Source organism: Bacteroides sp. AM23-12, from assembly GCF_003434395.1.
Lineage (GTDB): Bacteria > Bacteroidota > Bacteroidia > Bacteroidales > Bacteroidaceae > Bacteroides > Bacteroides thetaiotaomicron.
Window position 1 is genome coordinate 281,594 of record NZ_QTLF01000004.1, and the last position, 49,585, is coordinate 331,178.

The 49,585-nt window shown below is 44.4% G+C and carries 36 protein-coding genes (1 of these 36 only partly in view); 10 read left to right on the plus strand and 26 right to left on the minus strand.

Annotated elements, in window-relative coordinates:
• The 24 genes from DW640_RS06480 to DW640_RS06600 form a co-directional block, all read right to left on the minus strand.
• Positions 1-411, minus strand: the beginning of a protein-coding gene (locus DW640_RS06480) for an ABC transporter ATP-binding protein (RefSeq protein WP_022471466.1). The gene continues 1,410 nt to the left of window position 1, outside the view; only the first 411 of its 1,821 coding nucleotides appear in the window; its start codon is at positions 409-411; the stop codon falls past the left edge of the window.
• Positions 412-482: 71 nt separating this feature from the next.
• The gene (locus DW640_RS06485) at positions 483-1,091 is read right to left on the minus strand and encodes a TetR/AcrR family transcriptional regulator (protein WP_011107302.1); all 609 of its coding nucleotides are present in this window, start codon (positions 1,089-1,091) and stop codon (positions 483-485) included.
• 130 nt (positions 1,092-1,221) lie between these two features.
• A complete protein-coding gene (locus DW640_RS06490; RefSeq protein WP_011107301.1) occupies positions 1,222-3,525 on the minus strand; it encodes a family 20 glycosylhydrolase in 2,304 nt (767 codons plus the stop codon).
• 178 nt (positions 3,526-3,703) lie between these two features.
• Positions 3,704-4,273, minus strand: a complete 570-nt coding sequence (locus tag DW640_RS06495) for a YdeI family protein (protein ID WP_008765028.1) — start codon at positions 4,271-4,273, stop codon at positions 3,704-3,706.
• A 280-nt stretch (positions 4,274-4,553) separates the two neighbouring features.
• A complete protein-coding gene (locus DW640_RS06505; protein ID WP_008765027.1) occupies positions 4,554-6,893 on the minus strand; it encodes a TonB-dependent receptor in 2,340 nt (779 codons plus the stop codon).
• Between the two features lie 96 nt (positions 6,894-6,989).
• On the minus strand, positions 6,990-7,331 hold the full coding sequence (locus tag DW640_RS06510) for a hypothetical protein (RefSeq protein ID WP_011107300.1): 342 nt from the start codon (positions 7,329-7,331) through the stop codon (positions 6,990-6,992).
• 121 nt (positions 7,332-7,452) lie between these two features.
• Entirely contained in the window at positions 7,453-9,780 is a 2,328-nt protein-coding gene (locus DW640_RS06515; RefSeq protein ID WP_008765025.1) for a TonB-dependent receptor, read from the minus strand.
• Positions 9,781-9,869: 89 nt separating this feature from the next.
• A complete protein-coding gene (locus DW640_RS06520; protein ID WP_008763067.1) occupies positions 9,870-10,226 on the minus strand; it encodes a hypothetical protein in 357 nt (118 codons plus the stop codon).
• Positions 10,227-10,301: 75 nt separating this feature from the next.
• The gene (locus DW640_RS06525; RefSeq protein WP_008765024.1) at positions 10,302-11,900 is read right to left on the minus strand and encodes an aspartate:alanine exchanger family transporter; all 1,599 of its coding nucleotides are present in this window, start codon (positions 11,898-11,900) and stop codon (positions 10,302-10,304) included.
• Between the two features lie 105 nt (positions 11,901-12,005).
• Positions 12,006-12,905 (minus strand): ChaN family lipoprotein, encoded by a 900-nt coding sequence (locus tag DW640_RS06530; RefSeq protein ID WP_048698693.1) that lies wholly within the window; start codon positions 12,903-12,905, stop codon positions 12,006-12,008.
• Positions 12,886-15,744, minus strand: coding sequence for a pitrilysin family protein (locus DW640_RS06535; protein WP_048698691.1), 2,859 nt, complete (start codon positions 15,742-15,744; stop codon positions 12,886-12,888). The genes DW640_RS06530 and DW640_RS06535 overlap by 20 nt, the downstream gene beginning before the upstream one ends.
• Entirely contained in the window at positions 15,731-16,930 is a 1,200-nt protein-coding gene (locus tag DW640_RS06540) for a DUF4929 family protein (RefSeq protein ID WP_048698688.1), read from the minus strand. Before DW640_RS06540 ends, DW640_RS06535 begins: the two co-directional genes overlap by 14 nt.
• Positions 16,931-16,961: 31 nt before the next feature.
• Entirely contained in the window at positions 16,962-18,401 is a 1,440-nt protein-coding gene (locus tag DW640_RS06545; RefSeq protein ID WP_065421930.1) for a RagB/SusD family nutrient uptake outer membrane protein, read from the minus strand.
• An 11-nt stretch (positions 18,402-18,412) separates the two neighbouring features.
• Positions 18,413-21,478 carry a SusC/RagA family TonB-linked outer membrane protein gene (locus DW640_RS06550; RefSeq protein WP_048698682.1) on the minus strand — a complete coding sequence of 1,022 codons (3,066 nt, stop codon included), beginning with the start codon at positions 21,476-21,478 and terminating at the stop codon, positions 18,413-18,415.
• A 99-nt stretch (positions 21,479-21,577) separates the two neighbouring features.
• Positions 21,578-22,477 carry a cation diffusion facilitator family transporter gene (locus tag DW640_RS06555; RefSeq protein WP_048698680.1) on the minus strand — a complete coding sequence of 300 codons (900 nt, stop codon included), beginning with the start codon at positions 22,475-22,477 and terminating at the stop codon, positions 21,578-21,580.
• 442 nt (positions 22,478-22,919) lie between these two features.
• Complete coding sequence (locus tag DW640_RS06560; RefSeq protein WP_048698677.1) at positions 22,920-23,705, minus strand: DNA-binding domain-containing protein; 786 nt, start codon at positions 23,703-23,705, stop codon at positions 22,920-22,922.
• Positions 23,706-23,827: 122 nt separating this feature from the next.
• Positions 23,828-25,735, minus strand: a complete 1,908-nt coding sequence (locus tag DW640_RS06565; protein WP_147326375.1) for a fimbrillin family protein — start codon at positions 25,733-25,735, stop codon at positions 23,828-23,830.
• 34 nt (positions 25,736-25,769) lie between these two features.
• Positions 25,770-27,905: a fimbrillin family protein gene (locus tag DW640_RS06570; RefSeq protein ID WP_158562592.1), complete on the minus strand. Its 2,136-nt coding sequence runs from the start codon at positions 27,903-27,905 to the stop codon at positions 25,770-25,772.
• Between the two features lie 31 nt (positions 27,906-27,936).
• Entirely contained in the window at positions 27,937-29,250 is a 1,314-nt protein-coding gene (locus tag DW640_RS06575) for a fimbrillin family protein (RefSeq protein WP_048698736.1), read from the minus strand.
• A 48-nt stretch (positions 29,251-29,298) separates the two neighbouring features.
• A complete protein-coding gene (locus tag DW640_RS06580; RefSeq protein WP_055229460.1) occupies positions 29,299-30,363 on the minus strand; it encodes a DUF5119 domain-containing protein in 1,065 nt (354 codons plus the stop codon).
• A complete protein-coding gene (locus DW640_RS06585; protein WP_065421918.1) occupies positions 30,360-31,229 on the minus strand; it encodes a DUF3575 domain-containing protein in 870 nt (289 codons plus the stop codon). Before DW640_RS06585 ends, DW640_RS06580 begins: the two co-directional genes overlap by 4 nt.
• 23 nt (positions 31,230-31,252) lie before the next feature.
• On the minus strand, positions 31,253-31,624 hold the full coding sequence (locus DW640_RS06590) for a hypothetical protein (protein ID WP_048697421.1): 372 nt from the start codon (positions 31,622-31,624) through the stop codon (positions 31,253-31,255).
• Positions 31,625-31,982: 358 nt separating this feature from the next.
• The gene (locus DW640_RS06595; RefSeq protein WP_048697420.1) at positions 31,983-33,011 is read right to left on the minus strand and encodes a site-specific integrase; all 1,029 of its coding nucleotides are present in this window, start codon (positions 33,009-33,011) and stop codon (positions 31,983-31,985) included.
• A gap of 127 nt (positions 33,012-33,138) precedes the next feature.
• Positions 33,139-34,023, minus strand: coding sequence for a hypothetical protein (locus DW640_RS06600; protein ID WP_048697416.1), 885 nt, complete (start codon positions 34,021-34,023; stop codon positions 33,139-33,141).
• A 197-nt stretch (positions 34,024-34,220) separates the two neighbouring features.
• Between DW640_RS06600 and DW640_RS06605 the strand changes: the two genes are divergently transcribed.
• From DW640_RS06605 to DW640_RS06640, 8 genes are all read left to right on the plus strand, one after another.
• Entirely contained in the window at positions 34,221-35,099 is an 879-nt protein-coding gene (locus DW640_RS06605) for a calycin-like domain-containing protein (RefSeq protein WP_117577652.1), read from the plus strand.
• A gap of 16 nt (positions 35,100-35,115) precedes the next feature.
• A complete protein-coding gene (locus tag DW640_RS06610) occupies positions 35,116-35,778 on the plus strand; it encodes an HmuY family protein (RefSeq protein WP_048697409.1) in 663 nt (220 codons plus the stop codon).
• A 17-nt stretch (positions 35,779-35,795) separates the two neighbouring features.
• A complete protein-coding gene (locus DW640_RS06615) occupies positions 35,796-37,943 on the plus strand; it encodes a TonB-dependent receptor (RefSeq protein ID WP_048697406.1) in 2,148 nt (715 codons plus the stop codon).
• 42 nt (positions 37,944-37,985) lie between these two features.
• Positions 37,986-42,377, plus strand: a complete 4,392-nt coding sequence (locus DW640_RS06620) for a cobaltochelatase subunit CobN (protein WP_117577654.1) — start codon at positions 37,986-37,988, stop codon at positions 42,375-42,377.
• Between the two features lie 51 nt (positions 42,378-42,428).
• A complete protein-coding gene (locus DW640_RS06625; protein ID WP_074858759.1) occupies positions 42,429-43,130 on the plus strand; it encodes a hypothetical protein in 702 nt (233 codons plus the stop codon).
• Between the two features lie 33 nt (positions 43,131-43,163).
• Complete coding sequence (locus DW640_RS06630; protein ID WP_074858756.1) at positions 43,164-43,781, plus strand: MotA/TolQ/ExbB proton channel family protein; 618 nt, start codon at positions 43,164-43,166, stop codon at positions 43,779-43,781.
• Positions 43,778-44,104, plus strand: coding sequence for a DUF2149 domain-containing protein (locus DW640_RS06635; RefSeq protein ID WP_074858753.1), 327 nt, complete (start codon positions 43,778-43,780; stop codon positions 44,102-44,104). The genes DW640_RS06630 and DW640_RS06635 overlap by 4 nt, the downstream gene beginning before the upstream one ends.
• A 335-nt stretch (positions 44,105-44,439) precedes the next feature.
• Complete coding sequence (locus tag DW640_RS06640; protein WP_008763051.1) at positions 44,440-44,706, plus strand: hypothetical protein; 267 nt, start codon at positions 44,440-44,442, stop codon at positions 44,704-44,706.
• A gap of 201 nt (positions 44,707-44,907) precedes the next feature.
• On the opposite strand, the gene DW640_RS06645 is transcribed toward DW640_RS06640, so the two are convergent.
• Both DW640_RS06645 and DW640_RS06650 read right to left on the minus strand, forming a co-directional pair.
• Positions 44,908-45,579, minus strand: a complete 672-nt coding sequence (locus tag DW640_RS06645) for a bifunctional 4-hydroxy-2-oxoglutarate aldolase/2-dehydro-3-deoxy-phosphogluconate aldolase (RefSeq protein WP_008763050.1) — start codon at positions 45,577-45,579, stop codon at positions 44,908-44,910.
• A 64-nt stretch (positions 45,580-45,643) separates the two neighbouring features.
• A complete protein-coding gene (locus DW640_RS06650) occupies positions 45,644-46,669 on the minus strand; it encodes a sugar kinase (RefSeq protein ID WP_008763049.1) in 1,026 nt (341 codons plus the stop codon).
• A 252-nt stretch (positions 46,670-46,921) separates the two neighbouring features.
• On the opposite strand from DW640_RS06650, the gene DW640_RS06655 reads away from it, so the two are divergent.
• Positions 46,922-47,986, plus strand: coding sequence for a LacI family DNA-binding transcriptional regulator (locus DW640_RS06655; protein WP_011107293.1), 1,065 nt, complete (start codon positions 46,922-46,924; stop codon positions 47,984-47,986).
• Between the two features lie 25 nt (positions 47,987-48,011).
• Positions 48,012-49,502: a UxaA family hydrolase gene (locus DW640_RS06660; RefSeq protein ID WP_008763047.1), complete on the plus strand. Its 1,491-nt coding sequence runs from the start codon at positions 48,012-48,014 to the stop codon at positions 49,500-49,502.
• Positions 49,503-49,585: the final 83 nt, after the last annotated feature.

Consider the following 49,585-nt stretch of genomic DNA (forward strand, 5'->3'; position numbering starts at 1 on the left):
CTCCACATTCTGTTCCATAGTCTTCTTGATCGCTCCGGTGGAAGTACCGTTCAGGTATCCCAGCGAAAGGCGTCCGATATGCCCGGACAGACGAATGCGCAACCCGTAGAGAATACGGAACGCCGCCACATGCGATGCCATCAATGCTCCATACAGTAAAAGCAGTCCTGCCACCAGACCGACAAATGCCACCCATCCCCAGTGTATAAGCACACTGCTATCCAACTCGCTTATCTTGCTGCCATGCAACAAAAGCTCTTTCAGCACTTCATATACCGACCAATAAGGCACCAGCATACACAAGGCACTGACCGCCGAAAGTACCCCGGCAAGCATCAGTAAGCCTTTCTTCTCACCTGCTATCTCAAACAAGCGACTCACACCACTTTTCTTTCTCTGTTTTTCTTTCATACCTTTTCATTTATATATATCTGATTTTTAAAAAAGAACATTCCTCTGAATCGTTCAAAAAAAGAAGGAGCTCATACATTCATGAGCTCCTTCCAACCTGCCGTTTCAAAGGCTATATATTCTGCTATAAATTTCTGCATTTCTTCTTTCTTCACGTGGTGCAGCACCAGTTCTTCGAGCAAGGCAAACAGCCATACCGTATTGAGATGAATAAAGAAATCGGTGATACCTATATTCAGGTGCGGGTACTTCTGCTTCATCCCCTGAAAAAAGACAAAGATAGTACGTGTCATCGCATCGGTATACTCCGAACGGAAGTTTTCCAGGGATGATCCCTGTGCCTGGAAAAGTAACATACGCAACCGGGCACGGTGTTCGGAAACCAAATCGATATATTCCTGCACGGATTCCTGCTGATAGTCCGAATTCGTAAAAACCTCTATGGACATCTGATTGGCATCATGACTATATATCTTGGCATACAAATCATTCAGCACAGGTTTCAGAATCGTGCGGAATATCTCATCCTTATTGGTGAAATAATGATAGATGTTGCTGACTGTAATCCCTGTTCGGGAAGCAATTTCGCGCATGGAAGCATCCTTATATCCTTTTTCGGAGAATACTTCTTCGGCTATGTGGAGGATTTTTTCCTGTATGTCTTCTTTCAAATATTGCATAGTGGCGTTTTATTCACTCTGCAAAGTTGAGAAGAACTTTTGATTTGGGAAATACCCATTTATAGGGATATTTCAACAAGAATTACCTCATCTATATTAATACCTAATAAAAAATCTTCAGGAGATCTGTTTATTCATGTTTCAGCCATTCTTTAGGAAGCACTTCTTTCTCACCCTTTTCATTGACTAATTCCATCTGCAAAACTCCGCCATTGCAATCGAAGTAGCGTACTTCTATCGGGTGCAGTCCGGCTTTCAAGGCCTTCTGTACTATAATCTCTACCGGTGAGTGTGCTCCGTCATTATCTCCCAGTAATTCGCCGTCCAGTTTCAGCGTACTGCCGTCGTCCGAAAGAAGAGCAAATGTATAGATGCCATCGGCAGGTACTTCCAGGTAACCCGTGATTATCAGGCCGATATCTCCTTTCACCTCTTCGGGGATAGAAACGGATTCTACGACATACTCACCATTCACGGGAGCCGCATCGATATCCGCACAAAGATTACCACGGAATTTATGCCATACGGCTTTCAGTCCGGAATTCAAAGAAGCCGGAGCAGCAGTTGCCTCCGCATAAGGAGCTTTGACGTATCGGGTACGTGCTACATCCGATGGAGTACCGTCGGGACGGAAAGTGCGGAAAGTAAAATCTGTCGTTTCCGTCACTTTCAGATTTCCTTCATAAAGAGTGGATTGCTTAGTCGGCATACTTCCGTCAGTAGTATAACGGACTTCAATGCCCGGCAACGGACAAGTCAGATCAACCGAAGCCTCATCAAGGAAAGCATTCACTTTGTAGAATCCTTCCAGATCGGGTACCCGGTAGTTCAATCCAAGGATATCCATCCGCTTGAAATGCGGAACAAGCTGACGATAGAACTCTTTCAGATCCGGTTTCGCCTCCGGCTGCACCCAGGCTATTTCACTCAACGCCACCATACGGGGAAGTATCAGATATTCGATACGTTTCATAGACGGAATCCATTCTGCCCAGAGATTAGCCTGCACGCCCCAGAAACATTCTTTCTGTTCGGGTGACAAGCGGTCGTCTGCATACGGATCGTATGCCAATATCTTCTTCACGGAGTTTTTATCCTGTGCATAATCAAAATAGAAATATTCATTCGGGCAGGCAATCACTCTTTGTCCTTGCGAAGTGGCCATAGGCACTGCCTCTTTCGACCAACTTCTCCACCAGGTAATAGCAGCATCCGAAGTCAGTCCGTCGGCAACAACTTCATCCCAGCCTATCAACTTCTTTCCATTGGCAAGGAAGAATTTCTCCATATCACGCACAAACCATGCCTGCAAATCTTCTACCGATTTAAGTCCTTCCGTGCGGATTCGCTTCTGGCAACGGGGGCACTTTTTCCAGTTATTTTTCTCGACTTCGTCACCCCCCATGTGTACATATTCATAAGGAAAGAGATCGAAAATCTCTTTAAAGACATCCTGACAGAATTCCAGCGTCGTATCCTTTCCCGGACAAATAGGAGAAGAGAATGTTTCTCCCCAGCCGATCAGTCCGTCACAAGCGAGATCCGGGTATTGGGTGATAGCAGCCAGGAAATGTCCCGGCATATCTATTTCCGGAATCACATCAATACCTCTCTGTGCAGCATAATCTACAATTTCTTTAATATCTTCGTGCGTATAGTAACCACCATACAGAGTATCTCCTTCTACAATCCGTATTTTGTTTTCCGGAATCAGGAAGTCGGTATTGTCCTCTTCTACCGCACGCTCCATACAACCACGGTCGTGCTTGTTAAATTTACGCCACGCTCCTTTTTCCGTCAGCAACGGATATTTCTCGATTTCGATCCGCCATCCCTGATCATCCGTCAGATGCCAGTGGAACTTATTCAGTTTATATAAGGACATCAGATCCAGCACATGTTTCACTTCATCTTTATTCCAGAAGTGACGGGAAGCATCCAGCATAAAACCACGCCATTCAAAGCGCGGCGAGTCCTCTATTTGCACGGCAGGAATGGAGAAAGTCTGTTTCGTTCCCTGCACTTCTATTCCGGCAGGCAGCAGTTGGTGGAGGCTGGCAATGGCGGAAACGATACCCGAATAATCTCCGGCTTCAACCTGAACAGACTTGGGGGTAGCCTGAAGTTTGTAAGAGCCGGGCTTTCCATTATCCTGCCCTAGCTGGAGATAGATATCCGCCTTATCGGCTTCGGTCACCTCTACAGAAGTAGACACCACATTCCGAAGAATATCCTGCAAATATCCGGCAGCCGGAAATAAGGACTGATCGGAAACGCCGATTTTCATTCCATCCTTTAAGACGAAAGCACCCGACTGTTCCGTCAGACTAACGGGGGTAGGTAAAATTGCAATCTCCTGCTTCACCGTAGGCGTGCAAGAGGACAAAATACATGCTGATGCAATCAGTAGAGAAGTACTTAGTTGTTTGAACATAAGGTTAACTGTTTAATAAGTTGATTACTTTGACTTTTATTGACTATCTATATATAATACAACTCAAACAGGCAAACTACTAAAAGGGAAAGAAAAGTTTTTAGTGATTTACTACTAATGATGCTCCATCGCTTCCATCAGACTATAAGGATATTCTTCCATAAAGATTCGGACAATCTCAATAATATTTCTCTATTCCGCCAAATCCGGTTATCATCTTATTCTCTTTCACTTTACAGATAAAGTTGTTTAATCGCTTTTCAAATTCTTCCGGTCGCTTCCTTGCTGCTTCAATGTATGCAATTCGGATACGCTTATATGCGTCGGAAAAATGCCGGTAGTTTCTCCATGCTATTTCATCTTCTTTCAATCTGTCCATTATGTCATTGGGAAAAATAAAAGGGTCAGATAAAACTGTGCGTATTTTATCTTCAAATTCAGGGTGTATCATTTTATTTGCCAATAACCATTTAAGTCTTTCTTTGTTGGCTTGCGAGTATGTACTTTTAGGTTTTCTAGGCGTGAAACGCTGAATTCTATGTTCTTTATCAAGCGGTTTTATCGTACTGTCAATCCATTCGAAACAAAGGGCTTCTTCAACAGCATCGTTGTATGCAATACTTTTTTCACCTGACGATTTAAGAGGAAATACAAACCAAATTTCGTCTTCGGTTTCAAAGTTGTCCATCAGCCACTTTCTCCAGTCTTCCCGATTTTCAAAATACTTTATTTTATTTTCTGTTGCCATAATAGGTCATTCAAACTAATTATTTTACTGCCTTTACATTCGTAATAATGAAGCATTTCGTCCATCTTCTTTTTATCATAATCCGTAATACAATCTGATAAGACTTTGAATCGCTTACTTACAATCGCCAAAAATACTAAAAATCGGTCAGGCAGACATGATTATCGTTGAAATCATCAATGCCAAATCTGTCGCTTATTTATAAAACATCCGGGAAGCAATCGTTTTATCACATTCCCGGATGCATAAAATGTTCTGAAAATAACAGACCGGTATCGTATCAATAACTAATCTTCACTCCGGCAAAGAAACTTCTCGGAAGCGAAGGACCGTAGATATAGTTGGAATCCCGGTTAGCTCCTCTGTCGAAGTCTTTCTGATATGCTTCAAAGATATTCTGAACACCTCCGCTAAGTTGTAAGTCTACCGTTTTATAGAGTTTGAAGTCATACGCTATCTTCACTCCCATATCGAAGAACCGGGGTGTACGGATGGCTTCCGCCTTTCGCTCGGGCATATCGCCCATTGCTACGTTTTCTGCGCTGATGTCCATACGCTGCACAAGCATACTGCCGGTATATGTACCCGAGAGAGCAATGGACAACGGTTTGACGGGAGTATAAGTAGCCGTAAAATAACCGTAGATATCGGGAGTACGGAAGATTTTTCTTTCTGCCGGCGCATCATCGTGCCATTTATGCGGTTCATCGTATCGGCTGCGCTGCAATGTCAGTCCTGCCTGTATTTGAAGCAAAGAAAGATAAGCAATCTTTCCTTCCAGAGTCAATCCCATTACTTTGGCTCCCGGACCATTGCTGCGTATTTTCACCAGCACACCGTCACCACGGTCAAAAGGCCCTCCTAACACGAACACATCAGTCAGCCTCGTATAAAATCCTTCTACTAACAGATTAGTCTGAAAAGCACCAAAGCGGTGATACATATCTGCGGATGCACTGAAGCTCTGCGATTTTTCCTCTTTCAAGTCCTTTGCACGCTCGATCATCGCCACTGTTCCACCTACATTTTCGATATGCATATCTTCGTCAAATGCCTGTGGGGCGCGGAAGCCGGAAGAATAGCTCAAACGCAGATTGATATTATCCGTAGGATTGAAACGCAGGTTGGCACGCGGGCTGAAAATAACATCATCCACCATATTGTGCTTATCCAGACGCCCGCCAATCAAAATTCCCCAATGTTTGTTTTTCCATTCGTTCTGTAGAAAAGCACTGTAAACCTTGACCGTCTGGTCCGTATGGCGGTCGTATCCCCACATATTATCTTTCAGCCGGTCACGGTTATATTCGAGTCCCGCTGTCAGGTCGGAAGGCATGAAAAGACATTTGTCGAATGTGTGCACATATTGCACACCGCCCATAGCGGTGAGGTCGGTCGTCTTTCCGTATGCTTTCAGAGGATCGTTGCCGGGACCATAATAACTGTCACGATCCGTATTGGCTGCCGAGGCAAAAACACTTAAACGATTCTTTTCATTCGGTGAGAAATAATCGTATTTCAGACTTCCGCCATCTATGGAGTGTTGTAACTGCTCGGCAATATGGGCTTCGTGAGGAGGACGATCCAGCATATCTCCACCACGGCGGAATTCCTGCATATGATGGTATTCAAACGTTAGTTTGGAGTAAGTACTCGTTTTCAGATAAGAACGGAAACCGACCGTCTGATTCTTCAGTTTCGGAAGTTCCGTAAATCCGTCTCCGTCATAATCATATCCCGACCGATGACGGTTCTGCCCGAAGATATACAATCCGGCACGATGATCGTCCGTTACAAGGGAAGCATTCAGCGAGGTGTTGTTATCGAATGCGGAACTGCCACCAATGGAAGTGATCGTATGCGATAACTGACCGGAATTTCGCAGAGGCTCCTTCGTAATGATATTGATCGTTCCCGCAATGGCCGAAGAGCCGAACAATGCCGATCCACCCCCGCGCATGACTTCTACACGTTCGATCATGCTGGCAGGAATCTGCTCCAGCCCGTATACCCCGGAAAGGGCACTGAACACGGGACGGGAGTCGATGAGTATCTGTGTATAGGGGCCGTCCAGCCCATTGATCCGGACTTGCTGAAACCCACAATTCTGACAGTTAGTCTCTACACGGACACCAGGCTGAAAATTCAAGCCCTGTGATAATGTAGAAGAATTAGTGGTTTCAAACAGTTTCAAATCTACTACATTGACCAGAGTCGGTGCCAGACGTCGGGTCGTTTCACTACGGTTGGCAGAGACGACTACTCCGTCCAGAGCAATCGCATCTTCTTCCAGTTCAAAGTTCTCTTCCAGCGTTTTACCTTTTTTCAAGGTCACACTACGGGTAACCGTCTTATACCCTACCGAGCTGACTTCCATCATAAAGTTTCCTTCCGGCAGATTCTTCAGGAAGTAGTGTCCGGTAGCGTCGGTGACGGTTCCTATAGTGGTTCCCTTTAATGCTATGGTAATATAAGGCAGATGCTCACTTGTCTTTTTATCCAATACATGACCAATTATATTCGCATCAGATTTTTTCAATTCCGGATACTCCGGATGTTCAGCCAATGCAGGCAACAAGGCACAACATAGGCTGACCAGGACTAAAAGATATTTTTTCATTGTCGTTAGTCTTTTAATGTTTTAAATCAAAAATAATAAGGATGGGAAGCAACAGCAGTTTCCAAAGAAGACCTGCCTGCTTCTACGTGATGCAGACTAAACGACAGGAGGCGCTCTGAGAGAAATGGCGCCCGGACAGGGACGACAATACCGCATACGCTGCGGAGAGGCGAGAAAAATACATAAAAGAGACAGGACAGAAGTCACAAACAAAGGTGTCAAACCATTATCTGTCACCAATGTATGGTCCAATATGTGAATCAGCTGAAACTCTACTGTCGTATGGCTATGTTCGCCACCTTTCTTAAAGGGATGTGAATGAACAATCGTAACCCCGTTTACCACATGGGAGTGAGTAAACAAAGTAATCCCTGCCATGTACGAAATAAACAGTACAGGCAAAAACCACTTCATTATATTCAGGTATATTTGTTTCATTCGTCAGTTTTTGTGCAGCGAAGATAAGGTTTATCTTCTGCGGCAAAGATAGGGATTGTCCGGTTCCGAAACAATCCCCATTTATAAGGATTTATAAGCTAAAAAGATTATTAAACCATTATTAATAGCTAATTTTCACTCCAGCAAAGAAACTTCTCGGCAGTGAAGGGCCATAAATATAGCCCGAATCACGGTCGGCTCCCTTATCAAAGTCATTCTGATAAGCATTGAAGATATTCTGTATTCCGGCATTCACCTGCAAGTTCATCGACTTATAGAGTTTGAAGTCGTATGCCGCCTTCAGAGCGATATCGAAGAAGTCTTCCGTATTGACCGTAATCGGTTTGTCGAGGAATCCGGGAACAGGTTCGTGAGGTATCAGCATCGAACCCGTATAGGTACCGGAAAGGGCGATAGACAACGGTTTGACCGGAGTATAAGTAGCTGTAAAATAGCCGTAAGTATTCGGGGTACGCATCATCTTCTTTACTGCCGGAGCTTCTTTGTTCCACACGTGCGGTTCGCTGTAATGGCTCTGCTGCAAAGTAGCCCCAGCCTGGATCTGGAATTTATTCAGATAAGCCATCTTTCCTTCCAGTGTCAGTCCCATCACACGTGCTCCGGGAGCATTATAGCGTGTACGTGTCAGAATTCCGTCTTTTACTTCGCCATCAGTCAATGCAAAGACATCCGACAATTTAGTATAGAACCCTTCCACCAAAAAGTTAATCTGGAATGCACCGAAACGGTGGTAAATATCTGCTGAAGCACTTAAGCTCTGTGATCTTTCCTCTTTCAGATCCTTTGCAAGCTCAACCATTGCCACATTTCCACCTACGTTCTCCACATGCAAATCTTCATCAAAAGCCTGCGGTGCACGGAAACCGGAAGAATAGCTCAAACGCAGGTTAATATTTTGGGTAGGATTGAAACGCAGGTTAGCACGCGGGCTGAATATAATATGATCAATCAGGTTATGCTTATCCAGACGACCGCCAAGCAAGAATCCCCAATGATCGTTCTTCCATTCATTTTGCAGGAAAGCGCTACCGATATTTACTTTTTGATCTACCGTGCGGTGATATCCCCACATATTGTCTTCCAGCTTATCCTGGTTGAATTCGATTCCGGCAGTCAGGTCCGAAGGCATAAAAATACATTTTCCGAAGCTGTAGACATATTGTGATCCTGCCATCCAGTTCAGGTCGGTAGTGTTTCCGTAAGCATTCAGATCCTGCCCGCCACCATAATAGCTGTCACGATTGATGTGTTGTGCGGATGCAAACACATTAAAACGGTGCTTCTCGTTTGGTGAGAAATAGTCATATTTCAATCCACCGCCATTGATGGAATGTTCTGTCTGTTCGGCCACATTCGCTTCATGAGGCGGACGGTTCAGTAAGTCTCCTCCCCTGCGGAATTCTTCCATATGATGATATTCGAAAGTCAGTTTTGAATAAGTAGTCGTTTTCAGGAAGGAACGGAAACCGATTGTCTGGCCATGTATTTTCGGTATTTCAGAATATCCGTCTCCATCATGGTCGTATGCCGAACGGTGGCGGTTCTGACCAAAGATATATAAACCGGCACGCTGATCGTCCGTTACAAGAGAGGCATTCAAAGCAGTATTATTATCGAAAGCGTCTCCATCTCCAATACCGGTAATGGTATGAGACAACATTCCTGAATTGCGAATCGGCTCTTTAGTAATAATATTGATTGTACCGGCAATGGCAGACGACCCGAACAAAGCTGAACCGCCTCCACGCATTACTTCCACACGCTCTATCATGCTGGCAGGAATCTGCTCAATGCCATATACACCCGAAAGTGCACTGAAAATCGGACGGGAATCAAGCAAGATTTGTGTATAAGGACCATCCAAACCGTTAATACGTACTTGCTGGAAACCACAATTCTGACAGTTGGATTCTACGCGTACTCCCGGCTGAAAGCTCAATCCCTGTGCCAGAGTAGTGGAGTTGGTCGTTTCAAACATTTTCATATCGACTACATTCACCAAAGTAGGCGCTAAACGACGGGTGGTCTCGTTACGATTGGCGGAAACAACTACGCCGTCCAAGGCAACCGCATCTTCTTCTATTTCAAAATCTTCTTCCAGCGTACGGCCTTTCTTCAGTGTTACATTGCGTCTTACGGTTTTATAACCTACTGAGCTGACTTCAAGCACGAAGTTACCTTCGGGGAGGTTCTTCAAAAAGTAGTGTCCGGTAGCATCGGTCACAGTACCGATCGTTGTACCTTTCAATGCCACAGTAATATAAGGCAGGTGTTCTTTGGTGTTTTTATCAAGGATATGACCTACGATGTTTGCATCCGATTTACGTAAATCCGGATATTCGGGATGCTCATGGAGAGCAGCTTGTCCTTCGAGGGCAGGCAACAATGCACAGCACAAGCAGACAAGCGAAAAGATGTATTTCTTCATTTTTCGTTTGTTATTCGTTTTCGTTAAGTGATGATGTGAACAAACAGATGAGGACTTCCCGCTTTACCATAAAGCAGGATACCATCGGTTCAAATGACGGAAAAACGAATAGCAGGAGGGGCTCTGAGTGCCACCACCCCATGATAGGGAGAATAGTAGTGCGTATGCTGCGTAATACCATGCAACCGCCACAAGAGGAATGGAATAAAAAGAGAGAGAGCAAACACAACAGCCGCACCGTCCGTTGTCAGATGTGACAGGAAATGAACTAATAACAGTTCGACTGTTGAGTGCTTATGTGCCGCCCCTTTCTTGAAAGGATGCGAATGGACGATTGTCACGCCATTGACCACGTGTATGTGAGCAAAGAATGTGATACTTACCAAATACGATACAAACAGTACCGGCAAGAAACAGCGCATGATATTCAATGACAATCGTTTCACCTCATCTTAAATTTTGAGGCGGCAAAGATACAAACTATTATTTTAACAATCAATACCTATATATACTGATTTTCATTAATACACAGCTGAAGATATCACCTGTATAAATAAAATAAGGAATACCATAGCAATCGGATAAACGGTCGCGTATGCCACGCTTGGAATATTACTGTCTACCATCGAATCGGCAGCAGCCAGTCCCGGAGTACTGGTCATACCTCCCGTAATGGTTCCCAGTAGATCAAGTATGTTGATCTTGAATACCAAGCGTCCTACAATTACCGCAACCAGCATCGGTACTACTGTGATAGCTGCACCCACTCCGAACATCAGTAATCCGCTTTCCTGAAAAGTAGCCACAAGGTTCTTTCCGGCAGAGGTTCCGACTTCAGCAAGGAAAAGCAACAGACCTAACTGCCGCAACAGTTGATTGGCGGGGCCGGACATAGACCAAATGATAGGCCCTGTCTTACCAACGGCACTCAAAACCAACGCCACCATCAATACTCCTCCGGTCAATCCAGGTGAAAACGACAGTGTATCGGAGAAAGAAATATTCAACTTACCAAATAAGACCCCCAGCACAATACCCATCGCGATGGGGAAGAAATCAGTATCGGAAAGTTTCTTCGCATTGTTTCCCAGTAGGCGGGCTACTCCTTTGATGCCTTCCTTCTCTCCTACCACCATCAGTTTATCACCAAACTTCAAAGCCAAATCCGGTGACGGAGATAAGTCAATACCGCTTCGACGAACACGGGTCACCGTACAACCGAAGTTTTTCTGTAAATTCAGATCACCCAGTTGCTTATTGATCATATCTTTCTTGGTCAATAGTAAGGACTCGATTTCCTGTGTTTTATCCAAAGGAAGTTCACCTTCTTCACGTTCGCCAATTAATACAGACAGCTGATTCAGTGATTCCTCACTGCCTACTGCCTGAATATAGTCTCCTTCGTGCAATACTGTATGCGCGGTGGGGATGGATATTTCATCTTTATGTTTCAGACGGGAAATAACAGCACCTGTCATTGCCCGTGCATTGATCTGCATCAAGCTACGGTTGAATACGCTTGCATTAGTGACACGGTAGATACAAGTGCCCAACTCCGGAAATTGTCCGCGGCGCTCTATTTCAAGGCGACGGGCTTCCTGATCCAAATTTACACGCATGATTTTGGGAAGCAGCTTCACAAACAAAATCACTCCGATTACACCAAACGGATAAGCGATACCGTAAGCAATGGATGCTAACGGAGAGTGGGTACTATCAATTGCTACCGCCAATCCCGGAGTACTGGTCAAAGCTCCTGCAATCAATCCGACTACACTCGGCGTATCAATATCGAACGCATACTTCAAACCTACTGCCGTGAGGCAGGCAGAACAGATAATAAGCATAGTAATGAGAATCAGCGTCTTTCCTTTACTACGAAAAGAGTCGAAGAATCCGGGACCGGCCTGAATACCGATGGTAAAAATAAAAAGTACCAAACCGAAGTTTCCTAATTCTTTAGGAATAATAACACCAAAGTGTCCAAAAAGAAGAGCAATAAAGATCACCGCTGACACATCAAGCGATAGCCCCTTAATCTTAATTCTTCCTAACATAAATCCCAACGCTACTATCAGAAAGAGCGAGAAATAAGAGGAATGCAATAAGTCAGTAAACATGTTTTTTAAAGGTTAGTTAGTTTAAGGGCGCAAAGGTACAAAAAAGTCTCCATAAAGCTATTTTATAGAGAATTTTATTATCTTCACTTAAAAAGACAAGCTGCCTTAATAACTGTTCACCATATCTTCAGGAACACAAATATAAAAGTCTGCACGGTCTTTATTTTCTTCATCCAGTTGATGAATGGATTCTTGGCGTACAGAAGTGACTGTCACTACTTTTGTTCCGGGACGATAACGAAGCAAATAAGGTATAATTCCACCTTTGAAGTCAGAATGATAGTTTCCGTTGATGTGCAGAAACTTATCTTTCATATTATGAGCAATAAACCATCCCATCGTGGCATCTTTGACAGCTTGTGCCTGAGCCAGTTTCCGGTTATCTCCGCTCTGCTTTCCTCCCAGCATATTCATCATGCTAAAAGCCGCTTCACTTTCTTTCTCATTATATTCGAAAGGAACAGGCAAAGGTGCAATGTACCTTTTAGCTTCATCTGACAAAGAATCAAGTACTTCGATTCCTTTATTTTTCACACTATTAGCATAACGTCGGGGGATATTAGTTGCAACAAACGGAATGCCATGTTCCTTAGCGAAGAAAACGACCGGATAATAATCCGTATTATAATTATCCCACAGGCGGGCTTCTGCCTCAAAGTGATCATAAGAAATCTGACGTTGCATATATTCATCCAGAATCAGCTGATTGTCACTCTCCAGCATTTCCGCTCCCAGCATCAGCTTATCTTTATGAATAGCGTACATCGAACGAGCTATCTCAAATTCCAGCCAATGCGTAATCGGACAGTTATGTATTTCTCCCAGAAAGACAATGTCATAACCGGAGAGTTGCTTAACTAACTCTCCGTAAGTAATCTCCTTACCGGTATTATCAAATAATACGTAAGCGCGTTTGTTCATATCTCCCTGTGCAGATACCACACCGAGACAGCAGCCACACAAACAGACCAGGCATAGCAACCGTTTAATTATTCTTTGTGTCATTTTTCAGTTTGTTTTTACTTAAATATAGCAGACTATAATTTTCAAGACTCAGATAGCTGTTAAACGCCTCACGCAAAGTAGCAGGGGTAATACTCTCAAGACACTGCTCGTACTGCTCGAAATCAGCCAACGACTCTCCATTCTTCAGTAATCCGACTAAGGTAGTACGCCAGTTGGCAGGAGCTTCTTCATTCAACGCTTCGCGTTTAGCTATCAGAAAAGAGCGTTTGATATTTCTTAATTCCTCTTCTCCTATTTCCTGCAACTGCAGTTTATGCAATATCTCTTTCAACAGAATATCTATTTCGGGCATATTACGGTTATCAGCAGACGCATTGATATCAAAGTAGAATGTCCGCCAGGGAATTCCCTCATACATCAACGATATATAAGGCGAATAAACCAATGATTCACGTTCCCTAAGCACGGAAATCAAACGATTACGAATCACATCACGCATCAGTTTCAGTGTTAACGTACTCTTCAGACCCGGTTGATAATATCCGAAGAAAAGATAATCAAATAAGGTCTGTGTCTCATTATCGTTCGGAAAACCTTCTATATGTTTTTCAACCGGAAGTTCAAAATGAGGATAAGAATACTCCGATGGACACAACGAAGCAGGGATCCTCCCGAACACAGATACAAACTGCCGCATGATAGTATCCGTATCAAAATTGCCACAGATAACATACGTCGTTCCTTCGGGGCGTGCGTAAAGTTCTTTATAGAAAACAGCGATAGAATCCAGATTCTGACTCTTGATCTGATCAATGGAAAGTTTATTGGATGAACGGGGTATGGCAGCTCCCATCAATTCATCCATACGGGCAGAAAGCAAACGGTCCGGAGCACGCTTCAGCATTTTTTCCAGCATAGTTTCTTTGCCATAATCCTTCAGCAATTCCTGACGAATCTCTTCAAAATCATCATATTTAAGTTCCGGATCGAATATCTTTTCAAAAATCAAATTAAAAAACTCCGGAGCATGGGCAACAGAGGCCATACCTATGAAACCATGCCAGTGATTCTCCATCGCCATCGTGAGCGAAATTTCTTTTTGAGAAAGATAATCCGAAAGCATCTCTCCGTCTACTTTTGCAATGCCTCCCATATCCATATATCCGATACCTTCCAGCAAAGGATACTTTTCATCAGGCAAAGAGGAAGTTCCAAAAGGAGCAAAAGAGGTCAGAAGCAAAGCTGTATCTGCTTCCTGTGTAGGCTTCAGTACCAAGCGGATTCCATTTTTTAGTTCCACTTCCCGAATCCGTGTGTGAGGATATTCTACAATACGGGCAATAAAAGTTGAATCAAAAAACTGACGTGACGCAAGACAAGGAGGTGTAGCTATTTCTGTTTCCTCCTTTCTATCCGGACGGACATAAGAGTAAGCAGTACATTCTGTCTGTTCTCCCTGTGCCCATGCATCAGCTATTTCCTCTTTCGTCAACGGAGCACCTAATCCGGTGTGGCTGCTACATCCTACCAGCAGAGTTTCTTTATAATAAGAAAGCCATTCTTTCAACAAAGCCTGTAAAGAGCTACCTTCCACTTTTCTTATGTCGGTTTTGAGTTGTTCCTGTCGGGTTGTATCCGTAAGATACCGGTCGCCTGATATCACATAATCCACAAAGTCATCACACCATGCAGAAGAGGAACGTGATAAATTGCCAGTACCCGACTGCATCTGATGACAAAAATCATCTTTTATATCTTCCAATTCTTCCTCTTGCCATCCGTGACGAATCAACTCATTCAATTCGGCTACGGTAGCAGAAATCGCCGCCAATAACTCACTCCTGTTTTGTCCTTCCACTGTTAAGACCAAATGATTCTTGTCACTTAGATACCACTGATCTGAAACACTAGTCTTCAATTTTCGTCCTTGAAAACGGGAAGAAACTGCTCTGACAAGCAATCTCCCCATCTGTTTCATCACTGCATCTTCCATAGTACGTTCTACCACACAAGGATGCGGAATCATTAGTTCGACTTTCGTTTTAGTCTGCAACGAATCACGGATTTCCGATAAATGGATACCTTTAGTATATTCCAGCGGATAGGTTCGGAAACCATTCACCGGACGCTTTTGCAATGAAGAAAAACCTTCCTTAATTTTAATTTCTATGTCTTGAGGAGAAATATCTCCGACAACTATTAAAGTGGCTAAAGAAGGTACATACCATTTCTGATAATATCCCTCCAATATCTGTGGCGTTACTTTCCGGATATCTTCCACTGTACCTAACGGTATACGGTGTCCGAATATCCCCTGTCCTATCTTTAACGAATAAAAATCATCTCCCAAATCATAACCACGCAGTTCCTCCAGTATAATTCCTTTTTCATTCTCCACTTTCTCTGAACTCATGGAAATGCCATCCAGCCAATCACGCATGATAAGTAACGAACGATCAATGACTTCTTCTTTCTGATGATCTGCTGGAACAGCAAACATATAAATGGTACGGTCAAAACCGGTAAAGGCATTGATGTCTTGTCCATACTTCATTCCCAAAGACTCCAGGTATTCCACCAACGAACGTTTAGGAAAATGAGTCGTACCGCCAAAAGCTACGTGTTCCAAAAAATGGGCACATCCTTTCTCCTGTTCGGTCTCTTGTACAGAGCCCACCTCCATCACCAGACGAAATTCGATCCGGGAGGCAGGAGAAGAATTCCTCAAAATCAGATAACGCAATCCATTGGGCAAGCGACCTTCCAGCGTTCCTGCCGGAAGCGGAATGAAGCTTGTCTGTGCATAAACAATAAGGGGAGACATGGAGACTATGAAAATAGCCGCCATTAAAATAGACCTTAATTTACTTCTTTGCATATTCCACTTGTACACGAGTATATCCTCCTGCTAAAGAATGATCCATTACAAATTGAAATACCATCTTGCCACCTGCATTAAAATTGAAATTTCCTTTAGGCTCTATAAAATTTGCCTCATCCCCAAATTCATCTTTTATTGCAGAAGTACGCAGGAGATAATAATCAGGATTCGCCGTTCCATCCTGTGCTTCCAGGTCTATAGCATCAGGATTGCCTTCTTTAATCTTTTGTTTCTGTAACTCCCAGGGAGTAAACACAAATTCAAAAGGAACAACAGGAACAGACTCTCCATATACATTAGTCTTTATCCCTATAAACTCAACATCAGCTGTCCCGTCTGACAGTTCTTTTAATCTGAGGTTATCCAGAGACATTGTCAGAGTTCCCGGATTCTCCCTGTTCCAGTTCAGCAAATTCATGATCATTGCATAGCTGGGACTGGCATATTCCCCATACCAGAACTCCGTATTCTCGACCGTTTCTTTTCGCAGTACCCAAGCCAGATATTCCGTCAATCCCATTGGATCATCCACCATTTTTAGTACCGGTATTTCTGCTGTAGCCAGTTCACTCAATGTGATAATCGTTTTTCTATCATATTCTTTGGTAAAAGCTGCAGCAAAAGCTTCCGAATAACCGTCTGCCGGACTATGTACGGTAGTGTGACAAGAAACAACTCCCAGCCATTCGTTTAAGTCAATCCCATACTTCGTCTTATAACCCTCAATCAACGCCTTCTGTGCTTCCGTCAGTTGGGGAATCTGTGGATTCGGCTTTACACGTACCTTCAACACAGCACTCAATTCCATATTCCACGAAGGTAGTTCGGATATACCAATATCAAAGTAGGTATCTTCTACAAGCAATTCTTTCTGATTGGATACCACTTGGAAAGTAGCAGATTTGCTTCCCGCCGGAATAACTACAGGATTATTTTCCAACTTCAAGATGCCATCTTCATCATTCAGGATTTTGAAGTTAAAAGACATATCCTGCTCACAAGCCGAAGTCAAATCCACACTAACGGTCAGTGGTGTATCTTCCATCTCTTCTATCACCGGATCCTGCGCCGACAGATAAATTTTGTTCACACCTTCATATTTAGTCTCATTTTTATCGTCCCCGCACGAAGCCAGGAAAGGAAGAATAATTCCTCCCATAGCATAAATAAAAACTTTCTTCATTTTCTTCTCATTTAAATTTATTGTTATACTATTAGTTGTTTTCAATTTTAGTCCACCCCTCATTCTGTGATACATTTTCATTATACAAATATTCCGCTTTCGGTATTGGAAAAGTCCAACGGTAATCATCCTTTTCCACTCGTTTATCTTTCATATTACTGTTCCATCCGGTAAGGATACTTTTCCGATAGCGCTTCAAATCAAAATAGCGTTCTCCTTCGCCTGCAAATTCTTTCCATTTCTCTTGCAGAATAGCTTTCAACAACTGGTCACCAGTAAGCTGTGTATCCACTAAAGTAGCCCGCCGCTGTGCAAGATAATTATTCATCACTTCTATCGCCTGTGCATCATGTTCCTTTCCATCCTTACAATACGCCTCCGCCAAGATAAAGCAAGCTCCGGCTACCCTAAATTTATGGATATATTGTATTTCTTTCTTTTCCCAATTCATTTTGTTATATTTTCCCAGGCAGTTTGCTATAACCACCCCACCCGTTTCTCCTGCCATCTCCAACGGATACACAGTCCTTTCATAACGAATATCCCCTTCGGAATAAAGATTCAACAAAGCTGAATTCAAAGTCAAGTGATCGCCTTTGTTACGATCATAATTGATATCCTTATAATATGAATTGGTAGTGAACAAAGAAAAAATTCTCTCTGCACATGCCTCATTTCCCCAAAACTTACTATAGACTGATTCTCCAAGCACATCATATCCTCCTTTCGCCTCCATCACCTTTCCGGCATAAATGATCGCCTGATCGTAGTTTCGGGAATATAATTCCAGCATAGCCCATAAATAATAACCACTTATCTGAGAAAACCAGTAAATTTCCGCAGGATTATTATCCACTTCCGTAGCTTCGGTCAGCATAGTACGGATAGCCTTCACGCACTCTTCAATACTCGAACGTTTCAGGAATCCCAGTTTAAACTGGTCTTTCAATATTATTCCGTCTTTCTCCGCACCATCTCCATAGTCCGGAGCAAACAACCGCAATAAATTAAAGTAACAATATGCTTTCAGTATCTTCCCTTCGCTAATGATACATTGTAATTGCAGCTTTTCTCTTTCTGTAGTCACTGATATGCCATCTACCCGCTCTAATACGGCATTGACAATAGCTATCGTCGCATAATAATCTTTCCACAAAGACAGGGACAAATCTTCGATCGGTTGTGGCTGCCACTTATAAAGATTATTCAGATTAGCATTTCTGTTAATCAAATAGGTCGGAACAAAATCATCGCCCAATACAGCCAACTCAAAATCCGGATTTGGCAGGGAATTATAAGCAGTTGCCAGCAATTCACGGGCAGTATGCGGTGTAGTAATGGCATCCGGATCGGAAAATTGATTTTCGTAGGGAATATCAAGCGAACAAGCCGTACAGCAAAATACCGACAAAAAATAACAAATAACGGTCTTCATCCGACCTTGCATTCTATTTCTTTTTATTATAGTCATATTTCCATCTGTTAGAAAGTCAAACTTAAATTAATAGTTAACACAGGCTGCATTGTTCCCGCCAATGAACCGGTTTCCGGATCGGATTCTTTATAAGGAGTAATCATAAATAAGTTAGAAGCTTGAAAAGCGATATTAGCATACTTGATAAATTTACAATTCTTCTCCAGAAATGCGTGCGGAACACGGTAACGTAATGACACCATCGATAGCTTCAGGTAATCGCTTTTACCAACCGTTTCCGTATTGGCATAATCAGTCAATGAAGCAAGAGCAGATGAGCTAAAGAAAGGAGAATAATAAATTTTCCCTTCATCCCCTTTTTGAAACCACATATTCTGCAACTGTCCTTTAATTGCATTTTTATTGGCATTATCGTCATCGCGAACATACGAATAATTATATTTCTGATACCCTCCGAACACATAATAGAAATCCATATCCAAATCAAACTCACGGTAAGAAAAGCTCAGGTTCAGTGTACCGCTATATGGTGGTGTAGAATGCCCCAATGCTACTATATTCTCTTTTTTCGGATTCTCGGTAGCGGGAACTTCGCTGCCATCTGCTCCCAGAAATACAGGAAGCCCAGTTATCGGATTAATACCCAACGATTTTAGTCCGTAAATCATATCATAAGATTTCCCCACCTCATAGTCGGGGACAATAGCCTCTTCACTTGCATATAAACGATCTGCATGATATAAATCGACCACTTTATTACGATTGTAAGCCAACGAACCGCGTAAAGACATACGCCAGTCCGTAGTATCGAATAACTTCACCAAGGCACTTAATTCGAAACCTTCATTACGGAGTATTCCAATATTACGCTTCATTGTACTGAACCCATTGGATAGAGGGACAGGAACATCGAGCAACGCATCCGTCGTTTCACGCCTATAGATATTAGCATCCAGTGTCAGACGCTTAAAAAATTCAACGGAAAGACTAAAATCTGTAGTAATAGTCTGTTCCGGCTTCAGGTCGGTATTATAAAGTTCGGCCAATTGTAAAAGGCGGGCATTGCCGTAATAACTGGTAGAATAAGAAAAAGTACCTATCGTTGAAGAAGCTGATACACCCGCCAGGTTTGCCATTTGCCCGTAGGAAGCTTTCAGATTCAGGCGTGTAATGAATTTATTGTCTTTGAGAAAAGGATACTGACTGACCGTCCATCCCAGTCCGACTGCCCATGCGGCATTCCAACGTTTATCTTTGGGAAGAACAGAAGAAGCATCGGCTTTGTAAGTGGCAAAAAAGTCATAAGTGGTCGCAAAGCTATACCCCGCCACCAGACCTACCCCCAATTGAGCAGTCTTTTCTTTATGCGAACCCACTGATGGTTTCCGGTTTCCAGTGATAGATTGATTGATAAGTGCCGGAGACATTTGGGTACCGACTCCATAACCGGTAATAGAAACATTATCAACATCAGCCATATAATAGTCCATATTACCACCAAAGGTCAGATCATGCTTGCCCGCAATTTCCTTATTATAGGTAATACGGACATTTGAAGATACATTTGTTGTTACATTCTTTCCCTTCGTCAACTTTCCCCGTTCCTCTTCCCGTACTCCTCCAACACGTTCTGATAAAGCGGTAGAAGGTACCAAGGTAAGCATTTCGTTCAACAACACATCAATACCTGCCACCGCATCGATATTCAATCCCTTCACTGGCTCTAAGTTTAAACTTCCACTTACTCCACCGCGTTTATCTGTCGATTTACTATTATACTGTCTGACCAGATCATTATAAGTATAATCAGACGATGCATTTGAATAAGATACTAATTTTCCAGTTGTCGTTTCGTAAGGATTGAGTTGATATACAAGATCGGTAGGCGAATAAGAACTCCCGTTCGGTGTATCTGTCTCCGAATATCCTGCATCAGTACTCAGAGAGAGATATCCCCATCGTCCCAATTTCTGATCAAGACTCATACGAGCAGTGAAACGATGCGTATCATTCCCCGGTACCCGTCCTCCTTGTTGGGCATAATTGGCAGATATATAATAAGAGGTGTTCTCCGTCCCTCCCCTGACACTGAGGTTATGTCGCTGATAAATACTGCGATGTATTAATTCATCAAACCAATCGGTATGAATATTCCTCAAGGAATCAAGCACTCCCTGTCCCTCGGCAATCATACTATTCAAATCCGGACTGTTCGGGAAATATTTCCGGTAATAATCTTCACTATACCGATAGCCGGGAGTAGAGGCATTCTGTAAACGCCGTTCCAGTTCCAGTTTTTCATCGGTATCCATCATTTCCACTCCTCGTCGTCCCCGAGTAGTGATACCCATATTGAAACTGTAATTGGTTGTCAGCCTTCCATCGGGATTTCCACGCAAAGAAGTGATTTCAATCACTCCATTGGCAGCCTTTATACCGTATAAGGCACAAGCTACAGCATCTTTCAGAACTTTTATCTCTTTAAGGTCTGACGGATTAAGTGTCATAAATGCATCTGACGATATAACCTTACCATCCATTACGTACAATGGTTCATTGGCAGTATCTCCTTCACGGAAAGAAGAGTTTCCCCGGATACGTATTTTAGGTTTTGAACCAAGATCCCCTGTATTGGTCACAATCAAACCGGGCACCGTTCCTTGTAAAGCCAAGGACATATCAATCATTGGTTTACTGTTCAATCGTTCCATGTCTACCCGCTGCACAACTCCGGATTTTGCACGAATATCCATTTCATTGATATTAGGACGGGCAACTACTACCACCTCTTCTAATGATTGGGTATCCTGCTGCATAGCAGCATCCTGTACCTTTTGTCCGACATACTTCACACGGACATTCTTCATTCCGATAAAAGAAAAAATAACTATATCTCCTTCTTCCCATCGGCCACGTAACAAATATCGTCCATCTGCATCCGTTACTGTACCAAACTGGGTATTCCGAACGCGAATGGTAACACCTGGCAAGGGCTCTCCCTGATGGTCAGTAACGGTACCAGTTAATACAATATCTCTTTGTTGGGCACAGATTGTTTGAGAATAAATAGCTGAAAAAATAATTATAATCAAAGAAAAAATAAATGACCTCATTGTAGTATTTGTTATATAGAATAATCTAGACTGCAAAAATAGATACTCTTTACAGCCTGGACAATCACAACATATAACTATATTATATGCTACAAATACCTAACAACAGTTATTTTCTGTTTCACACGAAACGCCTATACATTCAAATTCTAAGGTAGCATGATGAATGCCTGCTTCATCTAATCGGCTCTTGATCAAGTGTTTTATTTCTTCCATTTTTTCCATATTATCGATGACAACGTGTGCAGTCAAAGCCGTTTCCGTGGTACTGATGGCCCAAATATGCAGATGATGACAGCTTTCTACCCCCGGCTGTTCCACTATCAGTTGCTGAATCTGCTGAGTATCGATTCCCACCGGAACCCCATCCAGCGATAATCGAAGACTGTCGTGAAGTAATCCCCAGGTAGAAACAATAATAATCACAGCGATGCCCAATCCGATAATCGGATCGATGATGCTCCATCCCGTATACATGATAATAATACCGGAAACAACTACTCCGACAGAGACCAGTGCGTCAGCTGCCATGTGCAGGTAGGCTCCTTTTACATTCAGGTCTTTATCCTTATCCTTCATAAAAAGCCAGGCAGTAAGTGCGTTGATCACCACTCCTACTCCGGCAGTCCAAGCAATGGCGGAACCGTCAACAGATACCGGATGAAACAGCTTATCTATGCTTTCAGCGATAATTATCCCTACGGCAACCAATAATATGACCGCATTCAACAAAGAAACAAGTATGGTGCTTTTCTTATATCCGTACGTATAACGACTGTTCGGATGAACTTTCTCCAACCGGAAAGCCAGCATAGCAAGTATCAGACTTGCCACATCGCCCAGATTATGACCGGCATCAGAAAGCAAGCCCAGAGAATCGTAATAAAAACCGACTCCGAACTCGACTATAACGAAAGAGATGTTCAGAGCGATACCTATAATAAAAGCTTTATTAAGCGACGTTATCCGGTGATTATGTTCGTGATGATGAGGTTCCATATTATATAACTATTATACATTTATATCATAAAGAACATTCACCGAAGAATTTAGTTCAGGTCTTTTTCTTAACATTGCCGACAACAAAGCCAAAGCACAATGGCAAGAAGCGGTAGAGCAGATTAAAAAATATGCCGCTGCAACGAAGGTGCACCGATTAGTAGAGGGCACCGAGTTACCTTGCATTGTGATGTAGTTTCGTGGTTGGGAATTGGAACGGATGGAAGAATTTTCCATTCAAGCGGATTAAAAAACTGATAACTCTGTCGTGTCTGCCTTGATAGCTCTGTCAAGCCTGCCTTGATAACTCTGTCAAGACCGCCTTGTCACCCTGTCATGCCTGCCTTGATAATCTATCAAGGCAGACACATCAAAAATCCGGTATATTACTAAAGGACAGGGAGGATATAGGGAGGCTATTGCTACCGGAAGCTACCAACGCTTATACTGTAGGGTCGGGTGCTTCCTCGTCTCCACCGCCCGAACCCGAACCACCTCCGGCAGGGGCTTCACCAATATAAATAATTTGCGAGGCTTGGCGAGGAGACTTCAATAACGTTTTTCCGGCAACAAATTGTGTGGTAACGGTGAGCGTGTATTCTCCGTCTTTCAAGCCGGAAGGCAGCAAGATGATAAGTCGTGACGGATCGTTTACTACCAGCATATCAGCGTCGAGCTTTGTGACGCTTCCTCCTTCGGAGGCAGTGAGGGTGATGCCTACCGAGGCGTCGGTGCCTGCTACCTTTATGTTCTTCCCCAGAACTGTAAAGTTACGTCCGGCAGTAGCCGAAAGGTTGGTAGCCCGCGTGGCGGCATCCAATGTGCCGTTGATGTACATAGTAGCCTGTCGGTCGCCCAAAATCTGTACGGTAGTGTCTTTAATCTCCTCCCGCAACTTTTTTCCCTGCGTCAGCGACACATATATAGAGTTCTTTTCCGGATTCCATGCATTGCCTTCGGCAAGCCCTTTGAGCTGCGGAACGGCACGAAAAAGATCCGTATTGACACTATATCCATTCATCACCAGTTCGGAGATAACTTCGTGATAAAGGTTGATACTTGCCGACATCGTTTCGCGGTGCAGACCGGGATTTTTGGCAGCCATCCGGTCCAGCACGAACTGTTGGTCAACGCTACGGGTAGATTCGAGGACGAAAATTTTGTCCGTTTTGTCATCAGTGGTGACGGTGTTGTCCGCCATCCATACTTTGAGTAAATTCTTTGCCATATTCTTGTTTTTAATAGACGGAAAGAGGGGCATTCAGCGGCTCTCTCCGTCCAGGTTATATTTATTGTAATCGTTTGAAAAGAGACTTCCGGCATATCGGTCGAAGTGTCATTTTGCTCCCTCTAATATGGATTCGCCAGATAATCTTCTACCATCTTATCTATGTTTTCGATAAAGAAGGATGAGCCACTACTAACAATCATGGCACGTGTACCTTTTATAACAAGATTTTCTCCGCTAATTTCTGTCAGTGTAATACTTGGGTCCCAATGTTTCATCATTTCCAGAAATCCCCCATCCGGATTAATGATACTCCACTTTCCTGTGCCAGGATCTCTGTAGCAAATGTTTATTGCAGTGGTTGTGCCTGCCAAGGCATAATTCCCGTAAATACCTATCGGCCTGCTTTGCGCTGCTCTTGCTTTTGCACCGTCCCATGCTTCCTCCAAATGTGTTTCCACATTATAAATACGCACATCGGATATCGAACTTCCATCCTGTGCTATCACTCTTTTCCCATCAGTGGCTACACGTTGGGTTTTTCCATAGGCAGTATTAAATAACTTTTTCCATCCCCCATCACTCTCATCGTATTCATACACACCGGTATTGGTGGCGAGTATGTTTCCATAAATGGAGCATTTATAGGCACCTATTCCTGCCGGTGAATCTTGAACAGCACCCAAATTACCGTCTTCATCAATAGGATATATATAAGCGTGATTATAAGCACTTCCACTGTTTACATGATTTCCGCTAACCAAAAAATCATTGCTGATACAGACACTATATCCATGCCCTTGAATCTGCCCGTTCGCACAATACCTTTTTCCGGTAGTCTTGCTCTTTTTGATGAAGAAAGTAGAATTATTGTTATTTCCGGTATCAGCGCTAACCACGACATAATCACCGGAAATATCGATTGCGGGACTCTTTTTCAGGATGCTTTTGTACTGATTTGTCGGAAACGGTGTGGTTCCAGCCTCATCCTCATACACGAGTACTCCTTCTCCCCACGAACCGTCCGGTTGCAGGTCATATATATGATAGCTAAACTCATCGGTAGAATTGTCTTTTATGGCACAGAACAGTCGATTACCGGAAAAAGCACTTGTTGCGTTGGGAATCGTTGTCAGTTTCGGTTGGAAAGTCGAACTCTCGCTTGCTTTTAATTCTGCGGTCAGAATGGTCTTCTGCCCTGCTGCCAGTGTGAGGTCGGCACTTACGTGGCAATCGTACTCCTTACCGTTGGCCAGAATGATTGTGACGTTCTGTTCCTCGCCCAGTATCTGGGGTGGCAGCAGACATTCGAAATCCAAATGAAACGCTTCCTGGTCCGACCACGACCGATTCATACGAATACTACCCGTGCCTGCCTTGTCGGTCGGAACGTTCAGCAGATACTCTTTGGAGGAGGTATCCGTAGCTACATTCCCCGCTGTATAGATACGGTTGAGCCGTGCCGTTGCTCCCATAACGTCTTCCTGCATCACTATATCATCCACCACATCCACGGAGATAAAAAGTCGTGCCGTAAGATGGTGAAATGTAAAATCCAGCGTATTGGTTGTGGAAGACGCCGACTGATGTGCCGCCATACAAATGGCGGACAACATCTTGCTATCCGAGGTCTGGTCCGGCGGAATGGAAATATTGGTCCCCACTGCGGGCAAGGTGCTGCTCATAGTTCCATACCAAGCATATACTTCCTTCGTTGAGGAGGCATTCAGTAGTCCCGTCCATAATTCCCGGTTGGCATCCGAAGCGTTCGGAACAAATACGTTGTCCGTTCCCGAACAGAGGTACTTATAAGAGGCGCTTCCGCTCCACCCGATAAAAATCTCGTCATTTTTCGTGAATGAAGTCCGGTTATTTTTGTCTGCCACACGAGACGCCACATTTGCATCCTCAATGGAGGCGGTTATCCGGTAGTTCCGGTTGTCTTGCCCGTATCGTCCTGTATCGTCCATACACGAAGCTGACGACAACAAAAGCATCCATACTCCTACAACTATCCGATATTTCTTCATGTTCCACATATTCATGAATGTTAGTATCAAAATTCTATCTATATAAATCCAACTCCACTGTCTCTACAGAACCTGTAGCGGTAACTTCTTTCCAGCGTGCCCATTCCATATGTTTGTCCACCTCCGTGTTCAGAGAGGCGCATAATCCGGTGAGGTCTGTAAAACCGACGATCCCTGCTGCCGGATCATCAGGCGTGCAGCCAGTAGCGGTATTCCCCGTCATGTAATGACAAGTGCTGAAATTGGCTCCCGACTTACTGCCCGCCAGCCAACCGGCAGCAGGTGTATCTCCGCCCTGATTGCTCAACTTGGAAAGCTGTACATAGCAATTGCCTACCGTCTTGCCGGATGCCACACCACCTGCCAGTCCACCGATGCCGCTTCCCGCTGAAGCTTTGCTGAAACTAATCACGGAGGCAGAAGCAGCGGACGAACCCTCATAAACAGCGGAATTCAGGATATTGCCGTTACAATAGCCTACCAATCCACCTATATACATGGCGTTTGTAGCTGAGGTATTTGTGTTGATCACCGTTGTTTTGACCAGTTCCACCGAACAGTTCAGCATATCCCCATCGACCCTACCTGCCAGTACGCCCGCATACGTGGCTCCCGAAGACTCGATGCTGTAACCTGCAGTAGAACTGTTGCCGGGAATGGTCACCACCCGCAGGTTACTGATGCCGGACTGCGTATACCCCACCACGCCCGAATATTTACCTGCGATAAGTTGAGAATTGTTCTGTAAGTCGATGCTGATTTCCCATCCTTGCCCGTCAATAGGAAGTGTAAGCGGATGACTATCCGTACCTACCGGTTGATAGAGTTCGCCTGTAGTGACTCCCGTCAGCACAAACGAAGAAGTCAGTTTGATGGTAAAAACCCGGTTCTCTCCTTCCGTCTCATACCAGCCATAGTCTTCATACAACGAATAATCAGGAGTTACCCCGTCAGACAAAGTAGGAAGTCCGTTCGCATTCCATAGCTTGGCAAAGGTTACCCAGTCGGTAGCGGAAGCAATACCCTTTTCTTTCCCCGACATACCGCCTCCCGACCCGGAAGTCCAATCCTGGCCTACAGTGGCAATCACCGACCCGTCTTTCTTCACATCGAGCTGATAATTCACCCCCGCTCCTTGTATCCATGCGGAAGAGGTGGGTAAGGCTATATTACTTTTCTTAAATTCCAACTTTGGTTCTCCATCCTGCACATAAGTAATGGAAAACGTGGCGGATGCCTTATTGGGCAGCAGAAAGAAGGTAGCCAGTGTTTGGAAATCCGCGGCATTGGCTGTCACATACGTGCCGCCACCGGCAAGGGTTGCCGTAAAAGTTTGTGTACCGGAATAACCTCCCCAACCGGAGCTATCGTCATTAAACGTAAGTGTGGCTGCCGCCGGAGCATTATTGACCGATAAAGCGGTCACTTTAATCCCCACCTCACTTTTCACGCTGAATCTTACTTTGCTCAGGGTATGTTTCATCGTGAGTCCTATGCTGCCGCTTGTTCCCTGATAAGTCTGGTTCATCAATGGCACGGAGGCAAGCAAATCAACTTGATTGGCTTCTGCCGACGGTACGGTGTAGGTAAGTGCAGGAAAACCCTTAGCCGTAATCTTCTCTTGGAAGGACGGATTGCTACCACCCGTTGCCATCTCGTCAACATAAGGGGCATAGGCAAAGAAACTCAGCCTGTCCGTCGTATTGTTCGACCAGTATTTTACGGGAGAGTACGTCCACGGGCTTCCATTGCCCGCCCGTTCCACCTTTTGATTGAACATGAATCCCGGCGTAGCGGTACTTTGATCGAAATCACCGTCCGTCAGGTAGGCGAAAACCCCTATCGTGGTGAGGTTGGCAGTGTTCAGTTCGGCACGTGTCCGTAGTTCTTCTACGGTGGTCAGGAAACTCAGCGGAAGACCGCCTCCTTGTGGGGACTCCTGCGGTTCGCCCCCTGTATCACAGGCGGTAAAAAGCGGAGTAGCGAGAAGTGTAGCGGTGAGCACCGCTACAACAAGTTGCCTCTGTCTGCGAAAAATCCCTGCTGTAGATTCGTTCATATTCATCATTCTTTCCTTTTTCCAGATTTCTTCATTCAGTCTCTTTTCTTTCTGTGTCCGGGAAGGGACATTCAACCCCGCCCGGCCTTTTCTTTCTGTCAGTATACTCATGGGCTGATAAGAAGCCTGAACCGACATTGGTTTACTCTACCGGAGACTCAGTCACTTCATTTCCCCACTCATCTACCTTGGCATCCGCAATCGTGATTTCGTGCAGGTTGATGACGAGCGTGTACTGGTAGGTCTTTTTGCGTTTCAAATGGCCTGCTGGAATTTTCACTACGGATTCAGCATGGCTGGCAATGTACTTCAAGTTAGGTGCGGTAGTCGTCTTGTCCGGGGTAACAATGTCGTAATGGAACCCGAACCATATATCTCCCGCGGCGCAGCCGCTTTTAGTCGCGTCGGCTTCATTATCGCCTACGGGAATCAGGTAGAGATATTGCTTGTCGGGGAACAGGGAGACGGCATTACCGTTGCCTTGCGAGTCTGCGGTTATTTTCACGCCTGTAACTGTACCACTACTGTGGCCTGCGGTCGGGTTCGATTCCGTAATGCCGCCGTCTATGTTCAGTATCTTCTTCAGGCTGAAATCCTTCGTAGGAATGACTGCTTCGGGAGTAGCTCCGGTTGTCCCGTAATTCCAGTGTAGTTCCTTCCACGTGGCGGTGGTGTAGAATTTGGAGTTGGTATTGCTCTCCGCCGAAGCGTTGATTAGCGACATATAGCCATCGGAGCCCGATGTACCGTGGTCGCTTCCCACAATCCACATTTCGGTGATATAGACAAAACCGTCCGTGCCATTCAGGGAGGTGTATACGCCATCGCCCAGTTGTGCCTGGAACGAAATGCGCGAGAGCGTATGCTCGAAATTGAAGGTGACTCCGCTCTTGCTGTTTTCGTAAGTCTTGTCAAGTGCGTTAGCGACTACGAGGTCCACCATTTTGGGAAGGTCTTCGCCTTCCTTTATTTTGAATTTGACATAGGGAATGCCTTGTGTGGTGGCGTCACAGACGGTCACGCCCGTTTTTTCTCCCGACTCCCACTTGTTTTCATAGGGTGCGTAGGCGAAAAAGGAAATCTTGTCGTTCTTGTTGTTGGGCCAGTACTTGACGGGGCTGTACGTCCATCCGCCTGTATTGCTGTTCAGCGTTTCGTCCCATTTCACCATCTGGTTGTGCATAAATCCGGGGGCGGTCGATGCTTTTGCGTCATTCCAGCCCTTGCTGCCCGTAAAATACCCCATAATGCCGAAGCCACCGTACTTATTGCCATCGGTAGGGTCATCCTTGATACTGTTATTGTCCGTGTCTACTCCACGGGTCGGTGTTCCTGTGTACACTCCGAACTTCATCTGCGGATGAGCGTCCGGACTGACTTCCGTCACTTCATTCTGCGAGCAGGCTGCTACCAGCAGAGCGGCAAGTGATGCCATCATTACATTAATCGTTTTCATTTTCCAAAATTTTAAATTACTCATTATATTGAATTAATCTCTTGTTAGTCACTCTATCGGTATGTCCGTATCCACTTCATCCCCCCAACCGTCTACATCTACATCAAATCCCGAGTTGGAACCGCCTTCGGGCTTTACATCGGGAATTTTGTCTGTCGTAGCTTCCACATAAATGGTGATAACGCCTTCGCCGTTGTCCTTCTCGGTCACTCTCACGTTGTCATAATCTCCCTCGAAAACGGTTTTTCCATCTACCAACTGTGCTTCCAGATGCAACCGGTGGCTTTGGGTGAAGTCGATGCCGAATACATTGAACGTCCCTGTCAATGTTCCGTTGAAAGGTGAACCCTCGTCGAACACCGGATGGGAGAGCGGAAACTCTTGTGCCACACTCTGTCCCGATGCTTTGCCTGTGGCAAGGAAGATAGATTCTGAGATACCATCCAGACGACAGATAGCGGAACGGACGTTGTTTAATCCTTCTACACGTATCACAGCTATTACTTCGCTCGTCCGTTTTTCCGGGACAAGGTGCAGCGTGCAACGATCATCTCCTGACTCAACGGAATATGCCGACTTACCGGAGGTAGTCTGGGAATAGTTGCCCAGCATATCCTCTGTTACCGTGAAACCTTCCATTGTGGCGGAAGCTAGCTTTTCAGGAGAACCGGTAATGGTGCGGGTATCCGTTTCTCCGTCTGTCCGTGTTTCTATTTTCTTGTTATAAGCCTCCAATGTTTCGTATCCGTCGTTTCCCCGGAAAGCGATATTGCTGAAATCTGTAAAGGAACGGTTGAAAAGAATGACATTGTAAACTCCTTCCGGCAGTCTTATGGCTTCCCGCGAGTAATCACCCATCAGGAAGATTTTAGGCTCACCGCCATTGGTCGGGTAGAATATGGCAGTGGCGCCTCGCGCCGCCTCGTCCTTGTTGTCCATCCCGGATTGGCTCCAATCGGCAGTCAGAGTGATTTCCGCCGCATCATAATAAGTAAGTTCCCTGCGTTCGCACCCTGCCAGGAAGAGTAACAGACAAAGGAGTATCCATAGATGTATGCAGGTGAATGGTAATTCAGCACGTATGTCGTTCGTCAATAATCGCTTACCGTTCATCTTGAGCCTCCTTTCTTCACTCTACGATTCAGTAGCCAGACGAGCGAGATTTTCGCTTTTGTGGGACCGAACCAGGTATATTTCCCGTTTTCCTGCCAGAGCAAGGTTTGGTAATTGTCGCGTGCATGATAGTGGCGGTAGTCCGTACGCAGCAAGCCTATGCCTATATTAAATTCAAGATGCAGATGGCGGGCAATACGTGTAGCCCATCCGTAGCTGACGCCGGCAGCGATAAAGAATTCACCTTGATAGCCTTTTTCGCCCCATTGCAGGTCGTATTTTCCACCTCCGGCATAGAGTCCCAGGAAATGTCCGGTCAGCACTTCACGGTCTTCACGACTCTTGCGGCTTCCCAGCCAATAGCGTCCTTCCAGACCGCCCATCAACACCTGCATACAGTACTTGCCCCTGTCGAACTGCCACCAAGGGAACGCATATTCTCCATTTACCGACCAACGCTTGCCGACAGGCACTTCTATTTCCACATTCGGCATCAGTGCAGCGTCAAACAAAAGATTGGTTTTCAGTGCCAGCAAGGGACGTCGGCGGCAAGAAGCCGCTACCGGATTTCTTTGCGGATACATTGTTTTTCCCGACTGGAGGAAGGTAAGAGTATCTGTTTCTATTGTGTGCGGCATGATGGACAGAATGGTGAACAGTTGGTCCATATGCCGGAACGTTCTACTGTTATCCATGTAGCTGCTGTCCACCAGCACCCTGTCAAAATGGAAGTAAAGCATCATCGGCTTACCAGATACTTCTTCACCTGTTCTCTGTTGGGCATAGCCGTAAGAAAGAAGGGTCAATAGCAATCCGCAGCAGAGAGTTCTCCGGTTTATAAAACTGATACATTCAGGTATGTTCATGATGATGGAGGTATTTTGAAGGTTTACCAGTCGGCTATTTTAATATCTGCCAGAAATGTACGTGCCACTTGATTGAAAACACCGATTTTGTTGGCTATCTGCCTATGGTATATATAAAATTCTTCAGGGGTAGGCATATTGCAACGGATAGGTTCATTCGTAGCTTCAAGTACGTCCAGTAAAGATATATCCGACAAGGGGCGGCTTAACTCATACGAAGAGAGTATTCCTGGCTCCTTATTCGGCAAACGACGGATGAGCCGCCCTGCTTCCAGTTTGTCGAACAGATCTTTCCATTCTCCTTCAGAAAGGAGGAAATTAGCCGTTTGCAAAACAGTATCGAATGAAAGATCTTGCAGCACGGCAATAGCTGTTTGTGTGCGTATAGATAACATATGGTTTGCTTTGTTCAACCGTTACTTACCAAGTAACAGAAAGGTTACCGGAAATTACTTACCAAGTAACAGCTAAAAGCAGTCCGCAACAGAAAGAAAAAGTGTTTTCTTACAAAATTCTTAAACGAAAAAGGTACTTTCTACAAAGATTAAGTAAATAGAATAGCGGTCCGTTTTTGAAAGTTCAAAGATGGATAAAGGCATTATGTGTTGTTTCAAATGAAAGCCGAAACAATATGTCGTTTTACGTGTATATGTGCTGCGAAACAGTTAAATATTTACAGGTTTAAAGATAAATTAAAGCATTTATTTTGATATATGAAGGATTATTTCCACCTTTGTCACCCGAAATAACCTGTTACTTGGTAAGTAACGGTATACCTATAAATCTCTTTTGCACAGCTAGATATTTATAATCTTTCCTCTCCTTAAACCTTACAATAGATACAATCAGGTCATCATTGGCATTATCCACTTTTTCGTTTTCAAAAGGTTTAAGGTAAGTTTCCGTCACCTTGATAGAAGAATGTCCCAATGCCTTACTGATAACCCCTATCAGTAGCCCTTGATAGAATGCCAATGTAGCCCATGTATGCCGGGCGGTATACGAACTGACCTTCACATCCGGTAACAACAATGCCGTCATCTTCTCCAATCCCTTGTTAAAATGGCGCAGAGCACGCAGATAACAGGCGTACAATTCAGCATCATCTTTCACCGTCTCATCCAAAATGGGAAACAGATAGACAGAGTCCGGATGCTTGCTACGATATTCCTTCAACAAACTCTGCGCCTCTTTAGGAACCCGTACTGTCATCTGCTGTCCTGTTTTGTGACGGCAATATACAATGGAGTTACCCTGTATATCCTGCTGACGCAAATAAGCAAGATCGATAAACGGCATCCCCCTAAAAAAGAACATCAACCGGAAATAAGCCAACGCACGCTGCACGTCTTGTGGCAATGACGCAAGGTCCGTAGTGAGCAGCATCCGCATCTGGTCTTCTGTGAGCGACCGTTTGGTCTGCGAAACCACCCGCGTGTACACACCATCAAACAGTTTCGGGCGATACTCAGCACTTCCCGGAGGACAAACCCTATTATACACTGCCCGAAGCGTGCGCATATACGTAGAAATAGTATTCCACTTACCATTCTTCTGACGCAGCCACACCTCATAATCCTTCAGCCGTGCGGCTGTGAACACCTCATCTATTGACATCTTAGCCTCATCACCATCAGAAAAAGCCTTGAAAGAATTCAGTGTACTATTATAGGTATGTACAGCCGAATATTTCTTTTCTTCTTTCAATTGGCTAATAATGGAAGCCATACAATCAGCAAGGTGCATCATTTCTTTCTCTTTTGTAATCTCTTTCGTTTCCATAACTTTATTATTTTTAGTTACGCATCCCGCACGCCCCCTACAACAAGAGTGCAATGCGGAAGGTTTTTGCGAAAGTAAAATAAGAGTAGGAATACAAAAGCGGATAGGAACGATAAAAACAATAGGGTCAGGAAACAGAACGATTCTTCTTTTTGGCAGACTGATAAAACAGGAAAGCCAACAGAGCGAAGAAGGCAAGAAGTATGGTGATCATCTCAGTCTTGTACGCCATCGGCTCTACCCATATTTCATGAAAAAGATTCCAGCGTCCAAGCACTTCCACAAATGTCCAGAACACAACGACAGTGGCAATAGAAAAACGGATAGCGTATCCCCATTGACTGATTTTCAACAAACGCCTGAACATAAAGAATGCACCGACCAGACAACCGAACGCAACAACGGCAGTAACAGGGCTATGTTCGCCAATGAAATTTTCATCATAGCAAAACAATAAAACCAGATAACTGGTCCACATGATAAGATTCAGTTCCATGAAAGTTACGATAGACGTATGCCGCGTCATTGGCTTTACTACAATAGTGGCAGTACTTTTACGGAAAAAGACTTTTTGAAGATAGGTAAAGAAATCGCATCCGCTCTTGATGCTGAAAAGATAAATCAACATGAACATTACCCAAAAGCCGAATGAGGAAGGCATGATCAGATACTCCGGTTTCGTAACCACTTCTCCGGCAGCATTCAGCAACGGCTGCACCTCATAACGATGCGCATAGTAAACATATATAAACTCCACCCATCCGGTCCAGAAGAGCAGTCCCCCAAAAAGCCCCCACAACGTCTGCCGGGTATCTCCTTTGGCAAATACTCCGACGATCACCATCACTAATCCCACAGCTCCCATCGAGAAAGCTGCATAATGAAGCGCCACAGACGAAAGCGCATGTTCCATGCAAATCATTAATGCATGCCCCAAAGGCATAGTAAACAAAACAATCAGGAAAGAAGCAAGTCCTGTCAATACACTTTTTCTACTGTAGCCACCTTTCATTTTCTTCTCAATTTTGTGTTTTTAATATTTAATTAATATAGAATTGCAAAGATAAAGACTTATGCCCCGCCATCCAATACCTATATATGATTAAACGGTTCATTTCTTTTCATTTCTTTTAGGTATTGCCGTCACTTATATATCCCCGTAACTTTGCAAACGGAAATTTAATTAATCATTATCTATCAAAATTCAGTATGAAAAGATTAAACTTATGGATGGTTGCTCTCATGGCACTATCATTCTCATTCACTTTTGTTTCTTGTAGCGACGACGACGACAATACTGAGCAAGCGAAAGCAATTGCCGGAACTTATAAGGGTTACTCTATCGGTGAAAGCAGAATGTTCTCTGACTATCTGATGGGCAGCGATGCCAGCGCAACAATTACTGCAAATACAGATGGTACTATTAATCTCGTATATAAATCCGGGTCCGGAGATTTTACTCTGAACAATCTGAAAGTTTCTTCTAAATCTTTCAAAGGCGAAGGTGAAGTTGCTCTGGCTATGGGTGGAAACACTCCCGGCAACTACGAATACACATTGGAAGGTAGTGTCAGCGATGCTAAAGTATTAACTCTGAAAGCCAATGTTCCTGTACCGATGGGTGGTATAGATATCAATTTCATTCAAGGAGAAACTCCGATCGCTTATTATGTAGCCTCCACTTATCAGTATGACACAAACCTCGCCATCAGCGTTCGGGGAACTTCGTACGGCTCTACCGAAGATTGTAAAGCAATCGTTAAACGTGCATCCGAAACTACGGTAGATATCACTCTGAACGGCTTTGGCAATTTATCAGGAGGCGGTAATATGAATTTGGGAGACTTCACGATTAGCGGAGTAAAGGTTGAAAAAGCAAATAGCGGTTACACGCTCAGTTTAGGCGCATTTGAATCTACAGCTGAATCCGCAAGCGGTACCCCCACTGCAATTACAGGTGAAAGTCTGGAAGGTACGGTTACGACTGATGGTAAAGCCGAAATTACGGTAGCCTTCAAACCGGGAAGCATGCCTATGGCAATCACCGCAGTATTCACCGGAAACGTCAATGAAACTAGTGCACAATAAATAATTAAAAGAGGAAATGAGAAGAAGCAGTAACGCTATTTTCAGAAATATCATGATACTGGGAGCGGCTATGTCGCTCTCAGCTTGTAATGGAATGTTTGAAGGGATTTACGACGATCCCATCGAAGCGGAAATGGAGATTAAAGAGAGTAGCTTTTCACAAATCAATGCTACTGAATACACTAACTGGGTCTATATCGACCTATCTGAACGTAAAGCAATGACTGTTGAAATCGGAGAGGAACATAAGAGCGAGATACCGGCAGAATGGGACCTTGCCATCCACCGCTACGACATCAAAACCAATGAAGGTGCAGCCTTCCAGACAACTTATACAAGTATTGATGACCTGAAGGCCAGTGGAAAACTTCCTGCCGAAGAGAATTTTGTAAAAGACGAATGGACGACGGATAAAATTGCAATCGACATGTCCGGTATGATGGAAGGAAACATTAAATATACAGAAGACTATCGTAATGATATTTTATCCGGCTGGTTAAACGTAGACACTTCAAGTATGCCTCCTATTTACACCATGTCCAATCAAGTCTATCTGATACGGTTGAAGGATAATACCTATGCAGCCATTCGTTTTACCAACTATACCAATGCCAGAGGCATAAAAGGATATATCGACTTTGACTTCCTGTATCCGCTTGATTTCGAAGAAAACAACTAAGCAACCAATTACAAAGAATGAAACCTACATTTATAGTATCCATCTTGATTTTCTCCTTTATAGCAACCTGTTCCACATTCGCACAACAATCGACTGAACATATCAGCGGACGTGTCACTGATACGAACGGTGAACCTCTCCCGGGAGCCACCATCTCCATAAAAGGGGAAAGAACAGGAGCCGTCACCAGTGCCGACGGAACCTATACATTACAACTGCCCGGAATCGGTTCTTATATCATTACTGCCTCCTACATAGGTTATCAAACAGAAGAAAAAAGAATAACCACCGAGAAGGAAAAGAAAATAAACTTCCGTTTATCCGAAGATCAGTTCGACCTCGGAACAGTCGTTGTAACCGGTACCCGTACTCCCAAATTGCTGAAGGACGCTCCCATCATCACCCGGGTAATCACCTCAGATGATATTAAGAAAGTAAATGCCAACAACGTAGCCGACCTGCTGAAGACAGAGTTGCCAGGTATCGAATTCTCCTTCGCCATGGATCAGCAAACCTCTATCAACATGCAAGGTTTCGGAGGAAACTCCGTACTGTTTTTGGTGGACGGTGAACGACTGGCAGGAGAGACACTGAATAATGTAGACTACGAACGTCTGAATCTCGACAATGTAGAACGTATAGAGATAGTGAAAGGCGCAGCATCTACCCTTTACGGCTCCAGTGCTATCGGAGGAGTAATTAACATTATCACCCGCGAATCGGACGATCCATGGAACTTAAATCTTAATTCACGTTTCTCCGAACACAACGACCAGCGGTATGGTGGCACTGCAGGATTTAATGCAGGTAAATTCAACAGCCTGACCAACGTGCAATATAATAATGTAGACACTTATGCCGTAGATAATCCGGGAGATTTCTCTACTGTGTTCGGAAGCCGGGTGTGGAACTTCAAAGAACGGTTAATATATCGTCCGCTGGAAACGCTCAAACTGACGGGAAGAGCCGGCTATTATTTCCGTGAACGCAATAAACCGGGGGATACCCAGGACAGATACCGGGGATTCAGCGGTGGAATGAAAGCTAACTACACCTTCAATATAATGAGTAACCTTGAAGTCGGCTATACTTTCGACCAGTATGATAAGAGTGATTATCAGTCTCTTTATAAAAATGACGTGCGTGATTACAGTAATGTACAGCACAATGTGCATGCACTCTATAATTATACCTTCAACGGAAAGCATACGCTGACTGTCGGTGCCGACTACCTACGCGATTATCTGATGTCTTACCAGTTCACTGATAACGCAGACCACACCATGCATACGGCAGACGCGTTCGGTCAGTTCGACTGGAACCCCACAGAAAGACTGAATGTGATAGCCGGATTACGATTCGACTACTTCTCCGACTCCAATGTACGCCATCTGTCTCCACATTTGGGAATGATGTATAAGATAGGCAACTGTTCATTAAGAGGATCGTATTCGCAAGGATTCCGCTCTCCTACCCTGAAGGAGATGTATATGGTGTTCAATATGGCAAATATGATGATGATTTATGGTAATCCGGACCTTAAGTCGGAAACAAGCCATAATTTCTCTGTATCTGCCGAATATACCAAGAGTCGTTATAACTTCTCCATTACAGGATATTATAACCTGGTACACAATCGTATCAATACCGTTTACAGCGAAGACCCCAAAGGACAAATCTATACCAATACCGACAAAATGGATATTGCAGGAATTGACGCCAACGTTTCCGCCAAGTATCCTTGCGGACTCGGTTATCGTCTGTCATACACCTATATTCATGAGTTCATGCGCGACGGTCAAAAGAAATTCACAGATACACGACCCCATACGGCAACTGTAAGAATCGACTGGGGCAAGACTCTGAACAAAGTCGATTTCAACTATTCACTCAACGGACGTTTGCTATCAAAAGTTAAAACAAACATCTACAACGATAGTTTCAACAATCCGTCTGCCGGAAGCCAGGCAGTCGAGTATCCGGGATATATGATATGGGATTTTACTTTCTCGTTGGGAATTATAAAAGGGATCAATATGAATCTGGCTGTAAACAACCTGTTCGACTATGTGCCGGATTATTATTATTTCAACTCTCCTACCACGACGGGAACCAACCTGACATTAGGACTATCACTGGATATAGACAGGCTCTTCAAAAAATAAACGGCAACAATAGAACTACATACAAAGCTAAAAATAAGAGAAATGAAAAAGAAAAGTAAAATCATTTTAGGTGGATGCATCGTTGTAGCAGCCCTGATAGGTCTATCCGTATGGAATACCTGGTTCAGCGCTACCAAAATAGCTTTCGTCAACTTCCAGACCATACAGCAGGGAAGCATCTCGAAAGCCAACGACAATTCATTCATCAAACTCAGCGAAGTGTCTCTTGACAACCTCGATCGTCTGACCAGTTATGACATGGTATTCATCAATGGCATGGGACTGCGCATTGTCGAAGAACAACGTCAGCAAATACAGCAGGCAGCAGATAAGGGTATCCCCGTATACACCTCTATGGCTACCAACCCTGCCAATAACATCTGCAACCTCGACAGTATACAGCAGAATCTCATACGCGGCTATCTGAGCAACGGCGGAAAGACCAACTACCGCAATATGCTGAACTATATCCGTAAAGCCATTGACGGAAAGGCTTCTGCTGTACCCGAAGTGGAAGATCCGATAGAAAGACCGAGCGATATGCTTTATCATGCCGGAATCAGTAATCCGGATGATGAACAGGAATTTCTTACCGTTGCCGATTATGAGAAATTCATGCAAGAGAATAACCTTTATAAAGAAGGGGCACGAAAAATCATGATTACCGGACAAATGGCAGATGCCACCGATCTGATAAAAGCGCTGGAGAATGCGGGATATAATGTTTATCCCGTTCAATCCATGACAAGATTCATGTCATTCATTGAGGAAGTGCAGCCCGATGCCGTCATCAATATGGCACACGGACGTATGGGAGATAAAATGGTTGATTATCTGAAAGCCAGAAATATCCTTTTGTTCGCTCCGCTCACAATCAACAGTCTTGTGGATGAATGGGAAAACGATCCGATGGGTATGTCGGGAGGCTTTATGTCACAGAGCATCGTAACACCGGAAATAGACGGAGCTATCCGCCCTTTCGCCCTTTTCGCACAATATGAAGATAAAGAAGGATTGCGCCATTCGTATGCCGTCCCCGAACGTCTGAAGACTTTTGTATCTACAATAGACAACTACCTGAATCTGAAAACAAAACCTAATTTTGAGAAGAAAGTAGCTATCTATTATTACAAAGGTCCCGGTCAGAACGCATTGACCGCTGCCGGCATGGAAGTAGTACCTTCCCTTTACAATCTTCTGCTTCGTATGAAACAAGAGGGATATAATATATCCGGTCTGCCTGCCAACGCTCAGGAACTGGGAAAAATGATACAAGCCCAGGGGGCGGTATTCAACGCTTATGCAGAAGGAGCTTTCAACGACTTCATGCAAAACGGACATCCCGAACTGATCACCAAAGAACAGTATGAAAGCTGGGTGAAAGAATCGCTTCGTCCCGAAAAGTATCAGGAGGTGGTAGATGCTTTCGGAGAATTTCCCGGCAACTATATGGTGACTCCTGACGGCAAATTAGGTATTGCCCGTTTACAGTTCGGTAACGTTGTGCTATTGCCACAAAACGCTGCCGGAAGCGGTGACAACTCCTTCCAGGTGGTGCACGGCACCGACATGGCTCCGCCACACACCTACATTGCCTCATACCTGTGGATGCAACATGGCTTCAAAGCCGATGCACTGATTCACTTCGGTACACACGGCAGTCTCGAATTCACTCCGAGAAAACAAGTCGCATTATGCAGCAATGACTGGCCGGACCGTTTGGTAGGAGCCGTTCCCCACTACTACCTCTACTCTATCGGAAACGTCGGAGAAGGTATGATGGCCAAACGCCGTTCTTATGCTACCTTGCAATCATATCTCACTCCTCCTTTCCTTGAAAGCAGCGTACGCGGCATTTACCGGGAATTAATGGAAAAGATCAAAATCTATAATAACTCCCAGAAGGCAAACAAAGATCAGGAGTCGCTGGCTGTGAAAACCTTGACTGTGAAGATGGGAATCCATCGTGATTTAGGACTGGACAGTATGGCTAATAAACCGTATACGGAAGATGAAATCGCCCGTGTAGAAAACTTTGCCGAAGAACTGGCTACAGAGAAAATCACGGGGCAGCTTTACACAATGGGAGTTCCTTACGAACCGGAAAGAATAACTTCTTCTGTCTACGCGATGGCAACAGAACCGATTGCCTATAGTCTTTTTGCTCTTGACAAGCAACGCGGCAAAGCTACAGAATCTGCCGAAAAACACCGAAGTGTCTTTACCCAGCAATATCTCATGCCTGCCCGCCTTCTCGTAGAGAGACTGATGGCTAACCCTTCACTGGCAACCGACGAACTGATTTGCCACACAGCCGGAATCACTCCGCAAGAGTTGGCAAAAGCGAGACAGATAGAAGCCGAGCGCAATGCCCCCAAAGGCATGATGGCAATGATGATGGCTGCCGCAGCCAAAAAGGATCAGGCTGATAATGAGCCGTCGGGCAATGGTCATCCGGCTTCGGCAAAAATGGAAAAAGGACCTCATGGTAAAATGCCTGCAGGCATGAAAGAAGCCATGAAGAAAATGGGTGCTAACATGGACCCGGAAAAAGCGATGGAAATGGCCAAATCAATGGGTGCCAGTCCGGAAGCTTTAAAGAAAATGGAAGCCAGCATGAAGGCTAATAAGGATACATCCACAGACGCTTCGGGCAAACCGGCAATGGCAGGAAAGACTGAAAAGCCGCAGGGTATGTCAGCAATGATGGCAGCTATGGGAAAGGCTCCGAAAGAATACAGCAAAGAAGAGGTGGAATTTGCGCTTGCAGTAGCTGAAGTAGAACGTACCATCAAGAATGTAGGCAATTATAAAAATGCACTTCTGACAAGTCCGGAAGAGGAACTGAGCAGTCTGATGAATGCCTTGAAAGGCGGATACACAGCTCCCACACCCGGTGGTGACCCGATCGCTAATCCGAACACGCTACCTACCGGACGTAATATGTATGCCATTAATGCCGAAGCGACTCCGACAGAGTCTGCCTGGGAAAAAGGTATTGCTTTGGCCAAGCAGACAATTGATAGGTACAAGCAACGTCACAACGACTCCATACCACGCAAGGTCAGTTATACACTATGGTCATCCGAGTTTATTGAAACCGGAGGGGCAACCATCGCACAGGTACTTTATATGTTAGGTGTTGAGCCTGTCCGTGATGCTTTCGGTCGTGTCAGCGATTTAAAACTGATTCCTTCAACCGAATTAGGACGTCCGCGCATCGACGTGGTAGTCCAGACTTCCGGACAACTTCGTGATCTTGCCGCCTCCCGTCTCTTCCTCATCAACCGTGCAGTAGAAATGGCTGCCGCCGCCAAAAACGACAAATATGAAAATCAGGTTGCCTCCAGCGTAATAGAAGCCGAACGGGTGCTGACCGAAAAAGGATTAAGCCCGAAAGATGCCCGCGAAATTTCAACATTCCGGGTATTCGGAGGAGCCAACGGTATGTATGGAACCGGTATTCAGGAAATGGTAGAATCCGGCGACCGCTGGGAGAATGAATCGGAAATCGCCGATACTTATCTCAATAATATGGGCGCGTATTACGGCAGCGAAAAGAATTGGGAAGTATTCCAAAAGTTCGCTTTCGAGGCTGCACTGACCCGGACGGATGTTGTCGTACAACCACGGCAAAGTAATACCTGGGGAGCTTTAAGCCTTGACCATGTATACGAATTTATGGGAGGTATGAATCTCGCCGTACGCAATGTGACCGGCAAAGATCCGGATGCCTACCTCAGTGATTATCGCAACCGGAACCATATGAAGATGCAGGAACTGAAAGAGGCTGTCGGCGTAGAAAGTCGCACCACTATCCTGAACCCAACTTACATCAAAGAGAAAATGAAAGGCGGGGCTTCTTCGGCAAGTGAATTTGCAGAAGTGATCACCAATACCTATGGATGGAATGTGATGAAACCGGCTGCAATCGACAAAGAGCTTTGGGATAATATATATAATGTATATGTGAAGGATGAACTGAACTTGGGAGTCAAACAATATTTCGAACAACAGAATCCTGCCGCTTTGGAAGAGATGACTGCCGTCATGCTCGAAAGCGCCCGTAAGGGATTGTGGCAAGCAAGTGAAGAACAGGTAGCGGAACTTAGCAAACTTCATACGGAGATTGTCAATACTTACCGCCCGTCTTGTTCCGGATTTGTTTGTGACAATGCCAAGCTCCGTGACTTCATTGCATCGAAAGCAGACGCACAAACCGCTACACAGTACAAAGAAAATATCTCTAAAATCCGTGAAGCAAAAGCAAGCGGCAGCAACAAGGGAGTGGTGATGAAAAAAGAAGAGATGAATCAGACAGCCGAAAATCAGACAAATACATTAAGCAATGTAGCCGTAGGCATCGCTGTCATTATCGTTATTCTTGCTCTGATACTCTTTGTACGCAAGCGCCGCAAAAGCAGTCAGATGTAACCCACGTCCTGTGAATTATCAATCGTAACTTGTAAATTGTAAAATCATATAATGGATACAGTTGTTCTTGTACTTATGCTTCTTACAGCATTTAACTTTCTGTTGAAGCAAACGTTCTGGAAATTAATAGCGGTCGGTATTATCGCCGCTATCTGCGCTGTCTTCGCCGGATTGATGTGGCCGTATGCTATCGAGCAATCGAAGACTCAGATAGCCAATTGGCTAAGCAATCAGCCCTTGATGCTAGATACTTCCGTACTCCTCAGTGTGGAAGTCTGCATACAAATGGCTTATGCCATGCTTGCCGTCCACGTAGCCAATGACTATCCGGTCAAGCCGCGCATGATACTCATGTACCGTTTTCTCCGCTGGTTTCCGGGATTATTGATTTTCCCGGTTTTATTCAGCGGGCTGGTATATCTCATCTTTGCTTTTCCGGGTACTTCATTTCAAACGATAGCATGGAGCTATGCAGCCTTTATCCTGGCAGCCATCCCTTGCGGCAGATTTATACTGCTCTATTTGTTGCCGGAAAAAGAACTGCGCCTCGAACTATTTTTCCTGACCAATGCCCTGGTAGCCGTTTTGGGAATTGTTGCCACAGTCAACGGAAAGACTTCCGCAGCAGGTGTCAGTGAAATAGACTGGAAAGCATTGACAGGCGTCATAGTCATCGCACTGGCTGGCGGAATTTTCGGACTTCTCTGGTGGAACATCCGAAACAGAAACAAAGAAAAAAGTGTGAAACAATAATAGAATAAATAACTCTTCAAATTATCAATAACAATGAACTTTATATCAGATATTTTATACTGGATTTCAACAGGCTTGCTCGTTCCTGTCATCGTTTTATTAATCATCCTCTTTTGCCGCGCGATTTTACTTGCCGGTAGTTTCTATGGTCAATATCTGTCCATTCGTAAAACGGAAACCCTGCTCCGCAACGAGCTGAGCAAGCTGACTCCGGACACGGTAGAAGAACTGAGTTCCAAACTTCCGGAAAATTCTAGATCACTTGTCATTACCTATATGCGTCAGGTATTGGACACCCGTGATACTCCGGCACAGGTACAACGTTTATTGGCTAATTTTGAAATCGCAGCGGACAAAGACTTAGCCATCTCCAAGACCCTGACCAAACTGGGACCGATCTTAGGTCTGATGGGAACATTAATTCCAATGGGACCCGCCCTCGCAGGACTGGCCAGCGGAGATATTGCTTCCATGGCTTACAATATGCAGATCGCTTTCGCCACCACTGTAGTCGGACTGGTAGCCGGTGCCGTAGGCTTCCTTACACAGCAAGTGAAACAACGCTGGTACCTGCAGGATATGACCAACCTTGAATTCATATCCGAATTGCTCAATGACAAACGTTCCATTCATAAAACCTCAGAGAAATGAAACATAACCTATTGCGAAAAGAGGAAGACTCCGACCCGATCAGCGTAGTATCCAATCTGTTCGACATTGCGATGGTTTTTGCCGTTGCATTGATGGTAGCACTTGTCAGCCGGTATAACATAACAGAGGTTTTCTCGCAGGAAGACTATACGATGGTAAAGAATCCGGGTAAAGAGAATATGGAAATCATTACCAAGGAAGGCAATAAAATCAACCGGTATACCCCGTCCGAAGATCAGGACAAGAAAGAAGGTAAACGTGGGAAAAAGGTAGGCATTGCCTATGAACTGGATAACGGTGAAATCATTTATGTACCTGAATAACTAATTAAGGCATCTTTGTCGTCCGAACAATTAACATCGTGAAGAATCTCCTCTTTGTATGTACAGAAGAAGAGATTCTTCTTTAGCACAACACACATACAACTTTTATCATTGGTATGGCGTTGCACAACAGCGATAACCCCGATTGCATGTGCCTTGTCTGCCTGTATAATTGATCTACATCAAATCATTTGAAAAGAATATGCTTCTCATGCTCCATCGTTTACTTTTTTAGTTACCTTTGCGCCGATTTTAAGAATCCCTTTGAACTAAACCATAAGTACTGTGTTGAAACCATAACAGGAATTTACGTATAACTTAAAAGGGTAAGAAAGATGTCTACAGAAATATTAGTGGATACTGTAACCACAACTACAGATAGCTGCCAGATGGTAGCAACAGAAACAACACTGCAAGTAACAGCAGCCACCAAGTCTGACAATCAGACTACAGCCAACGAGGCTTATACCGCTGTACCTCCACGCCGCACTTTCAATGAACAGAAACCGTTTGTATTTTCAATCGTAGGCTTTGCCGTGGTGTACATTGCAGCGCTCGTTATCGGACGGATTATCAAAATGCGAATGCCACATCATTCTTAAAAGAAGCGCTTACGACCAACAAAAAAAACAAGTCACCAAAATGATCACTCATTCCGATGACTTATCCCCTTTAAACACCTTTAAACAAAATGGAAAATATGCCTCATTACTAACTAAACTAACTAACCCTTTGAGGCATATTTTGAAGAGGCTGACGCATCAGCCTCTTTTTTATTTATAGATAGCTTTCGCTCTCTAATCTTATTTTTTGCGAGCCTCGGCAATATAGCTAAGAGCTTCTTCGCATTTTGCAGTTACATAAGCCCAGTCTTCTGCTGCTACCTTGTCTTTCGGGAACAGTTTTGATCCCATACCGACACAGAATACACCTGCTTTAATCCATGCAGTCAGGTTTTCCTTGGAAGGCTCTACCCCACCAGTCACCATCAGCTTAGACCATGGCATCGGAGCCATCAAACCTTTCACAAAGTTAGTTCCATATACATCACCCGGAAACACTTTGCAAAGATCACAACCTACTTCCTGCGCAAAACCTACTTCAGATACAGAACCACAACCCGGAGTATAAGCTACCAGACGACGGTTACATATCTTAGCGATTTCCGGATTAAATAACGGACCTACCACAAAGTTAGCTCCTAACTGAAGATACATAGCAGCAGTAGCCGGATCAACGATTGAACCGATACCGATAGCCATTTCAGGACATTCTTTTGCTGCATATTTCACGATTTCAGCAAATACTTCCTGTGCAAAGTCACCACGGTTGGTGAATTCGAAAGCACGAACACCACCGTCATAACAAGCCTTTACTACTTTCTTTGCCACTTCCGCATCTTTGTGATAGAATACAGGAACCATACCTGTAGAGCCGATTTTATTCAATACGGCTATTTTATCGAATTTTGCCATTTTAATTTCTTATTTTAAATGAATTGATTTTTCAAACTCTCAACTCTCCATTCTCAACTCTCAACTATCGCTGTACGCGACCGCTTGCGTCACCACCAGCCAATGCTTCCACTTCTTCTACAGAAACAAGGTTAAAGTCACCATTGATTGTGTGTTTCAAAGCAGATGCAGCAACAGCGAATTCAAGAGCTGCACCCTGGTTAGGCTTAGTCATCAAACCGTGGATAATACCGCCGGAGAAAGAGTCACCACCACCTACACGGTCGATAATCGGATCGATATCATAACGTTTGGAAGTATAGAATTCTTCGCCATTGTATATCATAGCTTTCCAACCATTGTGAGTAGCAGAGAAAGATTCGCGCAATGTAGAAACCACATACTTGAATCCGAATTCTTTCATCATCTGCTGGAAGATACCTTTATAGCCTTCAGCATCTGTGTGGCCTGCTTCAACGTCAGCATCCGGTTTGAAGCCCAGACACAGTTCCGCATCCTCTTCGTTACCGATACATACATCCACATACTTCATCAACGGTTTCATGATAGACTGTGCTTTTTCCTTTGTCCACAGTTTCTTACGGAAATTCAAGTCAACCGATACAGTTACGCCATGACGCTTAGCTGCTTCGCAAGCCAGACGAGTCAGTTCGGCAGCTTTGTCAGAAATAGCCGGAGTGATACCGGACCAGTGGAACCAGTCAGCACCTTCCATAATAGCATCAAAATCGAAGTCGGCAGCATCAGCTTCAGCGATAGCAGAATGAGCACGGTCATAGATAACCTTGCTGGGACGCATAGAAGCGCCTGTTTCCAGATAGTAGATACCTACGCGGTCGCCACCACGAGCAATAAAGTCTGTCTTTACACCATATTTACGCAATGCGTTTACAGCAGACTGTCCGATTTCATGTTTCGGCAATTTGGTTACGAAATAGGCTTCATGTCCGTAGTTGGCACAGCTTACTGCAACGTTCGCTTCTCCACCACCATATACTACATCAAAAGAGTCAGACTGAACAAAGCGGGTATTACCTGGAGTTGACAATCTAAGCATGATTTCGCCTAATGTAACGACTTTCTTTCCCATAATCTTATGTTTTAAATTCTAAGTTATTAATATTATGAAGTTTCAATTTATCATTTTTACCCCATTTTATGAGTTAAACTACTGATTACATGACTATTAATACATAAACAGAGTTATACCACACACCTTTCGTGTGCGGGCACAAAGATACAACAATTTTCGTAATTACAAAAATTGTTATATATTTGTATCGAAAATATTAAGATTATTATTGTGTGCGAGCACATAAACCTATATAAATAAGGTGATCGTATGAATAAATTGCCCGAAAGAATCAGAATCAAAGACATCGCCCGTTTAGCAGACGTGTCTGTAGGAACAGTAGACCGCGTCATTCACGGACGCAGCGGAGTATCAGAAGCAAGCAAAAAACGGGTGGAAGAAATTCTGAAGCAGCTTGACTATCAACCTAACATGTATGCCAGTGCCCTGGCTTCCAACAAGAAGTACACATTCATCTGTCTTCTGCCTCAACATCTGGAAGGCGAATACTGGACAGCAGTAGAACTGGGTATCCACGAAGCTATCGCGACCTACTCGGACTTCAATACCTCGGTAAAGATCAACTATTACGATCCATACGACTATCATTCGTTTGTAGACGCCAGCGAAGCTATCCTGACTCAGCAACCGGACGGAGTGATGGTGGCCCCTACGGCTCCGCAATATACGAAAGGCTTTACTGATCAGTTGCAAACGTTGGATATACCTTATATATATATAGACTCAAATATCAAAGACGTACCTCCCCTCGCCTTCTTCGGTCAGAACTCACGCCAAAGCGGATACTTTGCCGCCCGTATGCTAATGCTGCTTGCCAGAGACGAAAAGGAAATCGTTATTTTCCGTAAGATACATGAAGGAATTGTCGGTTCTAACCAGCAAGAGAACAGGGAAATCGGATTCAGGCAGTACATGGAGGAACATCATCCGTCTTGTACTATACTGGAGCTTGACTTGCATGCCGAACGCAATGATGAAGATAACGAAATGCTGGATGAATTCTTCCGTTCTCACCCGAACGTAAAGAATGGAATCACTTTCAATTCAAAAGTCTACATTATCGGCGAATACCTGCAAAGTCGCGGAAAGAAAAATTTCAATCTGATAGGCTACGACCTTCTGGAACGGAATGTCACTTGCCTGAAAGAAGGAAGCGTTTCCTTCCTCATCGCCCAGCAACCGGAACTGCAAGGCCTCAACGGCATCAAGGCGCTCTGCGATCACCTCATTTTCAAGAAAGACGTGACTTGCATCAACTATATGCCGATTGACTTGTTGACTGTAGAAACAATAGACTATTACCATAGCAAATAACAACAAAATCCAACTAAACAAGTACATGGAAACAAAGTATTTAAGAATTAATCCTGCCGACAACGTTGCCGTTGCCATTGTTAACCTCCCGGCAGGAGAGCATCTATCCGTAGATGGAATAGAGATTACACTAAACGAAGACATTCCTGCTGGACATAAGTTTGCATTAAAAGATTTTGCAGAAGGCGAGAACGTAATCAAGTACGGCTACCCTATCGGTCATGCCCGTATGGCAAAAAAACAGGGAGACTGGATGAATGAAACGAATATCAAGACTAATCTCGCCGGACTGTTGGAGTATACCTACCATCCGACTCAGGTTACTCTGGATATCCCTCATAAAAACCTCACTTTTAAAGGCTACCGCCGTAAAAATGGTGATGTCGGCGTAAGAAATGAAATCTGGATTATCCCGACTGTAGGTTGCGTTAACGGTATCATCGGACAACTGGCCGAAGGCCTGCGCCGTGAAACGGAAGGAAAAGGGGTAGATGCCATCGTGGCTTTCCCGCACAACTACGGTTGCTCACAGCTTGGAGACGATCACGAAAACACGAAAAAGATTCTTCGCGATATGGTACTTCACCCGAATGCAGGCGCAGTACTGATAGTAGGCTTGGGCTGCGAAAACAACCAGCCGGACGTATTCCGTGAATTCTTAGGAGACTATGACCAGGACCGTGTGAAATTCATGGTAACCCAGAAAGTTGGTGACGAATACGAAGAAGGAATGGATATTCTGCGCGATTTATATGCCAAAGCATCCAAAGATGAACGTACGGAAGTACCTTTGTCAGAACTTCGTGTCGGACTGAAATGTGGTGGTTCCGACGGTTTCTCAGGTATCACTGCCAATCCGTTGCTGGGCATGTTCTCAGACTTCCTGATTGCACAAGGCGGTACAAGCGTGCTGACTGAAGTTCCGGAAATGTTTGGTGCGGAAACAATTCTGATGAACCGTTGCGAGAACAAAGACCTGTTCGAACAGACCGTACACTTGATCAATGACTTCAAAGAATATTTCCTGTCCCATGGCGAGCCTGTGGGTGAAAATCCATCTCCGGGAAATAAAGCCGGCGGCATCTCCACTCTGGAAGAAAAAGCACTGGGATGTACACAGAAATGTGGTAAAAGCTATGTATCCGGCGTGATGCCTTACGGAGAACGTCTGCAAAAGAAAGGACTGAACCTGCTTTCCGCCCCGGGCAATGACCTAGTAGCTGCTACTACCCTTGCCGCAAGCGGATGCCATATGGTACTCTTTACCACCGGACGTGGTACTCCTTTCGGCACTTTCGTTCCGACGATGAAGATTTCCACCAATTCTACTTTGGCTAAAAACAAACCGGGATGGATTGATTTCAATGCCGGAGTCATCGTTGAGAACGAACCGATGGAAAAGACTTGCGAACGCTTTATCGAGTATGTGATTAAAGTAGCAAGCGGTGAGTTCGTTAATAACGAGAAGAAAGGTTATCGTGAAATTGCCATCTTTAAAACAGGAGTTACATTATAAGCGTTTCACCATCAAAGGAAATATTACAGTTATGGGGAGGGTGAATTCTAAGTCCTCTCCAAACAATATCTATAAAATCTTAC

Excerpts from the sequence above, each read along its gene's own strand:
- DW640_RS06515 (WP_008765025.1), bottom strand. The coding sequence starts at position 9,780 with ATGAAGAAATACATCTTTTCGCTTGTCTGCTTGTGCTGTGCATTGTTG.
- DW640_RS06625 (WP_074858759.1), top strand. The coding sequence starts at position 42,429 with ATGGATACAGTTGTTCTTGTACTTATGCTTCTTACAGCATTTAACTTT.
- DW640_RS06650 (WP_008763049.1), bottom strand. The coding sequence starts at position 46,669 with ATGGGAAAGAAAGTCGTTACATTAGGCGAAATCATGCTTAGATTGTCA.
- DW640_RS06620 (WP_117577654.1), top strand. The coding sequence starts at position 37,986 with ATGAAAAAGAAAAGTAAAATCATTTTAGGTGGATGCATCGTTGTAGCA.
- DW640_RS06600 (WP_048697416.1), bottom strand. The coding sequence starts at position 34,023 with ATGAAAGGTGGCTACAGTAGAAAAAGTGTATTGACAGGACTTGCTTCT.
- DW640_RS06530 (WP_048698693.1), bottom strand. The coding sequence starts at position 12,905 with ATGACACAAAGAATAATTAAACGGTTGCTATGCCTGGTCTGTTTGTGT.
- DW640_RS06565 (WP_147326375.1), bottom strand. The coding sequence starts at position 25,735 with ATGAAGAAATATCGGATAGTTGTAGGAGTATGGATGCTTTTGTTGTCG.
- DW640_RS06660 (WP_008763047.1), top strand. The coding sequence starts at position 48,012 with ATGGAAACAAAGTATTTAAGAATTAATCCTGCCGACAACGTTGCCGTT.
- DW640_RS06525 (WP_008765024.1), bottom strand. The coding sequence starts at position 11,900 with ATGTTTACTGACTTATTGCATTCCTCTTATTTCTCGCTCTTTCTGATA.
- DW640_RS06540 (WP_048698688.1), bottom strand. The coding sequence starts at position 16,930 with ATGAAGAAAGTTTTTATTTATGCTATGGGAGGAATTATTCTTCCTTTC.
- DW640_RS06640 (WP_008763051.1), top strand. The coding sequence starts at position 44,440 with ATGTCTACAGAAATATTAGTGGATACTGTAACCACAACTACAGATAGC.
- DW640_RS06555 (WP_048698680.1), bottom strand. The coding sequence starts at position 22,477 with ATGGAACCTCATCATCACGAACATAATCACCGGATAACGTCGCTTAAT.
- DW640_RS06495 (WP_008765028.1), bottom strand. The coding sequence starts at position 4,273 with ATGGCAACAGAAAATAAAATAAAGTATTTTGAAAATCGGGAAGACTGG.
- DW640_RS06585 (WP_065421918.1), bottom strand. The coding sequence starts at position 31,229 with ATGAACATACCTGAATGTATCAGTTTTATAAACCGGAGAACTCTCTGC.
- DW640_RS06655 (WP_011107293.1), top strand. The coding sequence starts at position 46,922 with ATGAATAAATTGCCCGAAAGAATCAGAATCAAAGACATCGCCCGTTTA.
- DW640_RS06490 (WP_011107301.1), bottom strand. The coding sequence starts at position 3,525 with ATGTTCAAACAACTAAGTACTTCTCTACTGATTGCATCAGCATGTATT.
- DW640_RS06610 (WP_048697409.1), top strand. The coding sequence starts at position 35,116 with ATGAGAAGAAGCAGTAACGCTATTTTCAGAAATATCATGATACTGGGA.
- DW640_RS06575 (WP_048698736.1), bottom strand. The coding sequence starts at position 29,250 with ATGAAAACGATTAATGTAATGATGGCATCACTTGCCGCTCTGCTGGTA.
- DW640_RS06605 (WP_117577652.1), top strand. The coding sequence starts at position 34,221 with ATGAAAAGATTAAACTTATGGATGGTTGCTCTCATGGCACTATCATTC.
- DW640_RS06580 (WP_055229460.1), bottom strand. The coding sequence starts at position 30,363 with ATGAACGGTAAGCGATTATTGACGAACGACATACGTGCTGAATTACCA.
- DW640_RS06545 (WP_065421930.1), bottom strand. The coding sequence starts at position 18,401 with ATGACTATAATAAAAAGAAATAGAATGCAAGGTCGGATGAAGACCGTT.
- DW640_RS06635 (WP_074858753.1), top strand. The coding sequence starts at position 43,778 with ATGAAACATAACCTATTGCGAAAAGAGGAAGACTCCGACCCGATCAGC.
- DW640_RS06485 (WP_011107302.1), bottom strand. The coding sequence starts at position 1,091 with ATGCAATATTTGAAAGAAGACATACAGGAAAAAATCCTCCACATAGCC.
- DW640_RS06560 (WP_048698677.1), bottom strand. The coding sequence starts at position 23,705 with ATGGCAAAGAATTTACTCAAAGTATGGATGGCGGACAACACCGTCACC.
- DW640_RS06590 (WP_048697421.1), bottom strand. The coding sequence starts at position 31,624 with ATGTTATCTATACGCACACAAACAGCTATTGCCGTGCTGCAAGATCTT.
- DW640_RS06630 (WP_074858756.1), top strand. The coding sequence starts at position 43,164 with ATGAACTTTATATCAGATATTTTATACTGGATTTCAACAGGCTTGCTC.
- DW640_RS06510 (WP_011107300.1), bottom strand. The coding sequence starts at position 7,331 with ATGAAACAAATATACCTGAATATAATGAAGTGGTTTTTGCCTGTACTG.
- DW640_RS06505 (WP_008765027.1), bottom strand. The coding sequence starts at position 6,893 with ATGAAAAAATATCTTTTAGTCCTGGTCAGCCTATGTTGTGCCTTGTTG.
- DW640_RS06645 (WP_008763050.1), bottom strand. The coding sequence starts at position 45,579 with ATGGCAAAATTCGATAAAATAGCCGTATTGAATAAAATCGGCTCTACA.
- DW640_RS06535 (WP_048698691.1), bottom strand. The coding sequence starts at position 15,744 with ATGCAAAGAAGTAAATTAAGGTCTATTTTAATGGCGGCTATTTTCATA.
- DW640_RS06550 (WP_048698682.1), bottom strand. The coding sequence starts at position 21,478 with ATGAGGTCATTTATTTTTTCTTTGATTATAATTATTTTTTCAGCTATT.
- DW640_RS06570 (WP_158562592.1), bottom strand. The coding sequence starts at position 27,905 with ATGAGTATACTGACAGAAAGAAAAGGCCGGGCGGGGTTGAATGTCCCT.
- DW640_RS06615 (WP_048697406.1), top strand. The coding sequence starts at position 35,796 with ATGAAACCTACATTTATAGTATCCATCTTGATTTTCTCCTTTATAGCA.
- DW640_RS06595 (WP_048697420.1), bottom strand. The coding sequence starts at position 33,011 with ATGGAAACGAAAGAGATTACAAAAGAGAAAGAAATGATGCACCTTGCT.